Raw genomic sequence first — 57671 nt, forward strand, 5'->3', positions numbered from 1 at the left:
TTTTGTTCTAAAATTAAAATTAATCGTATCATTCACATTACCGATAAAATCTTTAACAGCTTCGGGGAGCATTTGTAATGTGTAACTATTGTCTTCAGCTTTATCAAAAATTAATTCAGCCTCATTTTTTGAAGTATTTAGCTTTACAGAAAAAGGAACATTAAGAGTATCTTTATCGGTTAAAGTTATTTTTTCTTGATTAATACTATCTAAAGGTGTATTTGCTGTAAACGTGTAATTTTGATTTAATTTTACAGTAGAACGTATAGATGACGATAGTTGTAAAGAGTCTTTATATTGATCTTTAAATCTGGTAATTAAGGTATCTCTATATCCCTTTGTGTTTGTAACCTCGAAAATCAAAGAATCAGTTTCAAAGAAAGGTTTGAACCAATAATGTAATGTGTCTTTTTTCTGATCCTTGTAAACTAGCTCCTTAAAATCTTCAGGAGTGTTACTTAATAGTTTTATTTTCATACTATCAAGTTGCCCTTCAAATGGAAATATAAATTCGTTTTTAGAAACTTGCTTTGGCAGTAAGGCTTTATAACCCAGTACTTCCTTAAATAAGTTTAGATTAAAAATTTTAGCAGTATCTTCTGGTATAGTAACAATATCTTCATAAAAACCTATCTTATCTTGTTTTGGTTCATACAGGTAGTTCGAAGATGCATCTTTAAGAGCTATAAGTTTAAACTTTCCTTTTTTAAGGTTGTAAAAATTAAAAACAGTACTATCTAATGTGTTAGTTACATATCGTGGCACTGTATTAAATACAAGGGAGTCCGAATATTCTTCGTCTATTTCGTAAAGCGCAATGGTAATATTAGGATCGGCTTCATTTTTTATGGCATCGGTAATAGTACCTTTTATACTCAAAGAATCAAGAAAATCTCCAGTAGAAAATACATATCTAAAAAAGGGATATGCATTGCCTTCATTATTGTCTTCGACACTTTCTCCAAAATTGATACTATATGTAGTGTTTACGAGCAGAGTATCTTCAAATTGAATTTTTATGTACTTGCTTGCTCCACCTAACGGGGTTATAGTCGGCTTTGGATCCATTGGCGGAGAAACAATAATCTGCTGTTGAGCATCCTTTAGTTTAATATATTCATCAAAATAAATACGAATTTCTTTTTTATCGAAATTTGTAGAGAAATTAGGAGGAAAAGCTTTTACGAAAACAGGAGGTGTCTCATCTTTTTCTCCACCAGAAATTGAACCTTTTTTTGCACAGCTAATTATAAAAACCAATGCCAAGACAGGTATCAATATGGTATTTATCCTTTTGTTCATATTACCCTAATATTTTAAAGACACAAAGAAACAATTATATTGAAAAACAAAAAAACTTAATAAAATACTATTCTGTAATTGCCATGGCTGCTACACTAATTTTAATTCCAGGAATAGCTTTTAAAGCTTGTATACAAGCTTCTATAGTAGCACCAGTTGTTATAATATCATCTACAAGTAAAATATGTTTGTTTTTCAGTAAAGACTCATTTTCTATGCTAAATGTTTCAGAAGTATTATCCCATCTGCGAAGACGTTCGCGTTTAGATTGCTTTTTATTGTAGGATTTTTTTTTGAGAACAGTATCTATATAGGTTATTTCAAGCTTTTTAGCTATTTCTATTCCAAATTTTGCCACTTGATTATAGCCGCGTTCGCGATATCTTTTTTTGTGTAGAGGTACAGGTATTACAAAATCAATATATTGATAATCAGATTTTTGAATTAGTTCGTCTCCTAGCCACTTTCCTAATTCTTTTCCAATTTCTTCTCTCCCTTTATACTTAAGATTATGAATTAAATTCTGAACTAAACTATCTTTGCGAAATATAAATAAGGAACACGTATTTTCTACTTTGACACGACCATAAAATACTTTTTCAATTTTTTTTGCGTTTACGTTATGGAAATTACTCAAAGGAAGCTCATGTCTGCAAGAAGTGCATAGCAACCTTTCGTTTTTATAAAGTGGACTGTCACAGGCTGCACAGTATACTGGATAAAATAAATAAGCCAAGTCTCTTAGCATTTTAGTAGAGAGATTAACATTAATTATTATATTTAACTATTGAAATAACCATCAAAAATTAGAAATACATTATTATGACAACTCAAAACAATAACTTGACCCTTAAAATTCTTATCGGTGTTCTAGGAGCGCTGTTACTTATTCTGGGTATTTTTACTTATAAGTTTTATAACGAAGAGAAGGAAAATAAAGCAATTTTGCAAAAAGAAAAGGATCTTATTGAAAGTGAACTAGGAGAATTGATTACAAAGTATGATAATGCTATTGCGCTTAATGAGGTAATGGATGATCATTTACTTAAAGCAAAAGAACGTATTGTAGTGCTTTTGGATAGTGTAGAAAAGAATGAAGCTAATTTAGCCTTGATTTCTAGATATAGAAGAGAAGTTGGAAAGCTTAAGAAAGAAAGAGAAAGATTGTTTAAACTTGCAGATAGTTTGACAGTTGCAAATACGCAACTTGCCACAGATCTTGATAGTACATCTGTAGCATTAAATCAAAGAATTATTTTTTCAGACTCTTTACAAACACAAAACAGTAGACTTGCAGAGATTGTAGAAAGAGGATCAGCTCTTACTGCTGCAAATATTAAAGCAGAAGGTGTGCGTGTGCGTAACAGTGGTAAAATCTCTACTACTCCTAGAGCAAGTAAAGCAGATAAAGTGAGAGTGTGTTTTACACTTTCGCCTAATAAATTAACCGAAAAAGGAGATAAAGAGCTTTTTGTACAGGTTATAAACCCTGAAAATAATCTTATCGGAGATAAAATCTCAGTAAACTTTGATGATGCTATACTAACATATAGTGGGCGAAACAAAGTATTTTATGAAAATGATGAGTTAGATGTTTGTGTCCTAGTTGATGCAGCCGAAGGAGAATTAGTAAAAGGAAACTATGTAGTTAACCTATTCTCTGGACCAAGAATGATCTCTAATACACAGTTCGAATTGAAATAATTATAAGCGTATATAATAAAAACCGTCGTATGAAAATATGACGGTTTTTTTATGCATTTTTCAGAAATTACTTGCTTTACTTATTAAATGATAAAATTCGTTTTTAAATCATTTAAATTGAATTATTTTTGCGAGGCAAGTTTTAAAAAACATTAACGATATACTACGTAATCGGTTAAAGTTTTAACAAAAGAACGTATATATCATATATCCGTTCTTAATTTTTAATCGAAATTTTTGAAAAGAAATTGTTTTCAGAAATTTTAAATAACTAAAATGGCAAAGCAAGAAGATACATTTAAAAAAGTTATCGCCCACGCAAAGGAGTATGGGTATATATTTGGTTCTAGTGAGATTTATGATGGTTTAAGTGCCGTATATGATTATGGTCAAAATGGAGTAGAACTTAAAAAGAACATACGAGAATACTGGTGGAAAAGTATGGTGAACATGCATCAAAATATTGTTGGTCTAGACGCAGCTATATTTATGCACCCAACCACTTGGAAAGCCTCGGGACACGTAGATGCTTTTAGTGATCCTCTTATCGATAACAAGGATTCTAAAAAAAGATATAGAGCAGATGTACTTATCGAGGATTATGCCGAGAAACTGTATCAAAAAGCTCAAAAAGAAATAACCAAAGCTAGAAAACGATTTGGAGATGATTTTGATGAGGAGCAGTTTGTATCTACTAATCCCAGAGTTGTAAAATATTTATCTGAAAAAGAAAAAGTAATAAAACGCATGTCTGCCTCTTTAGATAATGATGACTTAGCAGATGTAAAAGCGTTAATAGAAGAACTAGGAATTGCAGATCCAGAAACAGGATCCAAAAACTGGACAGATGTTAGACAATTTAATCTAATGTTTGGAACCAAATTAGGAGCATCTGCAGATTCGGCAATGGATCTTTATTTAAGACCAGAAACAGCACAAGGAATCTTTGTTAATTTTCTAAATGTTCAAAAAACTGGCCGTATGAAAATACCTTTTGGGATTGCTCAAACAGGTAAAGCCTTTAGAAACGAAATTGTAGCACGCCAATTCATTTTTAGAATGCGCGAATTTGAACAAATGGAAATGCAATTTTTTGTACGTCCAGGAGAAGAAATGAAATGGTACGAGTACTGGAAAGAAACTAGATTAAAATGGCATTATTCCTTAGGGCTAGGAGAAGAAAACTATCGTTTTCATGACCATGATAAACTTGCACATTATGCAAATGCTGCTGCAGATATCGAATTTAATTTTCCTTTCGGATTTAAAGAATTAGAAGGAATACATTCTAGAACAGATTTTGACCTTAAAGCACACGAAGAGTTTTCAGGTAAGAAATTGCAATTTTTTGATCCAGAATTAAAAGAAAGTTATGTCCCATATGTAGTAGAAACTTCTGTAGGATTAGACCGTATGTTTTTGGCAGTATTCTCTAAGGCATTACAAAATGAAGAGCTTGAGGATGGAAGCACCAGAGTAGTATTAAAATTACCTGCTGTAGTAGCCCCGATTAAGGCAGCAATTCTTCCGTTAGTTAAAAAAGATGGTTTGCCAGAGATTGCAAAAGAAATTGTAGATGATCTAAAATGGAAATTTAATGTAATGTATGACGAGAAAGATGCTATTGGTCGCCGTTACAGAAGACAGGACGCAAACGGAACACCATTTTGTATTACTGTAGATCACGAAACTGTAGAAAACCAAACAGTAACGATAAGAGATAGAGATACAATGGAGCAAAAACGTGTTGCTATTACAGCTCTTAAATCTATAATATCCGAGAAAACCGATGCAGAGTATTGGTTGAAATAATATAATTAATATTTCGTTTCATTATAAAGCTACTAAACATCTTGGTAGCTTTTGTGATCTTTTAGCTAAGTATTTTTTTTCAAAATTTAAGTTGTATTTTACTGATATACAGTTGCGTTTTGAAGTTTAATTGTATTTTAGCCTTAAAAATAGGAGTTTTCCCAAATATAAATTGTTATATATGCTATTGAAAAAGATTGTAGTTATTGTTTTCCTTTTTTCTGTTATTACAGGAATTTCTCAAGAAAAAGAGGTGATGAATGCTAGTATGACTAGCTCTTCTACATATATGAGAGAAGTTGGACCCTTAGTAGGTAAAACATTAGTACCAGAAAAACCAAGAAAAGGAAATATCAATCCTAGAAGAATAGATGCTAATAAAGTAGTACCAGGAAAAGGACTTCCCTTTGGAAAAGATCCACTTTTAACACAACAAAAGAACTCGGTTATTGTAAGAGCAAACAAAGCACCTTCTTTAACTTTTGAAGCTAATGCTAGTGCTTCTGCACCTACAGATCCAACAGGAGCAATTGGACCAAATCACTATGTTAGTGCTAAAAATTCAGCATTTGCAATACATGATAGAGCTGGTGTTGAGCTAGTAGCTTCTTCTTCATTAGAAAATATTTTTCCAGGCGAAAGCTTAGGCGATCCTATAGTCTTTTATGATAGTTTTGCAGATCGATTTGTAATAACACAATTTTCAGATACACCCAATGGTTTTTTAGTAGCAGTAGGTAAAGGGCCGGATCCTGTAAATGATGGATGGTATACATACCGTTTTGATACAGGAAGTTTTCCTGATTATACAAAATTCTCTATATGGTCAGATGGATATTATATAACAGCAAATAAAGATCAGGGATCACAAGCGACAAGTGAAGTTGTATATGTAATTGATCGTACTAGAATGCTGCAAGGTAAAGAAGACGTGAAAATGGTAGGGTTTCCTTTACCAGGAGCAAGAATAGGAGGGTTTTATAGTCCGGCAGGCTTTAATGCAATAGGAAATACATTACCCCCAGAAGGAGATGCTAGAATTGTTTATTTTCAAGATGATGGATGGGAAGGTGTAAGTGAAGATGCATTAAAACTTTGGACAATTAATGTAGATTGGTTTAATCTAGAAGCATCAACGATTACAGAATCAGAAGAATTTACTGTAGGCTCTGGTGCTATTAATTCGTTTGATAATACTTTTGATGGTGGATCTTTTGGTAATATCCCGCAACCAGGAACAGAGGGTCAGGATATAGATGTTCTACAAGGTGCAGTAATGTACGCTTCTAATTACAGAAGGTTTTGTGATTATAATGCGGTTGTTTTAAATTTTGCAGTTGATATAGATGATAGAACAGATACTGCGGGTGGAGACCTCGATAATATTGCAGGAATACGATGGTATGAATTAAGGCAAGCTGCAGATGGTCAGCCATGGACCGTATATCAAGAAGGAACGTATACTTCTCCCGATGGTAAAAGTGCATGGTGTGCGAGTATGGCAATGGATGTTTTTGGTAATATTGGGATGGGATATACCACAATGGGAACTACAGATAATGGCGCGACAGCAGATAGTTTTGGGTCAATACGTTATACGGGTAGATTGGCCACAGATCCATTAGGGACAATGACTTTTGCAGAGCAAACTATCGCTACAGGAAGTGCTATTAATATTACGCAAAGAAATCGCTACGGAGATTACGCTCAACTTACTGTGGATCCTGCAGATGATAGAACATTTTGGCATATAGCAGAATATTTTGAGGATACAGGAGATAATGCAAGAAATATAGTTGGTGTATTTAAGATTGGGGATGATCCAACTAATGATGTAGGTATTACAAAAGTTGACCAACCAATAGATGCTATTTTGACAAATGCAGAAATCATAACAGTAACATTAAAAAACTTTGGAGCTACTGCACAGTCTGATATCCCAGTTAGTTATTCTATTAATGGAGGTGCAGCGGTTATCGAAATGTTTGCTGGGCCTCTTAACGCAGGTGAAACCGCTTCTTTTTCTTTTGCAACCGCAGCAGATTTAACGGCAGATAGAGAATATACAATCACAGCAGAAACAAATTTAGCCGGAGATACTTTTCCAGAAAATGATTGTGCAATGCAAAGTGTGAAAAATCTATTTTCTAGTGATACTGGTGTGATAGATTTGGTTTCGCCACAAGTAGGAGATCAGCTTACCTCAGAAGAAGAAATTACGATTACCATTTTTAATTTTGGAGGAACAGAACAATCAAATATCCCGGTTTCTTATACTATTAATGGAGGCACACCGGTCAATGAAGTTTTTACAGGGACTTTAGCCCCTCGTGAATCTGTAAGCTATACATTTACAACCACGGCCGATTTGCAAACATTTGGAGAATATAGTTTTCAAATAGGAACAGCTTTAGCAGGGGATCAGGATGATTCTAATGATGCAGTAACAAGAACCATAATTTATGAATTTTGCAGACCCACGGCTAATTGTTCTCGTTTTAGAGATGGGATTATTTCTTTTGAATTAGCAAACGTTTCAAATACTCCAATAGGATGTAGCAGTAGTGGATATGTTGATTTTACTAGTGATTTTGAAATAAATTTAAGTAAATCAGTGTCAGAATACACAGTAACTGTTCAATCAGGATTTGCTAATGATAGTGGAGCAGAACGTTTTTCTTTGTGGATTGATTTTAATGATAATAGTATATTTGAGGAAACAGAATTGTTACTAGATAATCGAATAATTTCTGTAAGCGATACAGATCAGGACTTTACGCTTTCATTGCCTCCAGATGCTGCTTTAGGAAGTCATTTGTTAAGAATAAGAGGTGGAGACACAAATACTAATTCTGGAGCTCCATTAAATGACCCTTGCGGTTCTATGGAGTTTGGTACAACACATGACTATACCGTGGTTATCAGTGAAGAGGTAATTGCTCCTGTGCCTGATACCGAGCTACTAGTTATAAGTCAGCCTGAAAATCAGTTCGTGATCACTAAAATAGAAGCAAATGCACCTGCAGAATTAAGAATTTACATATTTAACATCTTAGGTGGTGTAGTAGCTTCTAACTTATTAAAAAAAGATGGTAGAAATACATTTACCTACGAATTAGATATGTCTTTTGCTAGATCAGGAGTTTATTTTGCCAGATTAGGCGATAATAAATCAGACGCGCAAGGTTTTTTCGTTAGATAAGAAAGTTCTATGCACTCATTCTGTGCGTTTATTAATTTCTATGATAGATACAGGTCTGGCGTCATTACATCTGCTGGGCCTTCTTAGACTACCGTATTTTACCCATACTTTGGTGGGCATTTGATCTTTAAAGAATTCTTCCAGATTAATAGGGTCAAGATTATCCTTGAACTCTTCAACATTAAGGATGTATGGGCAACCAGAAGATTTACTTGTTGCAATGGTTCCTTTGCTAAATCCTTTATCTTTCATTTGCTTATCAGTAGTTTGTTGTGCCTCGGTCTGTGCGTTCGATGTGTCTTTTGAATTCGCACCTTTTGCAGGAACGCAATTGTATGCACTCAATAATATTAGAAAACAGGTTATTTTAAGCATATTTTTCATGTGTTGAGGTTGTTTTGAATATAAAGATCAGAAAAATTTATTAGAAAACTTCAGAAATTAAAAGCTTTAGAAGCTACGAAAAGGACAGTAAATGCAACATAAATGTATTTATAGTGTATTTAAACTACAAAAAGTCAAGAAGAGACCTAGAATAAAATACTGGTAAGTTTTATTTTTACTAAAATTTTTAAATCCACAGTCAATGAAAATCATCTCATACAATGTTAACGGAATTAGAGCTGCAATCAATAAAGGCTTTTTAGAATGGTTACAACAAGCAGATCCTGATGTGATTTGTTTGCAGGAAATTAAAGCCAATAAAGAACAATTAGATCTTGAGGTTTTTGCAGAGGCTGGGTATTCTTATAATTATTGGTATAGCGCACAAAAAAAAGGATATAGTGGTGTTGCTATTCTTTCTAAGACAGAGCCTGATCATATCGAGTATGGTACTGGTATTGATTATATGGATTTTGAAGGACGTAATTTAAGAGCTGATTTTAATGGTGTTTCTATAATGAGCATGTATCTGCCAAGCGGTACTAATTTAGATCGTTTAGAATTTAAACTTAAATATATGGCAGACCTTCAAACATATATTAATGACCTTAAAAAGGAACGCCCTAATTTAGTAATATTAGGAGATTATAATATATGTCATGAAGCCATAGATATTCATGATCCGGTACGTAATAAAAATGTATCTGGATTTTTGCCAGTGGAACGTGAGTGGATTGGTAATTTTATAGAAAGTGGTTTTATAGATTCTTTTAGGCATTTTAATACAGAACCTCATAATTATTCTTGGTGGAGCTATAGAGCAAATGCAAGAGCTAATAATAAAGGATGGCGTTTGGATTACGGAATGGTAGCTGAACCTTTAAAAGATAAACTAAAAAGAGCCGTTATCTTATCAGATGCTAAACATAGTGACCACTGCCCTATTGTGGTTGAACTAGAATTATAAAAAGTCAAGATACGTTCATAAAATGTTAACCCCCTTATACATATAGTAATGATTAAAAAAATAGTATTGATAACACTATCAGGTTTGTTAATGACCTCTTGTGTTTCATCAAAAGTATACAAAGACTTAGAAGGTAAATATGCCAGTCTAAAACGAAAAAATAGAAAGACGCAAGATAAATTAGTTGCGTTACAAAAAGTTAGTGATGCAGATAAAAAGGCATTGGAGCAGCTAGAATCAGAATATCAAAAACTCAAAGCCGAAAGAGATGATTTTGAAGGAAAGTATAATGCTGCGCAAGCCAATTATAATAATATAAAAGACTCGTATGATGCCTTAGAAAAAAATAGCTCTGCTGCGATTGCTGCTAATAGCAAAAAGAATAGAGAATTACTAAGTCAGTTAGAAGAAAAAGAAAGAGCCCTGGCACAAGAACGCAGTCGTTTAGATAAACTACAAAGCGATTTAGAGGCACGGTCTAAGCGTGTTAATGAGTTAGAAGGACTAATTGCTGCCAAAGATGCTAAAATGCAAGCATTAAAATCTGCCATATCCAAGGCGCTTCGTAATTTTGAAGGAAAAGGACTTACGGTAGAAGAGCGTAATGGGAAAGTATACATCTCTATGGAAAATAAGCTTTTATTTGAGTCAGGTAGTTGGGCCGTAGGTACGCAAGGAAAAAAAGCTGTAAAACAATTGGGTAGTGTACTTGCCCAAAATACAGACATTGCTGTCTTAATAGAAGGGCATACAGACGATGATCCGTATACAGGTAATGCACAGTTATCTGGTAACTGGGATTTATCTACAAAAAGAGCAACGGCGATAGTAAATATCTTGTTAGAGAATAAGCAAATAGATGCACAGAATCTTACAGCAGCAGGTCGAGGTGAATTTGCACCTGTTGCCTCTAACGAAACTAACGAAGGAAAAAGTAAAAACCGACGTATAGAGGTGATTTTAACGCCAAAACTAGATGAAATTTCTAAGCTGTTAAATGATATCTAAACGCAAAGTATAAGCATAAAAAAAGCGACCAACCTGGTCGCTTTTTTTATTCTAGTATCTTTTTAATTAAAAAGATCACCTAGTATTTTATTTACATCTTGATCATGATTTACTCTCATACTTTCTTTAACTTGTAAAAGTTTAGAGTAGAAACGTTCAATTACAAGTTCACAATTTGCTAAATCAAGAGGAACTTTTCTTCCTGTAGAAGTTAATAAATTATACTTATAAAATTTCTTTTCTTTAGGTTTCGACGGATCTAATTTTTGTTCAACAGAAATAGTCCCATCTTTTTTAACTACAGACACTACACTTCCTTGTGCTACTACGTTTTCAGTAAGGTCATTTAGTTCAGATGCTAGCTCATACAATCTCGTAAAAGATGCAGCTTGTTGTCTCCAGGTGTCCTCTTGAGCTTGAACCGATAATCCTGCGCACAGCACAAATGCAAGTAGAAATAATTTTTTCATAATGTTTGGGTGTTTAATAATGTATTATAAGTTTATAGGTTAATTACACCGGTTATCTAAACGTCATAAAACTTTTTTTATTGTTAAAATAACCTTAAATATTGAGTCAAAATACTCAATTTATTTGATAAAAACCAAAAAGTGTGCCACGAATTTAATAAACAAAAATAATATCCTTAATTATGTATATAGTGAAAAGTATGTTATTTTTATACTAAAGCATAAAAATAAGGAATACAGATAACAAAAGGACGTTACCAGACGTTTATAATACCCCAAATTAATTTAAAACTATAAAATAAATGAAGAGGCTATCCATTTTTGTAATATTAATAATATCCATGTTCAAAGGAGTGAGTCAGGAAAGTGAAGAAGAGTACCAGTATGAAGAAGAAACACAAAGTGAAGAAGAAGTGCCAGAGAATGAACAAGGAGATAACAACTACTTTGACATTTATAACTATTTTAGTTTCACCAATGATGAGTATGCCAATGCTATGGATAAGGTAAATGAGATGTATCCAGAAGATCAAAATGCCCTAAATGCATTCGTAGTAGAAGTCCAAAAAGATAGAGTATTAAAAGATCGCTTGTTCAGGGAGTTGATTGTAAAACCAAACAAAAAGCGTCCTTACAAGGGTAAGGATAGCCCGGGGTTTATGTGTATCCTACGTGGTCTTCTAGAAAACAAAACAGTATATGATGGGATTGTTAATGGCGGAGGTACTGAGGATCAGGCCAGAAATGCCGCAGCCCTTGCCGAAAGAACAGTCCGTAGAAAGTGCGGTATCGCCAAAAAAGCGAATAAAAGTGAATAAGTTGTAGCATACGCTGTTTCCATATTCCAGTAAATTCGAGTCATAGGTGTTGTTTTATCAATATATCAGCGAAAAACACAACCTATTCTGAAATCGAAATAACCTTTGATTCTGACTCATTGTCACATTGAATAATTAGACACAGTTCAGTGCGAGCTTGTTAAAGTGCTGTCGAAAGGTATAACTTTAGGCTGTCTGATCAGGATATTGTTTCATTTTTAACTAATCTTGAAGCTTTGAAAAGATTTTAGTAAAAAAACCTGGTTTTCAATGAAATTAAAAGAGGTTGAATCAATAAAACAAACTTCAAAATGAATCTAAGGTATTGGTTTGAAGAAACAGTAACATTTTTAGAACCTTTGACTATATAAAATATGACAACAATCACATATTTAAGATAAAACCACAAAATACTTGAAGGTGTATTCTTAACATAAAGAAATAATAAATACGAATATTCTTAAAATAATCTTTACAATTTGAGAAAACGACAATCATGTGGTTAAATCATTAAGTTATCGTTATTTTTAATGGTTAGTTTTATCCTTGAAAATTAAATACTTAAGAAATGAAAACCATCACTAAAACGATTTCGTTGCTATTATTAATCACATTCATATTTGCTTGTGAGAACGAAACGTCTCAAAACACTGTTGAAGAAAATTTAGGAGATATTGCCGTTTCAGATGAAATTGCACAAAAGGCAGGGCCTTGGACAAGACAGTTCACCGACAATTTTGACAATACAGTAAGTACAAGTAAATGGGAAAGAACAAATAGAAGGGACTATAATTCGAACAACTGCGAATATGTTTCAGGAAACCCTAGAGTTACAAACTTTGATAATAGATCCTGTCTAGAATTATCGGCATATAGGTATAGTAATAGATATAGATCGGGGCATGTAAAATCTAGATTTTCCTTCAAGCCAAATCGTAATGAGCAGTATCGTGTTTCTGCATCAATTAAGTTAATTGCTAAACAAGGATCTAATTATAAAGGTTTTGCACAAACTTATGGGGCATGGCCTGCTTTTTGGACCGTAAAAGAACAAAATTGGCCTACTGGGGGTGAAATTGATATTATGGAAGGGTACTCTTTTGGAAACTCAAGCCACTTTGCAAGTAACCTGTTTTACGGCACCAGTACAGGGCAAAATTTGTTAGAAACAAATGCAGAAAGAAGATATCCAAATAGTGAAGGGTGGCATACCTATGATCTGTATTGGACGAATATAAATGGTAATGTCTATTTAGATATTCTTGTAGATGGAAATAAAGTGGCAAATTATTATAATGGTATTGATAGTGACCTTAGACTACAGAATTTTGGGCCACATAATGTTATTTTTAACCTTAATGTAGGTTCGGATACCGGTATTTTTGACAACTCTAGAATTAATTTATTCTCTAGGACTTATATGTATGTAGATTATGTACATGTAGATAAAAGAACCTTGTAGTTTTAACTTATTTTAGGTATTCATTTTAACAATACATCTACTATTAGGATAGTAACATTTTTAGTTTCTTTGCTATTAAGTATATAGCAATACACCAACTATGAAACTTTCAAAATTAATATACTTAGCGATTGTTTTTTCAATCGCTTTTTTAGGTACTACACGTGCACAAGTTCAAAAGGATACACTAGTAGCTTTTCGATATTTTCAAAAAGCAGATTCATTAAAAGACAAAGGTAGGTTTAAGAATTCTATTTATTATTTTAAAAAAGCAATTCCTTTATATAAAAGAGAAGAGGTTTGGAGCAGAGTCGCATCATGTTATAATATGATTTCAGAGAATCAATGGAGAGTCGAAGACCTTGAAAAATCTTTGCTTTATGCTAATAGGGCAATAGAAATTAGCGATTTGTATTTGGGAGATAGTAGCAAATCAAAGGCTATTTCCTTCGATAATATAGGGAAATATTATCAAATAAAGGCAGATTTTGATAGTGCTTTGTCATTCTATAAAAAGGCCTTAGATAATCGAAAAAAAACACGTCCAAAAGGGCATGAAAGTTTGGCGGTAAGCTATAGTAATATAGGTATTGTATATCAAACATTATCAAAGTATAGAAAAGCACTTTATTATCAAAATAAGGGATTGTCTATTAATATAATGACTTTTGGACCTGAACACTTAAGAACAGGAAGGGATTATAATGATGTGGGTAATACCTATCAAGCTCTGGGAGAATTATACACTGCTCTAGAGTATTTTAACAAGGATTTGAATATAACAATTAAAAATCAAGGAGAAGATCATCTTTATGCAGGGTATAATTATAACAATATAGGAAATGTGTATGAACAATTGAATCAATATGAAAAAGCTTTGGCTTATTACGAAAAGGCCAGATCAATTTTTATTAAGACCGAAAGTGAGTATCCCGCATTTGTTATTTATAGTAATATACAACATCTTTTATCCAATATTGGAGAATATGAGAAAGCATTACAGTTTTATAAAAAAAGTATTAATATAGGAAGTAAGGTTTTAGGAGAAAATCATCCACATATAGCGATTTCTTATTGGAATGCGGGGGTTATTTTTGAAAACAAAGGTAATTATGAAGAAGCGTTGATACACTATAATAAGGCTCTAAAAATATTTAATTTTGTATATAAAGAAAATCATGATGATGTAGCAAAATTGTATACAAGTATTGGTGATTTGTATATCGTCCAAAAAAAATATGAAGAAGGGTTGAAGTATTTAAGATTATCAGCAGAAATATATGATGAGATTTTTGATAAAGATAACCTCGAAGTCTCAAGTGTATATATGAAAATGGCTAAAATTTACCTTAAAAATAATGATAGTAAGGAAGCCAATAAGTATACTCTAAAAGGATTAAAAGTATTAAGTGCAAAACTTGAAGAATCTTCACCATCTGTTTTGGGGACATTAAATCAAATGGCAAATCTTTATAATGAACAAGGAGATTTTCAAAATGCTCTTTATTACTTTGATAAAGCGTTATCGATAAACTTAAAAACTAAAATATCTAATGTTAAAGACGAGATTTTTACTCCTAAGAATTATTATAACTCAAAATTTCTATTAGAAACACTTAGGGGTAAGGCCAGAATCTTACAGGTTGAATATGAAAGGAGTGCTAAAAAGACAAATCTTATTCAAAGTATTAATATATATAAAGAGATTGATGTTGTAATAAATGATATTCGAAATACTTATAAAAACTATCAAGACAAAATACTATTTTCTAAAGAAGTAAAAGAAATTTATGCAGATGCTATTCAGGCAAATTTGGTAATGTATGAAGACTATCAAAAAGAAGAAGCATTAGAAAGTGCGTTTTATTATGCAGAAAAAAGCAAAGCAAATACCCTAAAAGAATTACTTTCTGAGTCGACTTCTAAAGGTTTTGCAAATATACCAGAGGGACTTTTGAGCATTGAAAAAACTATAAAAACAGACCGAGCATTTTACCAATCACAAATTATTGATGAAAAATCAAAAGAGGAAGTCGATTCTATTAAAATTTCAACTTTTGAAAATAAACTTTTTGACCTTAATAGAAAACAAGATTCTTTGACTCAGGTTTTAGAAAAAGAGTACCCTAAATATCATCAGCTTAAATATCAGGATGATATTATAACCGTTGCAGGTATTCAAAAAAATCTATCTGCAAAAACTACATTGTTAGAGTTTTTTTCAGCCGATAGTATTACCTATGCCCTTATCATTACAAAGAATAAACTAGAAGTACAAGAATTATCAACTCCTAATATACTAGAAAAGACAAAAGAGTTTAGAGAAGCAATAACCTCAAAAGATGTAAGAAAATACAAACGTGTAGGCCATTCATTATATACTACATTAATTACTCCTATTCAAAACAAAATAGTAGGTAACGAGCTTGTCATAGTTCCAGATGGACCATTATGGCATCTTAATTTTGATCTACTACTTACGCAAAATACTACGTCTAATAATCCTAAAGCATTACCTTACTTCCTTAGAGATTATGCTATTACTTATGCAAATTCTGCAAATCTAGTATTTACATCATTTAAAACGAATGCAACAAATAATACTACCCCTCTAGAAGAGTGTTTAGCCTTTTCATTTTCGGATACGACAAGTACTAATGTCGTTGATGCAAAAGCAATGAGTATGGCAACCTTAAGAGGAGCTAAGAGTGATCTACCTGGTACACGTAGAGAGATCCAGGAAATTTCAAAAATAATTGATGGGCAATATTATTTTGGATCCGAAGCAATCGAAGCTAATTTTAAGAAAAAAGCTGGTCAGTATAATATTTTGCACTTAGCACTGCACGGAGAAGTAGATAATGATCGCCCAGAAAATTCTAAGCTCTTTTTTACCAAAAGTAAAGATACCTTAGAAGATAACTTGTTATATGCGCATGAATTGTTTGCCCTTGATATCCCTGCAGAACTTACTGTACTTAGTGCTTGTAATACAGGAAGTGGTAAAATCGCTAAAGGAGAAGGTATTATGAGTTTAGGTACCGCGTTTCAATACGCAGGAACAAAAAGCTTATTATTAACCAGTTGGGAAGTGCCTGATCAAACAACTCCAGAGGTGATGAAATATTTTTATAGCAACCTTAAAAAGGGATTGAACAAAGGTCAAGCACTACAACAAGCCAAATTAGAATACCTCAAAACGGCTAAAGCTGATCGTGCTGATCCATTTTATTGGGGCAGTTTTTATTTGGTAGGAGATTCTGGAGCTATGCATTTTAATAACATTACCTCATGGTATTGGGTTTTTGGAATCGGTATTTTGTGCATTCTCGGATATTTGATGTATAGATATAAGACAAGACAAACATAAGTTACTTTAGATAATAGACTGGTAATTAGGTGTTTTAAGATATTATAGTATCTTTAAAGAACCCTAAATTATTTTAAAAACCTATATTTTATGTTTATTATCTTCGGAACACGAGGACTAAAACACACGGTTAGTGATAGTCCTGTTTTATCAAATTCATGTCCAAATTGTAATAATGGTAGTCTTGTCAATAAGTTATATCGACGATGGTTTACCTTATTTTTTATTCCGGTAATCCCACTGGATACAGTAGATCGGTTTTATGAATGCGATAGTTGTAAAAGTGCCTATAATGAAAGTATCAAAACAATTTTACAGCGGTCTAAGGAAGAAATTAATGAAAATCAAAAAAGAGCAACATCAATATATGCCAAAGCACTTATTGCTGCAATGACGCATATGGCTATTATCGATGAGGATTTTGCCCCTGAAGAAGAAAGAGAGATTAAGGATGCTATAGAAGGTTTTCAAGAGATGAAAGAAGAGCTTCTGGCCATTCATGAAAATGTAAAAGTAAATGCAAATATGAATAATCAGGTATTTGATTTTTTAAATTCGGCTAGAAATGAATTATCATCAGAAGCTTTAATTAATATCCTTGCGCAAGCTGCAGTTGTTTTATTAGCAGATGGTACAATAGAGAAAGAAGAAGAAAATCTTATGAAAGAGTACCTTATCGCTTGTGGACTCCCTAAAGAAATGTATCAAACATTGATTGATAAACTGAAACAAAAGGATATGACGACCCTTAAAAAAGAACAAATGAATTAATAGTTATAATCTGTCACATTGAGCGGAGTCGAAAATGTATTGAAAATCAAGATATATATTTCTCGACTACGCTCGAAATGACCGAAAAAATAATCTTTTTAGACATCCTCTTTTATTTGTATTCTAAAAAAATAGGTATCTTCGCATTGGTATTACTAATAGTTCTTAAAATACCATACTCCATAGTTTTTGAATTTATGTTTAATTTTTAAAACTATGTATGATGAATTGGAAAATTCAAAAACTATTGAATGGTGAGACAATTGTCTCCAAAGAACCAGGTAATTCTATGTTACCCATTTTGAAATCAAAACAACCTGTACTGCTCGAACCAGTTGATTGGCAAGATTGTGAAGCAGGAGATATTGTTTTTTGTAAAGTAAGAGGGAATTGTTTTACGCATTTAGTCAAAGCAAAAAATGCAAAACGAGGATTACTAATTGGTAATAACCAAGGACGCCTTAATGGGTGGACAAAAAATGTATATGGTAAAGTAATAGAGATATTGCCAATATCATAGATGAAGTAGCGCTATAAGCGCTTTTTTTGTTTTACTACCTATCATAAAATTAGCATGACTACACGAAATAGAGGCAAAGAAGCAAGCGATGATCGTTTATTTGGAGATCTCATTATACAAGAAAAATTAAAAGAGTCTTTAAAAGATATATATTATTTGCTCTCTCGAGGTTTTGCAGAAAAATCAACAGTACAATTAGTTGGTAATCGATATAAACTTAATGCTCGACAACAAAAAGCAATACAAGGGATGAGTGCTGGTACCCAACAAATCATATGGCGTACTGATCATTCTCTATCTCCTGAACAGTTAAAAGACAAAACCCTTATCATCGATGGATTTAATATACTAATCTTATTAGAGAGTGCTTTGTCTGGAGCATATGTGTTTAAAGGTTTAGATGGGTACTATCGCGATTTATCTGGAGTGCATGGAACATACAAACGTGTAAAGAAAACAGAAGAAGCTGTTTTGTTGATAGGACAAACTTTAAATAGATTACAAGTTGCATCAGTGCATTGGTATTTTGATGCTCCGGTTTCAAATAGTGGAAAATTGAAAACAATACTTCGTGAATTAGCAGAGCAAAATAATTTTTCTTGGGATATATATTTGGATAATAACCCCGATAAGGTATTAGCCACATCAGATCATGTTGTGGTAAGTTCTGATGCTTGGATTCTTGACAGAGCTCAAAAGAACTTTAACCTCGGAAAATATTTGATAGAAGGTTGTTTAAACGATATAAATACGATTTTTGCAGAATAATACCTCATAGTAATACTTCCCTCATTCAAAAGATCTGTTCCCTCATTCTTGATTTCATAGCAGACGATTTCATTATACATTTATACTATTCCAACTTAAATATTTGACAAACGAACATGATGAATAGTATTTTTTTGGTTGGTTAGTTGTTAAAGCGGATGTGATAATGGGGTAGTCACATCCGCTTTTTTTGATGATTCAGAAGGTATAGTGAAGTAGTATAATTATTGTGAAAATTTTTACAATAGTTTAAAGCAATACTTTCTATTTTTACAAGCTTTAATGCTATGTAAAAGAAGATTATCAAATAATGAGATACACTACATTACCAAACACAGATATACAAGTTAGTAAGATATGTCTAGGAAGTATGACCTGGGGGCAACAAAATACTGAGGCCGAAGGACATGAGCAATTAGATTATGCAATCGATCAAGGCATAAACTTTATTGATACTGCAGAGATGTATTCTGTGCCAGGAAGAAAAGAAACGCAAGGTAGTACCGAACGTATTATAGGATCATGGTTTGCTAAAAACAAGAATAGAGATAAGGTAATTTTGGCTTCAAAAATCACAGGCCCAAGTCCAACCTTTAGTTATATTCGAGATAATATGGGCTTTTCTAAAGCAGCATTACATGATGCTATACATAAAAATTTAGCGCGTCTTCAAACAGATTATATTGACCTTTATCAGTTACATTGGCCAGAGCGTAATACTAATTTCTTTGGTAAAAGAGGATATACTCATAATGAACATGAACAATGGGAAGATAATTTTAACGAGATATTAATTTCGTTACAAGAGCTAATAAAAGAAGGAAAGATCAGACAAATAGGGATTTCTAATGAAGCTCCTTATGGAGTAATGCGTTTTGTAGAAGAAGCTAGAAAAGGGATGCCAAAAATAAGTACTGTTCAGAACCCTTATAATTTATTAAACAGAAAAGACGAAATAGGGTTAACAGAGGTGTTGCATCGTGAAAATGTAGGGCACTTGGCTTATTCACCTTTAGGTTTCGGGATGTTAACAGGTAAATACCTTGAAGAAATACCAAAAGATTCAAGATTAGATTTGTTTCCAAACTATAATCGTTATATGGGTGAGAATAGTTTTAATGCCACACGACAATATAGCGAGATTGCCAAAAAACACGGTATTAGTTTAACGCAAATGGCATTAGCGTTTGTTACAGATCAATCTTTTGTAACCAGTAATATTATTGGGGCAACTAGCATGGCTCAGCTTAAAGAAAATATTGGTAGTATTGATATCATCCTGTCCGATGAGATTTTAAAGGAGATTGAAGCTGTGCATGAAACGTTTCCTAATCCAGCACCTTGATGATTTATTTACTGAGTTATTTTTTAAGCCAAAGCCTTAGTAATTAATTTCATTATTTAGCAAATAAAATAAAAATATTTCAAGCCATTCTAGAGATAAGAAGGGCTTGTTTTTTTGTGATAAACAAAAACAAATTGTATTGAAATTGAAGTGCTAGAGATCTTAAGGAAGCAATTGCTCTATCCTTAAGAGGTACGAGTGGTGTTTAAACCGTTAGGGGTAGAGGAATATTAAGTTTATATGTAATATATTGTTTGTCATATTTAAAAAAATTAACTTTAAACAAGTTTACTATTTTCCTTAACTACTATTAATGAGTATAGAAAGAGATCAAAAACTGATTGATGCCATTAGCAACGGTTCCAAAAAAGCATTGGAAACTGTTTACGTAGAAAATGAGGATAATTTTCATGGATTTGCTTATAAATATATTAGGTCAAAAGAAGATATTAGTGATATTTATGGAGATTCTATTATTGTTTTTTGGGAGAATGTTTTAGATGGGAAGCTAGTTAAACTTTCAAGTAAAATATCTACATATTTATTTAGTATAGGTAAGTACAAAATATTGAATTATATCAATAAAGACAAGAGAAAAACTGATAGAGAAATAGATTTTGATATTAAAGACATCGATGACCAAATTGAGAATTTCGAATTAGAGCCTAAAGAACTAAATGATGAGGAAGTTTTACTAGAAAAATATTTTGATCAATTAGGAGAACAGTGTAAAAAAATTCTTGTCTTGTTTTATATAAAGGAATTAAGAATCAAAGAAATTCAAAAAAAAGAGAATTATAAATCTTCAGACGTTGTTAAAAGTATGAAATCTAGATGTTTAAAGAAGTTGAAGGAGATAATTGAAAGAGAGGGGTAGAGTATGAAAAGTGAGGAATTGTTAAATAAATATTTTTTAGAAGGCCTTAATAAGGAGGAGATGGAAATTTTCAATCATCTTTTAGAAAACGACCTGAAGTTTAAAAAACAATTTGAGTTGGAAAAAAGTTTGCAATTAATTGTAAAAGGTAAAAGGAGAAAAGTCTTAAAAAATGAAGTATTAAAATTACGATTATCGAATAAACAAAAGAATGATTACATAAATGAAATAGATAAGGAAAGATGGATAGATTCTCTATTGTTTCAAGAGGAAAAAAGTAATAAAAAAACGATTTTTAAAATTCGAAAAGGGATGTATTGGGTTAAATGGGCTGTCGCAGCAAGTATTTTATTTTTTATATCATTCTACTTTTATAATTATAGATTTAATAATGTTTCAGAAAAATTATATGCTTTGCATTTTGAAAAATATCCTAATACCATTTATCCTATTGAAAAAAGTGGGTCTCAAGAAAACTCCATTGAACTAAAGGCTTTTATCGCCTATGAATTAGATAACTTTGAAAAATCAATAGAATTATTTAAACAACTTAAGTCAGAGCAAGACCTTGACTATGTTGACTTCTATATGGGATTATCCTATTTACAAAATGACCAAATAGAGGAATCAAAGAATAGATTTAAAATGGTCATTAAGAGAGATGAAAAGTTTTCGGACGAAGCTCTTTGGTATTTATCTCTGGTGCATCTTAAAAATAATGAAAATAAAAAAGCACTAGTTTCCTTGACAAGGATTGTTAATAATAAATCATATAAACATAAAGAAGCCCAATCTATTAAAAATGCTTTGGAATAATTTTTCTATCTAAATTTTATTTTCCTGATATATAAGAACAGTATTAAAGATAGTAGTAATACAATCCAAAACCAATTCATTACTGAATCCTTTTTAGCGATACTTTCCGTACTTCCATTAAGGGTTATGCCAGACCACCAATAAGGATGAATATAGTCTGTATCACTATATTTTTTTATAAAGTCTGTTTTTGCTAATTGAAGAGCTGTGTGTTTCTTTTTGCCTTTGGAGAGGTATTTATAAAAGCTTATTACAATATCTGAAGAAGATTTATCACTTACTTTCCATTTGGTGCTTAAAATACTAGAAGCTCCTGCATAGAAAAAAGCACGTGATATACTTAACATACCTTCTCCCTTTTTGAATTGTCCTATTCCAGTCTCACAGGCATTTAAGCATACTAATGAAGCATTTAGATCAAGATTATAGATATCTTTTGTCAATAAAGAATCTATTTCTTTATTTTTTGTAAAAACAAGCTGTGATCTTTCAGGATAATTGTCATCTAATATAGAATGGGTTGTTAAATGAATTATGTCAAAAAAAGGACTTTCTTTGACAAAAGAACCAACCGTTGCGTTATCTCCTTCATACAATTTACCATTTAGGAAGGATAGTATCTCTTTAACTTCTTTACTTGAATGTGGTAAATTCACATATTTGCCGGAAAAAAAAGAAGGAGCAAAAACCAGTACTTGTTTATTGTTTTCTTTTTTGGGTTTTAATTTTTGTAATAAAGTGGCAGAATTTGCATAAGTAATTTTGCTTTTTTCGATTAAATATTTTTTACCAGTGTATAAACTTTCAAATGGAATATAATTGAGTATCCCATCAGGAATAATAATTAAATTTTCAACATTTTCAACATTTCTTATTGATTTTATAAGCGATTGATAAATAGAATAAGACTCTTTATTTAATGTTGTAAGATCATATTTTGGATTTTGTAGAGATGTTATAAGTTTTTGAAGTTGCTTTTCAAACCCCTTTTGAATAGGAATCTGCTTAAAATCTTTTTGATCCTTAGAAATTGGAATTATGTATATATATTCTTCATCGTAAAAGTACGATAAAGCCATATCATTCTTATTTAATGTTTTTTGGAACTCTTTAATAGATATAACCTGATCATCATATTTTAAATTGTAGTATCTAGGAAATTTTAACTCGATTTCTTTAATGAAATTTTTATAATTTTCCTCATTTTCCAAAAGTTCCTCATCAAGAGCAATTAGTTCAGAATTTTCATCGGCTAACTGTTTTTTCCTTTTTAGTGTTTTAATTTTATCATTCAGTTGATATTCTTTTTCGTAAACGTATTTTGGTAAGTTTGAAAAGCGATATGCTTTAGCGTTTAGCAATGCTTCTAGTAATACAACATTTTTACCTTTTTCAGATAGATAGAAAGCTTTATCAATAAAACTTTGTTCTCCTGTTTTTTTATAAAGGTTATATGTAATATTGATTCCAGATTCAAAGACAGGATAAAAATTCTCGATTAAAAATTGTTTATCCTCTTCGTTCCAAAAAGAAGATTTAATATTATCAATAACTTCAACTGCTGCTTCAACGGTAGAAAGTGCAGATGGTAATTTCTTTGATTTTTCAAGAGCAATTATTTTTTGGTTTAAAACTTTTAAATATTCATATTTATAATTTACTTCTTTTAATGCAGGATTTTGCAATACATCTCTAGGTTCAAAATTTTCTGACAATAACATAATCGCATTCTTGTAATGTGTCAAACTTTGCATAACATTATTTGATTCTTGTTTAATATCACCTTTAAGTCTATGGACTCTGGCTATTTCTAGGTTTTTGGATTTCGTAGAATCCTGTCTCAAAAAGTGTAAAGTAGTATCCAAAGAAATTAGAGCTTTTTCATATTCCTTATTTAAAAATTGAATCTTACCTAAAATGTAATGATAACGATAAAGCAAAGGATCTGGATTTTTTAGGTTATTATGACTAATGGAAAGATAATATTTGGCGCTATCCAAAAGAGACGAGGCTTTGTTTTTTTGATACCATTTTAGATAATTATTGGCAATTGTGTAACATTTTGTAACGACTCTATTTTTTGATTCTTCTCCAGTACTTATTTCTTTCTTCAAACTCCTTTGAATAAACGATAATGCACTTTTATATCGCCCTTGTTCAATATAAAGATCCCCTAATAAAGTATAGGTTTGTTGAGCAAAATCAGTTCCTATTTCTTGAAGTGTATAATTTAGACTAAGATTATATAATTTCTCAGCTTTTGTATACTCACCCCAGAATTTATAGGCTAATGCCTCATATTCTAGAGCTACACTAAAGTATTTTTTTTCTTCTATGGTACGAAGAGAATCTGGTATTTTAGAAATACTATTTCTTAAGTCAATAGCAAGTTCTTTAACACGATCATAGCTTCGTAACTTTTTCCAATAATTAATTTTATCAACTTGATGATGATGAATAACTTTTCTTCCCTCTGGTATTGAATCAAAATAAGAGTTTTGATACTCAAATATGGTGTCTCCTCTTTTAATATAGAAATCCAGTTTTTTTAAATCATAATGCCAACTAGAGGTACTATTTAACTGTTGGATCAAATAAATACAAAAAAGCCAATTTTCTTGTTTTTTGAATATTTCATAAGATTTATCAAAATAAAAAAGGGAAGAATCTTTTTCTTTATATTTTAGATTAACCCCTTTTTCATAGTATTGTTCAGCTTTAAATAGTAACGAATCTTTGTTATTCTGAGAATAAGTTTTACTATAGGCTCCGATCAAAAGGATTGTTAGTATTACTTTTGCTATATATTCGATCAAAAAATTATTGAGGTCTAACATAAAAAGATTTGTTTCTTAATGTTCCACTAATATTCCTAATTTTTATTTGAGCGACACCATAAATTTTATTTTGAAATGAAATAGGATAAGCGACATAACCAGAAACTCCTTCTATGTAATGTTTTTCATTTATAGAGCCTCCCACCTTGTTGCCTTTTTGATCTAATATTACGATCTCCTTGTAAAATTCATTAAACGGACGAATTACATATTTTAATCGATTGATACGATTCCATTTGTCATTACAGTGGCCTGTACTACAGCCTCTGGGTGGTTCTACAGATCCGATTTCAGATCTTACTATATCACAAATTTCTTCTTTAGTGCATAAATTTATAAAGCAACCTTCTCTACTAGGCTTAATAATACATATGTCTGATAATTGAGAAGGGTTTTCAATTTTATCTTTAATGTTATTTTTGGAAGCCCTTCGATTTTTAGAGCTTGCCTGAGAATTACTATTGCTAGACCCAGATATAAATAAGAACTCCTTGTCATTTATTGAAGAAAAAGATATTTTATTAACTCGTCTTAATTCCTCGGGATTCATAGGAAGCTTTGGTTTAATTAACTTGCTATCAGGGATTACTGGTTTTCTAATGTGGTCAATAGAGATTCCGTTTGATAGTTGTCCCTTCGATTTACCTTGATGTTTCTGTGCATAGCAACTTAACGTTAATACTAGTAGAATGAGAAAATGCGGTTTTATAAAAAAAGTTTTCATTGTGTATGTTTTTTATAGTTGGTTATTAATAATTGAATCAAAAAAAAGTAAACATAATTTAGTAATAATATTTCTTTTTTTATGAGAAATTTCAAAATTTATAAGATTGTAAACCTCTATTTCACAATGACTTAATTTCATTTTCTAACGAAATAAAATAGTTCTCACAATCTTTGATTTTTTATCCTTTGTTTACTTTTTAGTGCAAATTGTATTAACTGGTATATTTCGAAATTTTAATGATTGCGCAATCATCAGTATTAATTTAAAATCAAAAAGTATTATGAAAACTTTAAAATTGAAAAAGAGTTCTTGCCCATTTAATCGGGAACTTTTCTTAAGATTTAATTTAAAATTGGGGTTGATCTTTATGTGTTTGTTTATTTTTTCTTGTGATTCAGAAGAAATTAATGAATCCATAGAGCAGATTAAACAACCTACAAAGGAGCAATTAGATAAGCTTGACAAGATGGGAGTTAATAACAAGAATGTAGCTATTGAGGAAATTACATTACTTGACGGATCAAAAGAAGAATATTTCATAACAGAAGATATTCGAATTCCAATAAATGAAATAGAGTCATATCCTGATTTAGAACCTTTAGAGAATGGAGACAAGCAATATAGAACTTCAAACTTGGTTTCGTCAGCAAATAGAACTATTAATATTTTAGGGTATACAGGTGATGGATTTGAGTTAACCAGTAAAATGCAAACAGCTTTACGCTGGGCTGTATTTAACTATAACCGATTAGATACAAGTTTAATATTTAATTTAACATTTGGTGTTGACTACGGCCGTGCTGATATGGTTGTATATAAGTATGGTACGACTTTAGCTGGTGGTCAGGCTGAATTTCCTACAAATTCTGGAAAACCAGGGAAATTTATTCAAATTTTTGCAGGGACTGATTCTTTTAGTACCAATTTGGTTGAGCATGTTATAACACACGAAATTGGGCACGGAATAGGATTTAGACATCAAGATTGGTTTGATAGACAAAGTTGTGGTACTATTACAACTTCTGCTCCACCAGTCGAATCTCCTGCCATATGGATTCCAGAGACCCCCATAGCAACCAATGAAGATTCTATAATGCTAGCTTGTTTTAATGGTACTGAAGACGGGGAATTCAGTGATTCTGATGTTGTTGCATTAGAAATCTTGTATTAACAGAATTTATTCAAATTTTATAAAATTAGGTTCTTCAGGAACCATACATCAAACAATTTTTTTAACAAAATAAATAGTCATGAAACAAAATAATAAAATAAAAGAAATAGAAGAAGTATTAGCTCATTTCGGGAGAGATAAAATTGCAGAAGTAATGGGAAATATGCAGGAAAAGGAATTACCTGTTTTGAAAACCAAAGATTTACCAGATCCTGGATCTGAGATCAAAGAAGGTACTGATAGCTGTGTGGCCTACGAAGATTTAGATTATTTGGAACGTATAATTGACCGTAGAAATTTTCTGCCCGCAAGCTTTTTAGAGGAAGGAGCGATAACTCAAAAAGCTGTTGCGAGAATAGCTTTTAGAGAAAGTTATGGCGGTTTTAGAGCTGGTGATGGTTGGGCTACTGGGTTTATGGTTTCTCCTTCTTTGCTTTTAACCAATAATCATGTAATTTCTTCAAAATCATTTGCTAAAAAATTAGTAGCACAGTTTAATTATCAAAATGATTTATCTGGTAACCCATTAGCTATTGATGCATATACATTTGATCCGGATGATGTTTTTTACACAAATAGAAATTTGGACTGTACACTTATTCGGGTAAATAAAAAATGCTACTATAGCTTTTCAAAATTTAATCTGGATCTTTTACCAGAAACAGTTATAGATCGAGAACATGAATATACTCCAAACCCTTTAGATCCAGTAGATAGGGGAATAAATATAGGCCAACCCAATATTCCTTTAGGTGATTGGGTAAATAATTGGGGACGGGTATGTACTTTTCCTGGTAAAAAATGGGGATTTGTTAAACTGAAAAAAAGAGTGAAATATACCAAAAATCAATTTTTGAATATTGTTCAACACCCAAGGGCAAGAAGAAAAGAGGTAGCACTTCAAGAAAATACAATAACAAATATATTTTCAAATAAAATTCGCTACACTACAGATACTGAACCAGGTTCATCAGGTTCTCCAGTTTTTAATAATTTTTGGGATGTAGTTGCACTACATCACGCTGCAGGAGAATGGGACAATAGTAGTAATAAGTGGATAAGTAACCAAGGCATAAGAATTGATAAAATAATAAAAGCCTTACACACAAATTACGACGGTACCATAGCAGGAAGAAAAATCCTGTCTGAACTTGGAATTCTATAACGTATAAGTTTAATTTTTTTATTGCCTATGAGTATACTTTTATATCCATAGGCAATTTAATTTTTGTTTCTCTTTACATATAAATTATAATCAAAAAAAAGCCTCATCTCATTCTTAAACTTTGCCAATTCTCTTCCTTTTGTTTTATTCTCATAAATGATCTTTCGAAAGATTTTGATAGATAACAATTAAAACCAACCCAACACATATATGGCTATCTACAAAAATCGGATACCTATCACCCAAACAAATGCTCTACAACATCTTCAATTTTAGCAACTAACTGAATTTGAATCTGGGTGTTTTGTAAAGAAATTTTATTGTATTTAGAGACAAAAATGGTCGAAAATCCTAGTTTTTCAGCCTCTTGTATACGTTGTTCTACTTTGGTTACAGGGCGTATTTCTCCGGCAAGGCCTACTTCTGCAGCAAAACAATGGTCTTTCTGGATAGGGATATCTTCACTAGAGGATAATATGGCAGCAACTACCGCAAGATCTATAGCGGGATCATCTACAGAGATACCTCCCGTAATATTTAAAAAAACATCTTTGGCACCAAGTCTAAAGCCTGCTCGCTTTTCTAAAACAGCTAGGATCATATTAAGACGTTTTAGATTATACCCTGTTGCACTACGTTGAGGTGTGCCATATACAGCTGTGCTCACAAGGGCTTGGATTTCGATCATTAAAGGTCTCATGCCTTCTAGGGTAGATGCGATAGCCGTACCACTTAATTCTTCATCTTTTTTAGAAATTAAGATCTCGCTAGGATTGCTAACTTCTCGCAATCCACTGCCCTGCATTTCATAGATACCCAACTCAGATGTAGATCCAAAACGATTTTTTAAAGCTCTTAAAATTCGGTAAACATGATTGCGATCTCCTTCGAATTGAAGAACAGTATCCACCATATGTTCCAGAATCTTTGGTCCTGCTATGTTTCCATCTTTTGTAATATGCCCAATTAGAATAACAGGTGTTGCGGTTTCTTTAGCAAATTTGATGAGCTCTGTGGTGCATTCTCTGATTTGTGAAATGCTTCCTGCACTACTTTCTATATAGTCACTATGTAGGGTTTGTATAGAATCAATAATAACAATATCAGGAGTAGTAGCTTCAATTTGCTTAAAAATATTTTGTGTTTTAGTTTCGGTAAGGATAAAGCAGTTGTCTGTTTTAGAATCAATACGTTCTGCACGCATCTTGATTTGTTTTTGACTTTCCTCACCAGAAACATAAAGTGTCTTATACGGTAATTTTAAACTTATTTGCAGTAAAAGAGTGCTTTTTCCGATACCGGGTTCACCACCTAATAAAGTTAATGAACCAGGCACTAATCCTCCACCGAGAACACGATTCAACTCTGCATCATCAGTGTTATACCTTGCTTCTTGACTAGTGTCAATTTCAGAAATACGAAGAGGGGTAGCAGTTTTATTGATTTTTGAAGCAGAAGTTGCGTTTTTCCAATCGTTTTTTTCTGCTTTTTGAACTACTTCTTCGGCAATTGTATTCCACTCTTTGCAAGATGTACATTGCCCTTGCCATTTAGCATATTGAGCTCCACAGTTTTGACAGAAAAAAACAGTTTTGGTTTTGGCCATAAAAAACAAGATGAGATGTAAAAATACTATTATTTGACTTTAAACCTAAAGTAGTGTTGACAAAAAAAAGATCCTTACAAAGGACCTTTTTTTCTATTTATGATTTTTGGTGATTTACCAGCCAAAATCTTCTTTAATTTTATTAACCTTATCTAGCATATAGTCCTTTGTTAAGAAAGCTACCTCTGATAATTGGAAACCATTTTCATAAGCTCTCATTGCCTTTTTAGGTTCGCCAGTCTGCTCGTAAAATATGCCTAGATAATAATGCCCAAGCATAGTGTCTGGATGTTCTTTTATTGCCAATTTCCCTAGAGGTTCAAGTTCTTTCCATCTTTCGTCTTCGTCTCTAGCTTTTTTTTCTATAGCTGTAGATACTGCTATAAAATCATTTACTCGTATTTCTCTCTTAATACCGTATAGTTGCTCTGTTGTTCTATACATATCTACCAGATAGTCGTATACAGAAGTTTCTAGAGGAAGTAATACTTCTTTGTATGTCTTTTTGCTTATTGGACGATACATTTCGAACATTGCCTCTAGAGCTCTAGGAATTCCTCTACCAACTAGGGTGTAATGAGAAGATTCTTCAAAATTATCAAAGAAGTAATGAGTTTCCAGATTTTCTACAGTTTGCATTTTCTCGTCTAATGCTAAAACGCTTTTTTTAATCCCTTCAGCATCATTTGTAGCAGTGGCAAGATAGTACCAAATATCAGAACCAGAAGCTATTTTGCTAGAGATTCGCTCTGCCATTGGCGGAGCTAGCTCTGGACTTAAACAAACGTATCCTTGAAATATAGGGTTGTCTTTAAATAAAAAGTAATTCAAAAAATTTGCCGTATAATCATGACCAACAATGATCTTTAATTGAGCAGTACGATAGGTTTGATTTAGGTAGGGTACTAATTCTTGCCCTATAAACTCATAAAATTCTGAACCTTTAAGAGTAGGTAAGAATTCTGCCGTATCATACTCACAATCATTTTCTCTTGTTTTTTTCTGATTTACCCCAACCACAATAGATTCTGGCATATCTTCCCAGTAGGAAAAATAGTCTACATTACCTGCAACAGGTTCAAATAGGTAGTCAGCATCTAATACAATGATCAACGGATATGTTTTTTTTACATTTTTTTTATAATTACGAGGCAACTGGATTTTTAGTTCTCGACTTTGATCTAGTTTTATTGATCTAAAAGACTCGTAGATAGCCTGACTATAACCAGAAACGGTTATTATACAAGCAATAATAAGAGTTATACTTTTTTTCATAAGTAATAGAATTAAGGTTAAGCAAGGGACAATATATAAATAATTTTGTTATCTCTCTCGGTTAATAATGGGCAGAAACAAAAAGGATAACGCACCAATAATTATATTTATTGCGGTTTGTGATCCCCATAATATCCATCCGAAAGCCTCTCCAGATGGCTTGTCTATGTCGAATAATAGTAAAATAGCGGCAATTGCAACAGGAAATGCTCCTATACCTCCATTAGTAAAAGTCATAGCAAATGATCCTGCTACGAATGTAGCAAGTATAGGTCCTAGTGATAGTGAAGCTGTTTCAGGAATGGTGAATTTGATCACATAAAACATTGCGACATATAAAATCCAAATTAAAGCAGTATGAAAAATAAACGCTCCTTTTTGTTTTATATTGGTGATTGTTTTTACCCCTTCTAAAATACCATTGCCAAAATCACGAAGCTTAGCGAGAATTGGATTTTTTGAGGTTTTTATAATTCTTAAGAAAATAATACCTGCAAATAATAGACCGCCTAGTACTGCCAGATATATAAATGGGCTTGCAATTTTTTCTTGTAAATACGTTAATAAATATTCAGATTGAAAAAGAAGAGTTATGCCTATAATAAGTAATAGCATAAGTAAATCAATTACTCTTTCTGATATAATGGTGCCAAATGCTTTTTTAAAAGGAATGCCTTCATAAGTCGAGATTGTACCACCACGAAGAATTTCTCCAGATCTCGGTATTCCGAGATTAGCTAAATAGCCTATCATTAATGCCATAAAACTATTAGATACTTTAATAGAATATCCTAAAGGTTCTAGTAAAAATTTCCAACGATAAGCTCTGGAAAGATGAGAAAGAATCCCCATAGTAAGTGATAATATAATCCATTTAGGATCAGCTTGCAATATGTACTCTAATGTTTTTTGTCGCTCCTCGGGAGTAGCAGAATGTATAGAATACCAAATTAAAAAAACTCCCAGAATAAGTGGGAGCACTATTTTAATTAGTTTTACAAGTTTAGGATTCACGTTACTTACGTTAGTAAATTATTTTCCTCATTAGGGAAAAGAAGTTTAGGTTTAAAATCCTTGGCTTTTTCGATATCCATCATAGCATATGTGATTAATATCAATACGTCACCTTTTGCTACTTTTCTAGCTGCAGCTCCATTTAACGTGATTTCACCACTATTTCTAGGTCCTGGTATCGCATACGTTTCTAGTCGTTCTCCATTATTGTTGTTGACGATCTGCACTTTTTCTCCTTCGATGATATTGGCGGCATCCATTAGGTCTTCATCAATAGTGATACTACCTATATAATTTAGATCAGCACCAGTAACTTTAACGCGATGAATTTTTGATTTTACTACGTGTACAAACATGTTACAAAGTTAGTTATTTTTAATTTAGGGCAATATTATCTATGAGTCTTATTTTACCAGCAAATACTGCAATAAATGCTCTATATTTTGTTTCTTTTTGTTTTTGCTTAATAGATTTTAAGTCAGACACCTTAGCAATTTCAAAATATTCTAGTGTAAGCACCTCATTGTTCTCAAATTGTTTAGATACCCATTCATCTAGTTTAGTAACACTTTTTGTGCCAAAGTCTTTTTGTACTTGTTTGAGTGTCTTATAGATAATAGGTGCGGTTTTTAGCTGCAGCTCGTTTAACCTTTTGTTTCTTGAGCTTAAGGCTAATCCACTTTCCTCCCGATAAATAGGACAACCAATAATCTGTATTTTCATTTTTTCAATCTCAACCAATTTTTTCACAATTTGTAACTGCTGAAAATCTTTTTCACCAAAATATGCCTTTGTAGGAGAGACTATAGTAAACAAATGTTTGAGTACAGTTCCTACGCCGTCAAAATGTCCAGGGCGAAATTTCCCTTCCATTTCATGTTCTAATCCATGAAAATCATACGAAATCGAAGAGACTTGCTCGGCATACACTTCTTCAGGTTTAGGAGCAAAAACTACAATGTTATTAGACGATAAACTTGATAAAAGCTTAACATCTGATGTTAAAGTTCTTGGGTAATTCACTAAATCTTCAGAGTTATTAAATTGTGTAGGGTTCACAAATATGCTAACAATCACAATATTATTTTCTTGAATTGCTCGCTCTACTAATGCAAGATGACCTTTGTGTAAGGCTCCCATAGTAGGCACAAAACCTATAGTTTTCTGCTTTTTTTTAAGACTTGCAACATAGTTTATAATGTCTCGTCTTTTTTCGTGTACCTGCATTGGTCTATAACTTAAAGGGTGCAAAAATAAGATATTACTAGCAGACTGCATAAATTTTCGTAATTTTGCAAAATTAATTCCACAAGGAGGACGATAAAAGTATCGATTATATGAAAGATAAGAGGATATTGTATGTATCATCAGAAGTAATACCTTACCTACCAGAGACCGAAATCTCGTCAATGTCTTTTGAAGCACCAAGGATGGTGAACAGCAAAGGAGGGCAAATACGAATTTTTATGCCTAGATATGGCAATATTAACGAAAGAAGACACCAATTGCATGAGGTGATCCGTCTTTCGGGAATGAATCTGGTAATAAACGATTTGGATATGCCTTTAATTATTAAAGTAGCTTCCATACCAAAAGAGCGTATGCAAGTTTATTTTATTGATAATGAGGACTATTTTAAAAGAAAAGCTACGCTTACTGACGAGGATGGCAATTTGTTTCCAGATAATGACGAACGCGCAATCTTTTTTGCTAAGGGAGTTATTGAAACTGTGAAAAAATTGAATTGGTCTCCAGATGTAATTCATGTTCATGGGTGGTTAGCATCTCTTTTACCGTTATATCTTAAAAATTATTATGCAAATGAACCATTATTTGGACATAGCAAGATAGTTACCTCGGTATACGATCATGGTTATGAAGGTATTTTGGATAAGAATATGATGGGTAAAGTCAAGTTTGATGGAATCGATGAAGAGAAAATTAGCGTTCTAGAGCAGCCAACATATAATAATGTTATGAAAGTTGCTATAGATAACTCTGATGCTGTAATTGTAGGATCAGAGAAAATTCCTGATGAGCTTGTAAAATATTTAGAAAATGTAGACCAGCCTGTACTAGAATATAAACAACCAGATGAATTTGCGGATGCCTACGAAGCCTTCTATCAAACAGAAGTATTGGTATAATTAAAATAATATGAGCTACTATGCTTATAAATTTTAATATAAATTCTATCTGTAGAGTAAGAACAACAGATATAAATTAATGAAATTGATGAACGCTTTAATTAGAATAACAACAATTGTTGTTGTTATATGTACTTTTTTATCTTGTGATGATGATTTTAATTCGGTTGGTAGCGAAGTTATAGGAGGAATAAATTTTGAAGATCGACAATATATAGCAAGACCAGTAGCGTATAGCAAAAAGTTTGATAGAGTTCAAACAGGAAACTTGACATATACTCAGAATACTCAACCAATTAATCATGCTAGATTATTGGGAGTGTATAATGACCCGGTTTACGGTCAGACTACATATGGGATTTTATCTCAACTTATCCCAAGCCAGTTTAATCCACAGTTTGGGAATAATCCTGTTTTAGATAGTGTGGTTGTGAGTATACCGTACATAAGTACAAGAACAGAAACAAGACAAGTTGATGTTACACTTACTCAACCTGATGGTACTACTGTTGATGTCACAGAAAATGAGACTGTCTATACCTTAGATTCTATATATCAAAGCAATCCTTTTAAATTATCAATTTATCAATCAAATTATTTTTTAAGAGATTTTGATCCTGCTACAAACGATAGACAGATATACTATTCTAATGATATAGAGAGTTTTGGTGCCGCAGTTGAAGGGACTTTATTATATAGTAATGATAATTTTGTGCCATCTGCATCAGAGGTAATTACTACCGTTCCTGATGATGGTGGTAGCGATGATAATACAGCACCTGATAGAACTAGAATACCGCCTCAATTAAGAGTGGCATTTAAAGATGATCCTACTGTTGCTGGTAACCCGGGAAAAGTTGTTTTAGACAGTTTTAAAGCACAATTTTTAGATAAAGAAGATGGTATAGAGTTAAGTAATCAAGATAATTTCAATAACTTTTTTAGAGGTATTTACCTCAAAGCTGAAGCTGTAAGTGATTCTGGTAATTTACTATATTTGAATTCTCAGGGTATCACTTTTACACTACATTATACAAATGATGGGGCTAATGATAGCGATGGTAATCCGACAAGGGATGAGGAAGTACTTACTTTAACATTTGGCGGTACTATTGTTAATGATATTAGAACAGATTTTGAACCCACTATAGCCGAAGAGTTAAAATCAGAAAATCAGGATAAAGTTAATGGAGAAGAAAAGCTATATCTTAAAGGAGGAGATGGCTCATATGCAGTACTTGATCTGTTTAATAAATATGTAGAAACAGATGCTGATGGTGATTTTGTGTTAGATCAGGATGGAGGACCTGTTTTTATTGATAACCCTACAGACGCTCAAAAGGTAAAGACAGAACTGGATTTTTTAAGAAGTAGAGATTGGTTGATAAATGATGCAAGTTTTAAATTCTATATAGATCAAGATGCACTTAATATTAATGATCCTGAATTAGAACCAGAGAGAATTTATATTTTTAATCTAGAGACAGGAGCAATTATAGCAGATTATACTCTAGATGTCACTTTTAGATTAGTAGATTTTAATACACCATTAAATTCTATACCTAATCATTTAGGTAGAATTACTAGAGATTCTGATGATGCAGGAGATTTTTATAGAATAAGAATTACACAACACATCATTAATCTTTTAAATGATAATGATCTTGATAATATTAAATTTGGTGTTTGTATCTCACAAAATGTAAACGCAGTTACAAGTGTCGTAGGAGACACAGCAACAAATATAGATGAGATTATCCCTACCTCATCCATAGTTTCTCATGAAGGAACAATTCTTTTTGGTAATGGAGCAGGTGTTCCCGAAGCAAAAAGTTTAAAACTTGATATTTTTTATACAGAGTCTAAAAACTAACTAAATTAACCGGAAAAAAATAAATCATGTGTGGAATAGTAGGATATATAGGTCATAGAGAAGCCTATCCAATTGTTTTAAAAGGATTAAAAAGATTGGAGTATAGAGGGTATGATTCAGCAGGAATTGCTCTTTATGATGGTAATGAGATTAAATTGTCAAAAACCAAAGGTAAAGTTGTTGATCTAGAAGAAAGACTAGTTAAAGAAATACCAACAAAAGGTAATATTGGGATAGGTCATACTCGATGGGCAACACATGGTGTTCCCAATGATGTAAATTCACATCCTCACTATTCTAATTCAGGTAATCTAGTAATTATTCATAATGGTATTATCGAGAATTATGAATCACTTCGTAAAGAGTTATCTAATAGAGGGTATTCGTTTACTTCGGAAACAGATACAGAGGTATTGGTTAACTTAATAGAAGATGTTAAAACTAAAGAAAATGTCAAGCTGGGAAAAGCTGTTCAAATAGCTTTGAATCAGACTGTAGGAGCTTATGCAATTGCTGTTTTTGATAAAGAAAAGCCAGATGAAATTGTAGTAGCAAGACTAGGAAGTCCTTTGGCTATAGGCGTTGGAGAGGATGAGTTTTTTATTGCTTCTGATGCTTCGCCATTTTTAGAATACACAAATAATGCTATATACCTTGAAGATGGGGAAATGGCAATTGTTAGAAGAGATAAAAAAGTAAAGGTAAGGAAGATAAAAGATGATAGCATTATAGAACCATATCTTCAGGAGCTACAGATCAACCTTGAGCAAATAGAAAAAGGTGGATATGACCATTTTATGCTTAAAGAGATTTATGAACAACCTAATGCGATTAGTGATACCTACAGAGGTAGAATGAGAGTTGCAGAAGGTATTATTAAAATGGCTGGTATCGATGATAATTTAGCAAAACTTCTTAATGCTAAACGTATTATTATTATTGCCTGCGGAACTTCATGGCATGCAGGTCTAGTTGCAGAATATATTTTTGAAGAATTAGTAAGACTTCCTGTTGAAGTAGAATATGCTTCAGAATTTAGATATCGAAACCCTGTTATTCATCAAGATGATGTTGTTATAGCAATATCTCAAAGTGGTGAAACTGCGGATACCATGGCAGCGATAAAACTAGCCAAAGAAAATGGAGCTTTTGTTTTTGGGGTTTGTAATGTGGTTGGATCATCTATATCTAGAGAAACGCACGCAGGAGCCTATACTCATGCTGGACCTGAAATAGGAGTAGCTTCAACAAAAGCATTTACAACACAAATCACAATTCTTTCATTAATTGCTTTAAAATTAGCAGAGAGAAAAGGAACAATATCAAATAGCAATTTCCATTACTATTTGCAAGAACTTGAAAGAATACCTGAAAAAGTAAAACTAGCCTTAGAATCGAATGAGCATATTAAGGATATCGCTAGAACATATAAAGATGCAAAGAATTTCTTGTATTTAGGAAGAGGGTACAATTTTCCAGTTGCATTAGAAGGAGCATTAAAGCTAAAAGAGATTTCCTATATTCATGCAGAAGGTTACCCTGCTGCAGAAATGAAACATGGGCCGATTGCTCTTATAGATGAGCAAATGCCTGTAGTGGTTATTGCTACTAAAAAAGGTCATTACGAGAAAGTAGTTAGTAATATTCAAGAAATCAAATCTCGAAAAGGAAAGATTATAGGTATAGTTACAGAAGGAGATGTTACCGTAAAAGGATTGGCAGATCATGTGATCGAAATACCAGAAACTGAAGAATTTTTGACGCCACTACTTTCAACAATACCATTACAGTTATTATCTTATCATATAGCCGTAATGTTAGACAAGAATGTTGATCAACCTAGAAACTTGGCAAAATCTGTAACGGTTGAATAAAAGTATCTTGCTCCTTTAGAAAAACGTTGAAAACCGCCTTTTTGGCGGTTTTTCTTTATATATAAATAGATTTTGTTGCTTTTTATAGGTGTTTTTATTCGTTTAAATAGATAAGTTTAGATATGTTGGATTAATTGATGTTTTTTGAAATATTTTTCCTAAATTTAAATACATGCCTATTAGTCAGTTACTTACATGAAATTAAGGTTTAAAGAAAACTTAATTTTTTATAATTACCTTAACATTTATAATCGCTAAACAACATTTTTTAACGTTAAAAAGCAATTTAACTTTGTTTTTAATCAAAAAATTGTACTTTTGCATCCCAATTGTGAAATTTCTTGTGCATGCATAAGAAAACAATCGACTTAAATAAATAAATTAAGAATCTACTTATGAAAACAATTACACTAGTTCTAATGTTTTTGGTCAGTACCATAGGCATCTCACAGAATGTAATCACTGGTCGGGTTATTGATGGCTTCGATGCACCAATTCCAGGCGTTAGTATTACAATAAAAGGAACATCAATTTCTACAATCTCAGATTTTGATGGAAATTTTACGTTAACATCAGACAAAGACTACCCTTTTACTTTAGAGGCTAGCAGTATTGGTTTTGATCCCACTACGTATGAAGTTACTTCAGCAGGACAAGACATTACAATTGTCTTAGAAGACATTACTTTTTTAGATGAATTAGTAATTTCTGCATCTAGAGCGCCGGAAAGATTATTTGAATCACCAGTAAGTATCGAGAGATTTGGTGCAAAAGAAATTAAGAATACGGCTTCTGCAGATTTTTATGGCGGTCTTGAAAATTTAAAAGGTGTTGATATTAATACCAATAGTTTAACATTAAAGTCAATTAACACTAGAGGTTTTGCAACTTTTGCGAATACAAGATTTGTACAATTAGTTGATGGTATTGATAATACAGCACCAGCACTTAATTTTGTGTTAGGAAACCTTATTGGTATGAGTGAATTAGATGTGCAAAGTGTAGAATTACTACCTGGAGCATCTTCGGCCTTATATGGTGCGAATGCATTTAACGGGATACTATTTATGAATAGTAGAAACCCATTCGATCATCAAGGAATTAGTGCTTATGCAAAAAGTGGTATTACTTCTCAAGATGCTGGAGGAGATAATGAGTTTTATGATGTAGGTGTAAGAATAGCACATGCTTTTTCAGATAAGTTCGCTGCCAAAGTAAATTTATCTATATTAAAAGGTACTGACTGGGTTGCTGCAGATAAACAAGATTTAAGAAACCCAAATTCTACAAGAGAAAATGATCCTGGTTATGATGGAGTGAATGTATATGGAGATGTTGTTGCACAAACCTTAGACAGAGTTGGAGCGCAATTGGTACAAAATAACTTATTAACTCCAGCTCAGGCGAGCTTATTACCAAATACTTTGGTAAGTAGAACTGGTTATAATGAAGCAGACCTTAACGAAAATGATGCTGAGAGTTTAAAATTTGATGCAGCTTTACACTATAGACCGTTTGCAAATGATTTTGAAGTTATTTATAACGGAAGGTTTGGTAGAGGTACTACTGTTACTCAAGATGCCAATAGAACTTCATTAAGAAATTTCTTTTCACAACAACATAAATTAGAAGTTAAAAATGATAACTTCTTTGTAAGAGGATATGTGACCGCTTCTGATGCAGGAGATTCATATGATATTCGTTTTACAGGTATAAATGTTAACAGAGCATGGAAAAGTGACAATCAGTGGTTCGCAGAATATGCAGGAGCTTATCTTGCAGCTTTAGGCGCTACTGGATCAGAAGAGCAAGCTCACGTTGCTGCTAGACAAGTAGCAGAAACTGGACGTTTAATTCCGGGAACTCCTGAATTTAACGCAGCTTTTGATGCGGTAACAGCAAATCCTGATTTAACAGAAGGATCTAGAGTGAAAGATGAATCACAATTTACACATGCAGACGCCAATTATAATTTTAGTCATATTACTGGTGAGTTTGCAGATATTCAAGTGGGTGGTTCTGTTAGAGAATATAAACTAAATTCTTTTGGTACTGTTTTTACTGATGCCGATGGACCTATTAAGTATTCAGAATTTGGGGTGTATACTCAAGTTCAAAAGAAATTGTTAGATGATAGATTAAAAATTACTGGATCTGTTCGTTATGATAAGTCTCAGTTATTTGACGGTAATTTCTCTCCAAGGTTTTCTGTTGGATATACTTTAGGAGCTAACAGAAATCGTAACCTTCGTGCATCTATACAAACAGGTTTTAGAAACCCAACTACCCAAGATTTATATATTGGTTTAGATATCGGAGCAAATGCTTTACTTGGTTCTGCACCTGATAACCTTGATAGATATGTTATCCAAGACCCTTCTGGTAACCAAATTACAGGAAGAGATGCTTACGAGAATTCTTTCTCGGCTAGATCTGTGCTCGAAGGAAATCCTGTAGCAGCAGATATTGATATTGTAAAGCCTGAAAAAATTACGGCTTACGAAGTTGGGTATAGAGCACAATTTGGATCTGTTGTTTTAGATGGTAGTGTGTACTATAACCAATATGAAGACTTTATTGCTAATGAAAGTGTAATAGTTCCAGGTGTAGGTAGAGTAAATGGTACACCAGCAGAACAAGCTGCTGCTGCTACGGCTGCTGCAAATATTCAGACTAGAAAAATATTTACAGCTTCTACTAATTCTGATGTGGATATTAGCTCTTATGGTTTTATCGCAGGTGTAACAACTCAAGTTAAAGGTTTTGACTTAGGAGTGAATTATACTTTTGCTGAACAAGACTTTGATCAAAGTAAAGATCCTGATTTTGTGAGTAGCTTTAATACGCCTAAGCATAAGGTAAAAGCAACATTTGGTAAAGAAGAGTTGTTTAAGAATTTTGGTTTTAACGTGAGTGGAAGATGGAGTGACGAATACCTTTGGGAATCAGATTTCGGAACAGGAATGATACCTTCTTTTACTGTTGTTGATGCACAAATTAACTATGCTATTCCTAAGCTTAAAACTAAGCTAAAAATTGGAGCTAATAATATTACTGGAGAAGAATACTTTACGGCTATTGGTTCTGGATTTATTGGTTCTCAGTACTATATAGGTTTGATTATAAATAATCTATAAGAAAAATAGTATCATTAAAATATTTTAAGCCTGTTTGATTTTTATCAGACAGGCTTTTTTTATTCCTCTCTTTAAAAAATCTTAAACAAATTTACTGCTAATAGTTGTATTAACAATACTGCTAATTTATGCCTGTTAATGATGTAAAAACACAAAGATTTGGCTATTTTATTAAATAATTCCTAAAAAAACGTATATTGTTCTTATAATTATAAAATAAAGGGGTATGAGAACAATTACATTAGCAATAATGCTGATAGTAAGTAGTATTACTACTGCACAAACAACAGTTAAAGGGAAGGTTGTGGATGATAATAATCAACCAATCCCTGGAACTAATATTAAAGTACAAGGGTCTGCTGTGGGTACGGTTACGGACTTTGATGGGTTATTTTCCCTAACAGTTGATCAATCACCTCCCTTCACTCTTCTAGTTAGTAGTGTGGGATTCGAAGCAAATACCATAACAATATCGTCTGATACATCTGATATAACAATTACTCTTAAAGAAGGTACAGAGTTAGACGAAGTGGTAATTTCAGCATCAAGAACACCAGAACGTATTTTTGAGTCACCAGTGAGTGTTGAGCGTTTTGGGATCAAACAAATAAAAAATACCCCAGCTGCTGATTTCTACGATGGTTTAGAGAATCTAAAAGGAGTTGATATTAATACCAATAGTTTAACCTTTAAGTCAATAAATACAAGAGGGTTTACCACATTTGCAAATAACCGTTTTGTTCAATTAGTAGATGGTATGGATAACTCTTCTCCAGCACTGAATTTTGTTTTGGGGAATCTTTTAGGTATCACAGAGTTGGATGTAAATAGTATTGAACTGTTACCAGGTGCTTCTTCGGCCTTATATGGGGCTAATGCATTTAATGGGATTTTATTTATGACCAGTAAAAACCCATTTGATCATACAGGAATTAGTGCATATTTTAAAGGGGGTATAACCTCTCAAGATGTTGCAGGTGATAATGAGTTCTATGATTATGGAATCAGACTTGCTCATAAATTTTCTGATAAATTTGCTGCAAAAGTAAATTTCTCCTATTTAAGAGGTACAGATTGGGCCGCATCAAGTACAGTTAATGTTTTAAACCCAGCTACTGATCGTACAGATCCTGCTTATGATGGACTTAATGTTTATGGTGATGAGGTAAGTACAAATATAAGAGGTGTTGGGCAGGCGCTAGTAAACGCCGGTATATTACCAGCAGGAGCTCAAAACTTATTGCCTGATGAAGATGTAAGTAGGACTGGGTATAATGAACTAGATTTAAATGCCAATAGGGCAGAAAGTGTTAAGTTTGATGCAGCACTACATTATAGACCTTTCGCAAATGATTTTGAAATCATTTATCAAGCAAAAGTAGGTAGAGGTACTACTATTTATCAGGGTGCAAATAGATATTCTATTAAGAATTTTTTCTTACAACAACATAAGCTAGAATTTAAAAACAACAATTTTTTTGTTAGAGGATACTTTACCGATGAAGATGCGGGAGATTCCTATGATACTCGTTTTACAGGTATAAATATTAATAGAAGTTGGAAAGATGATAACACTTGGTTTGGAGAATATGCAGGAGCTTTTGCCACTGCTAGCTTACAAGGAGTGCTCCCAGAACAAGCACATGCTATTGCTAGACAAACTGCAGATACAGGAAGATTAATTCCTGGAACAGCAGAATTTGCTAGTGCTTTTAATCAAGTGATAAATGACCCTAACTTAGCCACAGGTTCTAAGTTTCAGGATGCTACACAATTAAAACATGCAGATGTTAACTATAATTTTAGTCACTTAACAGCTGATTTTGCAGACATTCAGGTCGGAGGATCTTTCAGAGAATATAAATTAAATTCTTCAGGTACAATTTTTACTGATTTTGATGGTCCTATTCGATATTCAGAATTTGGGATATATACGCAGTTGCAAAAAAAATTAGCTGATGAACGATTAAAAATAACAGCGTCTGTACGTTATGATAAAGCTGAATTATTTGATGGTAACTTATCACCAAGGGTTTCTGTAGGGTACACAGTAGGTGAAAATAGAAATCATAATTTACGTGCTTCTGTACAAACTGGATTTAGAAACCCAACAACTCAAGATTTATATATAGGATTAGATGTTGGAAGAGCAATATTAGTAGGTTCTGCACCGGATAATTTAGATAGAGACGTAAGGGTGTTTGATGATGTTAGTGGAGCGGGTCAAACTATTATAGGAGGTAATAGTGTTACCATAACCGGTAGAGCCGCTTACGAAAATGCTTTTTCAGTGACCTCTGTAGCAAATGGTGCACCCGAAGCTGCAAGTTCGCAAATTGTACAACCCGAAAAAGTAACAGCTTTCGAGGTAGGATATAGAGGAAAACTCAAAAAATTTATTGTTGATGTTAGCGGGTATTATAACCAATACAAAGACTTTATTTCTACAGAGAATGTGATCGTGCCATATTACGGTCAAGTTGGTGATAATGCACTATCGTTACTGGCTCTTCAAAATAGAGATTTCACGGTGTATCAAGCGTACACGAATTCTGATGTAGATATTACTTCTTTTGGTGTTACAGCAGGAGTGGATACTAAAATTGCAGGTTTTAATATAGGAGTAAATTATACCTATGCCGAACAAGATTTTGATAAAGCTAGAGATCCGGATTTTCAAACAAACTTTAACACTCCAAAACACAAAGTAAAAGCATCTTTCGGAAAAGCGGACCTTTTTAAGAATTTTGGATTTAATACAAGTTATAGATGGAGTGATGATTATTTCTGGGAAGCACCTTTTGAAAATGGAGATGTGCCATCTTTTTCTGTAATAGATGCACAAATAAGTTATAAGATTCCAAAATTGAAGACTTCTCTTAAAGCAGGTGCAACCAATATAGGTGGAGACGAATACTTTACTGCCTTTGGTACAGGACTCATAGGTTCTCAATACTATATTGGCTTAACTATAAACAATTTATAGTAATTAATTAGAAATGTACAATTAAAACAAAACAGATGAATACTCAATATAAATGGTTATTACCGCTATTAATTTTTGGATTTCTTGCATGTGACTCTGATGATGATACTCCAGAAACAGAAAATCAAGTTCCGATCACTTCTGGATCGGCTGATTTTTCGACATTTGTGGCTTTAGGAAATTCGTTGACAGCGGGATTTACAGATAATGCCCTATTTATTGCTGGACAAGAGAACTCTATGCCAAATATTTTAGCACAGCAATTTGCTTTGGCAGGTGGTGGTGAATTTAAACAGCCTTTAATGAATGATAATATAGGTGGATTGTTATTAGGTGGAAATCAAATACAGGGACCTAGACTTTATTTTTATAGTGATCCAGATCCGGCTCCTCCTAGCTTATCGGGTCCAACTCCATTGGGAGTTACTCCACCTACTGATCTTGAACCAGAAAAACCTACCACAGAAGTAACAAGTACATTGTCGGGATCATTTAATAATATGGGAATTCCAGGTGCAAAAAGTTTTCATTTATTGGCACCGGGATATGGTAGTATTCCAGGAGTGGCTATGGGAACAGCAAACCCTTATTTTGCGAGAATTGCTTCTGGTGGAACGGCCACAGTGTTAGGAGACGCAATGGCGCAAAACCCAACTTTTTTCTCTCTTTGGATTGGTAACAATGATGTTTTAGGATATGCCTTATCTGGAGGGGATGGAACAGATCCTATAACAGATATTGGGATGTTTACAGATGCATATAATGGACTTATTGCAACACTCACCTCAGGAAGTGCAAAAGGTGTTGCATTTAATATTCCTGATGTAACTTCTATTGCTCATTTTACGACTGTTCCACATAATCCAGTTCCTTTAGATGCTGCTACGGCTGCAGCCGTAAATGCCGCATATGCTAATTATAATGCAGGTATTGTAGGGGCATTTGCTTTTTTAGTAGGTAATGGAGCTATTACTCAAGAAAATGCTGATTTAGAAATAGCTAAAAGAACAATTACTTTTTCAGAAGGTGAAGGTAATGCTGTTGTAATTTTTGATGAAAATTTAACCAACTTAACGGGAATCAATATGCAATTAGTGAGTATAAGACAAGCTACTGCAGAGGACCTGTTGGTATTGCCGGCTAGTAGTTTTATAGGAACACTTGCCGATCCAAATAATCCTTTGTCAGTAAATGGAGTCGCATTGCCTTTAGAAGATAAATGGGTATTAACGCCAGAAGAACAACAAGAAATCGCTACTGCCACAGAGCAATTTAATGGAGTTATTAATGCTGCAGTTCAGGGAGCTGGTTTAGCTTTTGTAAATGCAAATGAACTTTTAGATCAGGTTTCTGCAGGTGGATTGCAGTTTGATGAGTTTTTAATACAGGGAAATTTAGTTTTTGGAGGATTATTTTCTCTTGATGGAGTGCATCCTACAGCAAGAGGGTATGCATTCTTGGCTAATAAAGCGGCAGAAGCTATTAATACAACTTATGGCTCTAATTTACCTATGGTTAAAGCAGCCGACTACCCCACTTTTTACTCGGCAATGCTTCAGTAAATAACTTAAAAAATAATACAAGATGCCTTCGTTTTCGAGGGCATTTTTTTATTGGTACAATAGATTGTTAGATAAGATCTTAATTGTTTTTTTCAAAAAATTGAAAGTAGATGGAAAATAATAATGATGCTACAATGTATATGCCTATAATATAAGTCCCTCTGCTAAATAGAGTGTCAATATAAAACCATCCACTATATAGTTTGATAAAATATGCTCCAAGTAGGGTTTTTACTATTTCGGCATATAGTGCGATATTGTGTTTGTCCATCAATGAGGTATAGGCAAATATTGAAATGGCTAGAAATGCAGCATAGTATAAGATTTGAGTAAATTCTAAATCACCAACACTAATCAATAGATGATACATTAGTGTTATCGTAATAACAAGTTGTGTCCAGGACCATAGTTTTAATAGTAAGGAGTTGTTGGTTTCATATTTTTTCCTGTTGTAGGGATTTGTGGTAACTAGAATCAGATATTTTTCTTTTATATCCTCGGGTCTCCAACCTGTAGGCATGAACCATATTTTGATTTTATCCAACCAGTTTTTGGTACGCCAGGCATCTTTTAGGATGCCCCAAAAATGCATAAAATTAATCAAGAAGGGATTCCAAGTGTTTACTGGTTTTTTAACACCGTATACAGGAGGTTTTTCAGGTAACTCTTCTTGAAATGTTCCGAAAATTTTATCCCAAATTATAAAAATTTCAGAATAGTTTTTATCAAGATATTCTGTATTAATAGCGTGATGAACTCTATGATGAGATGGAGTAACAATAATGTATTCAAGTATCCCCATTTTGTTAATTAATTTGGTATGGTACCAGAACTGTGCAAAAAAATGAATAGGAGCGATAAAAGCTACAATGTGAGCAGGAATACCAATTAGTGCAATCGGAATGTATAAAAAGAAATAAATAGAAACGATGGCCGAAACATTCTGACGCAATGCACAAGCCAAATTAAATTCTTCACTACTATGATGAATAATATGTCTATTCCAAAATACATTTATAGTATGATTAAAACGATGAGACCAATATCCTGCAAAATCTAGCCCAATAAACGTTAAAACGTATGTGAGAACTGTAGATTTGATTTGAATAAGGGCTAAGTGATTTACCATCCATTCGTAACTAACAATAATAATGGTAAGACCAATAAGGTTCTTAAGAGTATTAGTAATCCCTGAACTAATACTCGAAATAGTATCCATACCTTGATTGGTTACTACTCCAATATATCGACCAATGAAATATTCTATCAAAATTAAAATGATAAAGCCTGGTATAGCATAGCTTAAAGCTGTAGCATAAGTTTCCATAAAACATGGGTTTATTTAAAAGTACAAAAAATATAATATTAAGAATTTAGTATGTTTATACTATTATTTATGCATAATTAGTATATTTGTACTAATTCGATAATATGTCAAATACTAAATCAGAAATTATAAGGCAATCTGTGACCCTTTTTAACAAAAAAGGATTCTTTAATGTTAGTGTTAAAGATATTGCCGATATAATGAAAATAAGCCCAGGTAATTTAACGTATCATTTCAAAAAAAAGGAAAATTTATTATCCGCTATACAGGAGGAGATATTAAGTAATTCAATAGATGTGATGCCCAAAGATCGACTTATTACGCTTTCTCATTTTGAAGAAATGTTTCGAAAATTTCACGCAATACAAAAACAGTACAGCTTCTTTTTTCTTGATATCACTTATTTGATAGAAGAATATCCCATGATTATGAATGGGTATAAGGTAGCTACCTCCAAGAGATTTCAAGATGCAAGAAGATTGGTTGATCATTTCATAGCATCAGGCAGACTGATTCCAGAAAGTGATAGGATCGACTATGATATTATAATTCATAATTTATGGATGGTTAGTACATTCTGGAGTACAAGTACATCTATTATTGATAGAAAACATACGTCTGTATCTTATGATTCTCCTATGAATGCACTTTGGGGGACTTTATCACCTTATTTAACAGAAAAAGGATATGCCGAGTACCAAGAAATATTGCTTTTTAAAAAGGCAAAATTGAATATTAATAATTAAAATAAAGTAATATGGCAGTACCAAACCCACCGTTAGAAATGTTTCCCCAAAATACCCCGTTCCCTCCTAAATTTAATGATGCATTACAAGAAAGAGAATATCTAAAGAAGAAGTTGACAGGTGCTTTTAGAATTTTTGGAAAGTTTGGATTTTCTGAAGGTGTTGCTGGACATATAACAGTAAGAGATCCTAAACATAAAGACCATTTTTGGGTAAATCCTTTTGGATTATCATTTAATTTAATTACTCCTGCAGATTTGTTGTTGGTTAATCATAAAGGTGATGTTGTAGAAGGAAACCTGCCACTTAATAAAGCAGCTTTTGCCATTCATTCTCAAATACATGAAGCTAGACCTGATGTAGTAGCCGCAGCCCATGCGCATTCTGTTTATGGTAAGACGTTTTCAGCTCTAGGTCAAGAATTATTACCCATTACTCAAGATGCATGTGCTTTTTATAAAGACCATACGCTTTTTAATGATTATTCTGGTATTGTAAATGAATTAGAAGAAGGCAAGAGAATTGCAGCTGCACTTGGTGATACTAAAGCAGCGATATTACAAAATCATGGCTTGATAACCGTAGGGCACTCTGTAGATGAGGCGGCATGGTGGTTCATTACTATGGAAAGAACATGTCAAGCTCAACTATTAGCTATGCAAACAGGCGAAAAATTAATTGAAATAGACCATGAGGTTGCAATGAAAACAAGAGCCGAACTTGGTTTCCCATTAGCAGGATACTTTCAATTTCAACCCATGTGGCAAGATATAAGTGTGGCCTTAGATTTTATTAGAGTATAAATATGATTTTGAATTATAAATAGTAACAGTACATGAATGAGACCGGAACTATAATTATTGCAGTATCCTTAATGATCATAATGTTTGGGATGGGATTATCTCTTACTGTTAATGACTTTAAAAGAATTGTAAAGAGTCCTAAAGCTATTGCTATAGGGTTAGTAAATCAATTGCTGTTTTTGCCTATCATAGGGTATGTATTAGTTTCGGTATTGGATCTTGAACCAGAAATAGCTATTGGTATAATGATTTTGGCTGCTTGTCCCGGAGGTGCGACTTCAAATGTTATAGCTCATTTAGCAAAAGGAGATACCGCATTATCTGTTTCTCTTACAGCAATATCGAGTGTTATTACCATAATTACAATACCTTTTATTGTTCAATTTGCATTAGAAGAATTTTTGGGAGAAGCAGAAAAAGTTGTTCTTAATGTTCCCCAAATGATAACACAATTACTGTTTATTGTCATTGTGCCAGTTTTTATTGGAATGTTTATTCGTGCAAAAGCAGAAAATTTTGCGGTTAAAATGGGTAAACCTGTGCGAATAGCATCGGTGGTGCTTTTAGTATTTATTACTACAGCCTTATTTGTTAAGGAAAGTCATAATATCATCCCTTATTTTAAGCAAGCTGGATTACCTACAATCTTATTAAATGTGTTGAGTATGGTATTAGGGTATACTTCTGCATATGTTCTTAAGCTAAGAAAACCTCAAGCCATAAGTATTGCAGTAGAGTCTGGGGTCCAAAATTCTGCATTGGCAATTACAATTGCTGTAGTCACATTACAAAACACTTCTTTTGGTATTGCAGGAGCTATCTATACGTTAGTAATGTATTTGGCAGGCTTTGCTATTATACTGTTTGGGCGAAAATAATTTTGTAGTTGTAAGACGTAGACCGCTGTTATATTGTTTTACAGTATTTTGCCTATAAAAACGACTTACAAAAGCTTGTATTTTTCCTCTTAAAAAAAACAAAACAAAAGGCGCTATTTTTTTATTTTAAAAGACTATATTTGCAGCCTGAAAAAGGGAAGTATTTTTAGTTATAGAATTTTAATCTTTTTCATATAGTTAAATACTAAACATTAAATAGTTAGATAATGTCTAAAGTTACGGGTAAAGTATCTCAAATTGTAGGTCCGGTTATCGATGTAGAATTCGCAGCTGGTTCCGAATTACCAAAAATTTACGATTCATTAGAAATTAATAAAACAGACGGTAGTAAAATAGTATTAGAAGTACAATCTCATATTGGAGAAGATACTGTTCGTACTATAGCCATGGACTCCAGTGACGGATTAAGCAGAGGAATGGAAGTTGTTGCGACAGGAGCTGCAATCCAAATGCCAATAGGTGGAGATGTATACGGACGTCTATTTAATGTAATCGGAGATGCGATTGATGGTCTTGGTGAACTTCCAAAAGCAGGAAAAGATGGTCTTCCAATTCACCGTCAAGCTCCAAAGTTTGAAGATTTATCAACTTCTACAGAGGTTTTATTTACAGGTATTAAAGTAATTGATCTTGTTGAGCCATATGCAAAAGGTGGAAAGATTGGATTATTTGGTGGTGCCGGAGTAGGTAAAACAGTATTGATACAAGAGTTGATTAACAATATTGCAAAAGGTCACGGTGGTCTTTCTGTATTCGCAGGAGTAGGAGAAAGAACTCGTGAAGGAAATGATCTTTTACGTGAGATGTTAGAGTCAGGAATTATCAAATATGGTGATGACTTTATGCATTCTATGGAAGAAGGAGGATGGGATCTTTCTAAAGTAGATAAAGAAGTAATGAAAGAGTCTAAAGCTACTTTCGTATTTGGACAGATGAATGAGCCTCCTGGGGCACGTGCACGTGTTGCACTTTCAGGTCTTACTATTGCAGAATATTTCCGTGATGGAGCTGGAGATGGACAAGGAAAAGATGTACTTTTCTTCGTAGATAATATCTTCCGTTTTACGCAAGCAGGTTCCGAGGTGTCAGCACTTCTAGGGCGTATGCCATCTGCAGTAGGATACCAACCTACGTTAGCAACAGAGATGGGTGTGATGCAAGAACGTATTACTTCTACTAAGAAAGGATCTATTACATCTGTACAAGCGGTTTATGTACCTGCAGATGATTTAACTGATCCAGCACCGGCAACTACATTTGCTCACTTAGATGCAACAACAGTATTATCTCGTAAAATTGCAGAGCTTGGTATCTATCCAGCAGTAGATCCTCTAGATTCTACATCAAGAATTCTTACAGCTGATATTTTAGGTGATGAGCATTACAACTGTGCACAACGCGTTAAAGAGCTATTACAACGATATAAAGAACTACAGGATATTATTGCCATCTTAGGTATGGAAGAATTATCTGAAGATGATAAACTAGCGGTAGGACGTGCACGTCGTGTTCAACGTTTCTTATCACAACCTTTCCACGTTGCAGAACAATTTACAGGTATCCCAGGATGTTTAGTAGATATTAAAGAGACTATTAAAGGATTTAATATGATTATGGATGGTGAATTAGATCACCTACCAGAAGCAGCATTTAACCTTAAAGGATCTATCGAAGAAGCTATCGAAGCTGGTGAGAAAATGTTGGCTGAAGCATAAATAGTACTGAGAAATTAGTTTTTAATGAGATCAATTGATTGCTCATTATAATCAAACTAACGACTCAATACTCAATACTAAAAGATATGTATTTAGAAATAGTAACTCCAGAAGCAGTATTATTTAGTGGCGAAGTAACATCGGTTGCTGTGCCAGGTGTAGATGGAGAATTTCAAATGTTGGATAATCACGCACCTATTATATCATTACTGGCAAAAGGTAATGTAAAGGTGTATGGAGATATGAATTTAGAGGAAGAAGTAGCAGACAAATTCACCAAAGGTGAAAATGGCGAAACTTTACTTCCTATCAATTCTGGAGCTATCGAAATGAAAGATAATAAAGTAATAGTATTAGCTGATTAGCAAATTATATTATTTTGAAAAATAATAAAATCCCAAATTCAAAAATTAGAATTTGGGATTTTTTATGCTTTGATTAGTCCACTTTTTTTATATTATCAATTCTGTTTTTATCTAACCTTGTGCCATAGGGATCAATTGCTATATAAGATGGGATGTCATCTACAATTATTTTGATCTGGGATTTATGTTTGTTAAACTGATGTGCTTTTAAATATAGGATATCATCATCAAGACCAACTTTTTTAGGATGCTTTCTAAATACACCTATTTGTATAGGTTCTTTAATAGGGATTTCAAGATCTTCGCCTTGTTTTTTTGTTTCAAACCTTTTTGTAATTACATCTAGAATAATCTCGTATTGACCATTTTGAAGCTTTTTATATGAAGTGTTACCTATTTTTAGTTCATAAGTAATAATACGCTTAAACCAATCATCTATTAAGTCATGATACTTGTACGGAGTTACTTGATACAATTCTTCAAGAAAATCTAAAGTCACGATTTCAAATTCATCTTTATATCCATATTTAGAAACCATTTTTTGTAATACAGTATTTATTTTTTCACTACCTATTAATTCTTTTAGAGCTAGCATGATAGTGTGATCTTTACCATATTGCAAGTAACTTTGACCATTTGATAAATAAGCTGGTGGTTCTGGTTCGGATGTATGAGAACGGCCTGTAAAATATCGATTATTAGCATTTTCAGATAAATTCCACAGCACACCTTTTCCATAATATTTTTCCATTACTACAATCTCAGTGTATTTAGCCAATCCTTCGATAAAAAAACCTGCTCCTACAGTCATTTTAGGAACTAAAATATGTCCCCACCATTGATGAGCAACTTCATGTATGGTACGTTTTGCTACGAGATCAAAAACATCAGTATTTCTTTGGTCTAGTAAATAAAAATTATCTTCAACCATACTAATCGTTCCTGGCATAGCTTGTCCTCCAAACGTCCAATGTGATGGGATTTCTGCGATGCGAAGGTGATCGAACGAGTAATTACCAAAGTTTTTAATACAATACGCTAATGTCTCTTTCGTGGCTTTCATTGTTGAAGAAATATTCATATTGTGTTTTGGGTGAAAATACTGTTCTATACTTACTCCATTATATTTTTCTTTTTGTACTTCATAACGTCCAGAAAAGTACCCAAGTAAAGGAGATACTTTATTATTGGTTTTATAGTGATAGTAGTTTCTGTCATCTTTTTTCCATGTGCTAATAAGGTTTCCTGGTGCAATGGCAATTTGGTCTGATTGAGTAGATACCAAGGTTTGAAACGATACTCTTCCTATCAAATTATCAGGAGTACCATGCAGGTTAATATTTTCTGTATTTTCTTTTTCTAACTTAGGTAACCCGCGTTTTTTGCGTTCGTCGGCATTTTTAATCTCTTTACTATTTTTATAGCCTAATGAGGGTTCAAAAGAAGAGTGTAGTAGATAACTACCGTTGTTGACAATATCATTTTTGGTATCAAAGCCTTCGTTTTTAACGATTATCTGGTATTTGAAACGTATTTTTTCACCCGGTAAAAGTGGATTTTCTAATTTAAATAAATGAGTCTTGAAAATAGAGTCATATTCGATTAAGATCGCATTTTCTAGAAATACCGATTGTAGTGGCTTTCTTGGAGAGATAAAAACTGTAGTGATTTTAGTATCACTTTTATTGCTTAAGATATAATCAGCTTTTACAGTATATTTTTGTTCATTTGGATAAATATCGACAGTTGTTTTTATATCAACAGGATACAGTTCTTCTAAGGTGTCATATTGCTTGAATTTTAATTCATATGCTTGGGCTAAGTCTAATTGCTTATTTGTAGATGCATATTCGTTTACAATATTGACATTATAAAAAATAAAGCTTCCGGATCCGATCAAAAGTAAAATAGATGAAATAAAGATGCTTTTTTCAAATTTCGTCCAATTATAAAATAAGCGATGTAAGCGAGATCTAAGGTTAACGATACTACCTCGTCTCCATAATTTAAATGCTAATAAAACAAAAAAACCTCCTAAAGCTAACCAATATAGGGTGTACCAATGAAAAGGTTTTAAGTAATACCCATATTCTGATAGGTCGTTATATTGAACTAATGGTGTTCTGCCTAATTTTAATAAAGGATGTTCAATACCAATAAAACTGCTTAAAGTACTACCAAACACAAAGATTAAAATTGCGGAAACAAACATACCTATATATTTGTTTGGCAGTATGTTTTGAATACATAAAGCTAAAACCCCATAGAAGATCATTTCGACACCTTGGAAATAGAATAAGTTAATATATTGACGCCATCCGAAATGAAAATAATTTCCTATTATCTGGAAGCTTACTGATATTAGAATATTGATTAAAATCAATAGCATTGGTAAAACAAGTAAGGCTATATATTTTGAGAAAAAGAATGTGCTATTAGCTGTGGGAGTGGTATCCACAATTCCATTGAAATTTAGATTTTGTTCTTTCCAGACCAGTTCTCCGCTATAAAATATGATTAGAATTAACCCTAAAATAGGTAATACTTCTTTTGTTAATTCGATTAAAAGATAGGTTACTGGGTATAGACTATCATAATATGAGCCTCCTTCAAAAACTCTACTATATATTTCTGTTACCACTATTAAAATCCATATCAGTAATACCGCTATAAAAGGTAGGCTTTTAAAGATAGTACTTAGTTCTAATTTTGTTAAGGATAACAGGCTTATAAGTTGTGCTTTTTTTGTTTTAGGGGAAGTTAAGACTGGTGTGTATTTTTTTGTTAACGGGTAAATTATAGAAGGAGTCTTACTCTGTTTAATTTTTTGACTTCCTTTCCTGAATGAGAATAATCTAAATGTTAAGCCTAGCAAAAACAATGAAAATAGAGTCCAGATACTCCTATTCCAAAAAAAATAACCAGAAAAAGACAAAAGTTGAGAATTTTTTTGATGAGGTGTCCAATACATAGTTTGTTCAAAAAAAGCTGATAAACCAAATGGATCTGCTAAAGCTGCAATGATCATATTCTCTGGAGAAGGAGCTACAGCCTGGGCTAACATTGGGGAATTTAAGAATATAGAACATGCCCAATACAATGCATATATAAAAATTGCGCCAATATAAATAGTCAATGCTTTTCTTGAGAGGGAAGCAATTGAGAATAATAAGGAGACAAGAATAAATAAATTAGGAAGCAAAATAGTTAACCAGACCCATATATAAGGAATAATAGTAAAGGGGGCAAATTTTTCTGGTAGCGAAGGAAAAAAAGTACCGATACCAAAGCCTACAAGCGCTAATGTCATCACCAATAAGCTTATCAGAAATACTCCAGAAAAGCGACTCCAATAAAAGTAGTGTTTCTTTATCGGTGTGCTGTGAATAATACCCTCTGTATGGTATTGTCGATCTCGAACCATTGCATTAACGCAATAAAACATAATAGCAAAAACAGATACCAAACTAAACATTCCTATAAAAAAACTTATTTGATAAGGGGAATTGCTTTGTACTATTTCTGATCCTCCTAATCGGCCTCTTGAAGACATAAAAAAACCAAAAACAAAAAAGACTATAGAAAATATATAAAATGATAATTGTTTAGAATGGTATTGCCATTCGAACTTAAAAAGTTGAGTAAACATGAGCTGTAAATTTTGTAGTTGTTTTTTATCCTTGTAGTGTGCTAAAATATACATCCTCTAATCCTGGGTGTATAGGCTCAAATCCAGCTTCTGGTTTTTTATCGGCGAGTATATGAAGTTGTGTTTTACCAGAAATCAAGCGAGTAGAAATTACGTTAAAAGCAGATTGATAACTTTTTAGATCTTGCTTTTTGACAATCTTGTGCCAGATTTTGCCTTCTAACTTTTCAGTTAGCTTAGCCGGAATGCCTTCGGTAATAATTTTGCCTTGACTAAGTATAGCCATATTAGAACATAAATCCTTTACGTCTTCTACAATATGAGTAGATAAGATGATAATAATATGTTCTCCTATTTCACTTAAGAGATTTAAGAAACGATTGCGTTCTTCGGGGTCTAAACCAGCTGTAGGCTCATCGACAATGATTAGTTTGGGATTACCGAGCAATGCTTGAGCAATCCCGAATCGTTGTCGCATTCCTCCAGAAAAAGTATGTACCGCTTTTTTTCGGTGTTGATATAGATTGGTTTGTAGCAATAGAGCCTCAACCTGTTCTTTGCGTTCTTTTTTATTAATGATGCCTTTTAGAATAGCTAGATGATCTAAAAGTTTTTGTGCAGAGATTTTTGGGTAAACACCAAACTCTTGTGGCAAGTACCCTAATTGATTTCTTAATTCCTGTGGATGTTTTACAATATCAATTTCGTTAAAAAGGATATTTCCCGATGACTGTTCTTGTAAAGTTGCTATTGTTCTCATTAAGGAAGATTTACCAGCTCCATTAGGTCCCAGTAATCCAAACATTCCATTATGGATGGTTAATGAAATGGTATCCAGTGCTTTTACACCATTAGCGTAGGTTTTGGAGACATTAGTTATTTGTAATGTGTTCATAAGAATTAGTTTTGATTCTGGTACGAACATATAATGAGTAAAAAAACTAATCCAGTAATTTTTATAAACACTATTAATATTGAATAGATAGTTTAAAAAAGGAAACCAATGTTGCTCGTAATAAAAAAAGAAGTGTTCGTATAGATTTTGATAGTGTCTGTGCATATACTTATCAAAATGCATGTAGGTTTGTTACTTTTGGTCTATGATTTCATTTTTAAAGAAATACCAAGCTATCCCGTATGGATTTGCTGTCCTTTATATTATTGTTCAAGGGCTTGTATATGTTGATTTTATAAGGATTGATTCAAAAGAAATACTTTTTAATTTAATCGGTTTTATTTTTTGGGGATTAGTAGTTTCTATGATTATGCACGCACTGCTTTTTCACAGAAAAAAGAAGGTTTTTTATGTAATGATACTTGGTTGGGTAGGTGCGTTGTTAGGGTTTGTATTAGGACGACTATTGGATTATAAAGTTTTAGGAGTTAGCTGTATATTTTTGTTCTTTATAATTAGTAGTTATATTCTTTGGTCGTGGTATGTGCAACAGTATCAAAATAAAAAAGGACTTAATTTCTTAAAAGAACGCAAGCTTATTTTGATAAAGTTAGCGTCGCTCTCTGTAGTTTTTATAATTATGTTTTTTATAGATGACTATATGGGAGTTCCTGATAATCCGATAACATTTGTGTTACTGACTTTATTTTGGTTAGGGGTTTTTTATGTATTAGTTCCGAAATTCTTTCAGAAATACAGATTTTTAATTTTAGGTCTCTACGGGATACTTTTTGCTTTTTTTATTTTATTTATAACGTTGATACGTAGCAGAACACACGAGGAAAATTTAGATGTATTCATACTATTCTTATTTCCCTTACCATTATTTATCATATTATGGATTTATGACCAATGGAAATGGTTTAAAAACCTAAAAGCAGATAAAGCAAAAGCCGAATTGGCATTGTTAAAACAACAGGTAAATCCTCATTTTTTCTTTAATACATTAAATAACCTTTATGGATTAGCGAAACAAAAATCAGATCAAACTCCAGATTTAATTTTAAAACTTTCCGAAATTATGCGCTATGTTATTTATAAAGGAAAAGAAAATGAAGTAAAAATAGAAGAAGAAATAGAATACCTTGAGAATTACATTGAATTACAAAAAATACGACATCATGAAAAAGTAGCGATTACTTTTACTAAAAATATACAATGCGAAAATGTAACGATCACTCCGCTTTTGTTTATTATCTTGTTAGAGAACGCTTTTAAACATGGCGTAGATTCAATGATTTATAATGCCTTTGTAGATGTAAACTTAACGGTTTTAAATCATCAAATCCGATTCGAAGTTAGTAATAACTTCGATTTATCAGAAGATTCTAATGGTTCAAAAGGGATTGGTTTAGAAAATCTAAAAAAGCGATTAGAGATTATATATGCAAAAGATTACGTGTTTAATATTGTCACAGAAGGAAATATTTATAAGGCAAGTTTACTACTTAATATCTAGATTATGAATTATATCATTGTTGATGATGAACCTATAGCGCATACAATAATAGAAGATTATGCGGTATCACTAACCGATTTAATCTTAGTTGGTAATTGCTACAATGCCATTGAGGCTATTTCTCTTTTGCAAAAAGAACAAGTAGATTTAATATTTCTGGATATTGAAATGCCAAAATTAAAAGGATTGGATTTTTTGCGAACTTTAACCAACCCGCCAATGATTGTAATTACCTCTGCGTATTCAGAATTTGCTGTAGAGAGTTATGAATTAGAAGTGTGCGATTATTTATTAAAACCATTTTCTTTTGAACGTTTTTTGAAATCATATACCAAAATTATTAAAGTAAAAGAGCAAGTGCCAAAGAAAACAGCAAAAGCTACAGAAGCTACTAGTTCTAGTGTGTTTTTAAAAGGAGATAAAGAGACGCATCATGTTAAATTAACGGATATTAAATATTTGGAGAGTTACGGAAGCTATACTAAACTATATTTAAAAGAAGAAATGTTATTGATACACGAGTCTATTTCTCATTTTGAAACAATGTTGCCGGCAGATCAATTTATACGAATACATCGTTCTTTTATGGTAAATATTTTTTCTATTAAAAGCATTGTAGGTAATCAAATAAGATTAGAAGGAACTAACATTCCTATTGGACAATCGTACAAATCAATGTTAAAGAATAGATTACTTTAATAGGATTGGTTTTAAGCAAACATCTTCATGTAGTGATAAGTTATACAGCTATTCCTGTACCGTTATGGCAGATTAATCAATGAT

Annotated in this window: 43 protein-coding genes (1 of these 43 running past the window's edge); 29 read left to right on the forward strand and 14 right to left on the reverse strand. The window is 32.6% G+C overall.

Translation table 11 applies throughout. The features are described 5' to 3' along the window. Both D1816_RS17610 and D1816_RS17615 read right to left on the reverse strand, forming a co-directional pair. On the reverse strand, nt 1-1302 hold the 5' portion of the coding sequence (locus D1816_RS17610; protein ID WP_118504542.1) for an Ig-like domain-containing protein. 312 nt of this gene lie to the left of the window's left edge; only the first 1302 of its 1614 coding nucleotides appear in the window; the start codon lies at nt 1300-1302; its stop codon lies off the left edge, out of view. 67 nt (nt 1303-1369) lie between these two features. Further along, nucleotides 1370-2050, reverse strand: a complete 681-nt coding sequence (locus D1816_RS17615; RefSeq protein WP_118504544.1) for a ComF family protein — start codon at nt 2048-2050, stop codon at nt 1370-1372. Between the two features lie 74 nt (nt 2051-2124). Here D1816_RS17615 and D1816_RS17620 point away from each other — a divergent pair, with 74 nt between their 5' ends. From D1816_RS17620 to D1816_RS17630, 3 genes are all read left to right on the forward strand, one after another. Beyond that, a complete protein-coding gene (locus D1816_RS17620) occupies nt 2125-3006 on the forward strand; it encodes a hypothetical protein (RefSeq protein ID WP_066315664.1) in 882 nt (293 codons plus the stop codon). A gap of 276 nt (nt 3007-3282) precedes the next feature. Next, entirely contained in the window at nt 3283-4818 is a 1536-nt protein-coding gene (locus D1816_RS17625; protein WP_118504546.1) for a glycine--tRNA ligase, read from the forward strand. Between the two features lie 181 nt (nt 4819-4999). Next, a complete protein-coding gene (locus D1816_RS17630; RefSeq protein ID WP_118504548.1) occupies nt 5000-8020 on the forward strand; it encodes a GEVED domain-containing protein in 3021 nt (1006 codons plus the stop codon). Nucleotides 8021-8035: 15 nt separating this feature from the next. Here the strand turns inward: D1816_RS17630 and D1816_RS17635 are convergent, their stop codons facing one another. Then, a complete protein-coding gene (locus D1816_RS17635) occupies nt 8036-8404 on the reverse strand; it encodes a hypothetical protein (protein WP_118504550.1) in 369 nt (122 codons plus the stop codon). A gap of 202 nt (nt 8405-8606) precedes the next feature. On the opposite strand from D1816_RS17635, the gene D1816_RS17640 reads away from it, so the two are divergent. Beyond that, nucleotides 8607-9371: an exodeoxyribonuclease III gene (locus D1816_RS17640; RefSeq protein ID WP_118504552.1), complete on the forward strand. Its 765-nt coding sequence runs from the start codon at nt 8607-8609 to the stop codon at nt 9369-9371. Between the two features lie 48 nt (nt 9372-9419). Further along, the gene (locus tag D1816_RS17645) at nt 9420-10379 is read left to right on the forward strand and encodes an OmpA family protein (RefSeq protein WP_118504554.1); all 960 of its coding nucleotides are present in this window, start codon (nt 9420-9422) and stop codon (nt 10377-10379) included. A 62-nt stretch (nt 10380-10441) separates the two neighbouring features. Here D1816_RS17645 and D1816_RS17650 read toward each other — a convergent pair whose 3' ends face one another. Continuing rightward, entirely contained in the window at nt 10442-10849 is a 408-nt protein-coding gene (locus tag D1816_RS17650) for a hypothetical protein (protein WP_118504556.1), read from the reverse strand. Between the two features lie 302 nt (nt 10850-11151). Between D1816_RS17650 and D1816_RS17655 the strand changes: the two genes are divergently transcribed. The 9 genes from D1816_RS17655 (at nt 11152) to D1816_RS17695 (ending at nt 21596) form a co-directional block, all read left to right on the forward strand. Beyond that, on the forward strand, nt 11152-11667 hold the full coding sequence (locus tag D1816_RS17655; protein WP_147405057.1) for a hypothetical protein: 516 nt from the start codon (nt 11152-11154) through the stop codon (nt 11665-11667). 568 nt (nt 11668-12235) lie between these two features. Then, entirely contained in the window at nt 12236-13129 is an 894-nt protein-coding gene (locus D1816_RS17660) for a family 16 glycosylhydrolase (protein ID WP_118504560.1), read from the forward strand. A gap of 100 nt (nt 13130-13229) precedes the next feature. Continuing rightward, complete coding sequence (locus tag D1816_RS17665) at nt 13230-16499, forward strand: CHAT domain-containing tetratricopeptide repeat protein (RefSeq protein ID WP_118504562.1); 3270 nt, start codon at nt 13230-13232, stop codon at nt 16497-16499. A 90-nt stretch (nt 16500-16589) separates the two neighbouring features. Then, on the forward strand, nt 16590-17270 hold the full coding sequence (locus tag D1816_RS17670) for a TerB family tellurite resistance protein (protein WP_066315686.1): 681 nt from the start codon (nt 16590-16592) through the stop codon (nt 17268-17270). Between the two features lie 223 nt (nt 17271-17493). Continuing rightward, nucleotides 17494-17790: a phage repressor protein gene (locus D1816_RS17675; RefSeq protein WP_199729947.1), complete on the forward strand. Its 297-nt coding sequence runs from the start codon at nt 17494-17496 to the stop codon at nt 17788-17790. A 54-nt stretch (nt 17791-17844) separates the two neighbouring features. Continuing rightward, entirely contained in the window at nt 17845-18558 is a 714-nt protein-coding gene (locus tag D1816_RS17680; protein ID WP_118504566.1) for a DUF434 domain-containing protein, read from the forward strand. Nucleotides 18559-18868: 310 nt separating this feature from the next. Beyond that, entirely contained in the window at nt 18869-19903 is a 1035-nt protein-coding gene (locus D1816_RS17685; protein WP_118504568.1) for an aldo/keto reductase, read from the forward strand. A gap of 313 nt (nt 19904-20216) precedes the next feature. After that, complete coding sequence (locus tag D1816_RS17690; RefSeq protein ID WP_118504570.1) at nt 20217-20780, forward strand: RNA polymerase sigma factor; 564 nt, start codon at nt 20217-20219, stop codon at nt 20778-20780. Nucleotides 20781-20783: 3 nt separating this feature from the next. After that, nucleotides 20784-21596: a tol-pal system YbgF family protein gene (locus D1816_RS17695; protein ID WP_118504572.1), complete on the forward strand. Its 813-nt coding sequence runs from the start codon at nt 20784-20786 to the stop codon at nt 21594-21596. A gap of 5 nt (nt 21597-21601) precedes the next feature. On the opposite strand, the gene D1816_RS17700 is transcribed toward D1816_RS17695, so the two are convergent. Together D1816_RS17700 and D1816_RS17705 are read right to left on the reverse strand one after the other, a co-directional pair. Further along, nucleotides 21602-24433 carry a CHAT domain-containing protein gene (locus D1816_RS17700; RefSeq protein WP_118504574.1) on the reverse strand — a complete coding sequence of 944 codons (2832 nt, stop codon included), beginning with the start codon at nt 24431-24433 and terminating at the stop codon, nt 21602-21604. Continuing rightward, the gene (locus D1816_RS17705) at nt 24417-25157 is read right to left on the reverse strand and encodes a hypothetical protein (protein ID WP_118504576.1); all 741 of its coding nucleotides are present in this window, start codon (nt 25155-25157) and stop codon (nt 24417-24419) included. Before D1816_RS17705 ends, D1816_RS17700 begins: the two co-directional genes overlap by 17 nt. 283 nt (nt 25158-25440) lie before the next feature. Between D1816_RS17705 and D1816_RS17710 the strand changes: the two genes are divergently transcribed. Continuing rightward, nucleotides 25441-26331: a M57 family metalloprotease gene (locus D1816_RS17710; RefSeq protein WP_147405056.1), complete on the forward strand. Its 891-nt coding sequence runs from the start codon at nt 25441-25443 to the stop codon at nt 26329-26331. Between the two features lie 79 nt (nt 26332-26410). Then, nucleotides 26411-27496, forward strand: coding sequence for a serine protease (locus tag D1816_RS17715; protein WP_118504580.1), 1086 nt, complete (start codon nt 26411-26413; stop codon nt 27494-27496). A 238-nt stretch (nt 27497-27734) separates the two neighbouring features. Here the strand turns inward: D1816_RS17715 and radA are convergent, their stop codons facing one another. From radA to panC, 5 genes are all read right to left on the reverse strand, one after another. Then, complete coding sequence (gene radA, locus D1816_RS17720) at nt 27735-29102, reverse strand: DNA repair protein RadA (protein WP_066315693.1); 1368 nt, start codon at nt 29100-29102, stop codon at nt 27735-27737. 114 nt (nt 29103-29216) lie between these two features. Then, entirely contained in the window at nt 29217-30377 is a 1161-nt protein-coding gene (locus D1816_RS17725; RefSeq protein ID WP_066315694.1) for an alpha/beta hydrolase-fold protein, read from the reverse strand. A 48-nt stretch (nt 30378-30425) separates the two neighbouring features. Next, nucleotides 30426-31358 (reverse strand): lysylphosphatidylglycerol synthase transmembrane domain-containing protein, encoded by a 933-nt coding sequence (locus D1816_RS17730; protein ID WP_240338672.1) that lies wholly within the window; start codon nt 31356-31358, stop codon nt 30426-30428. 38 nt (nt 31359-31396) lie between these two features. Continuing rightward, nucleotides 31397-31747, reverse strand: coding sequence for an aspartate 1-decarboxylase (panD, locus tag D1816_RS17735; RefSeq protein WP_066315698.1), 351 nt, complete (start codon nt 31745-31747; stop codon nt 31397-31399). A 19-nt stretch (nt 31748-31766) separates the two neighbouring features. Then, the gene (gene panC / locus D1816_RS17740) at nt 31767-32618 is read right to left on the reverse strand and encodes a pantoate--beta-alanine ligase (protein ID WP_118506283.1); all 852 of its coding nucleotides are present in this window, start codon (nt 32616-32618) and stop codon (nt 31767-31769) included. 110 nt (nt 32619-32728) lie between these two features. Here panC and D1816_RS17745 point away from each other — a divergent pair, with 110 nt between their 5' ends. The 6 genes from D1816_RS17745 to D1816_RS17770 all read left to right on the forward strand — a co-directional run bounded on the left by D1816_RS17745 (nt 32729) and on the right by D1816_RS17770 (nt 44970). Beyond that, nucleotides 32729-33538 (forward strand): glycogen/starch synthase, encoded by an 810-nt coding sequence (locus D1816_RS17745; RefSeq protein ID WP_066315699.1) that lies wholly within the window; start codon nt 32729-32731, stop codon nt 33536-33538. Nucleotides 33539-33626: 88 nt separating this feature from the next. Further along, nucleotides 33627-35411 carry a DUF4270 domain-containing protein gene (locus tag D1816_RS17750; RefSeq protein ID WP_066315700.1) on the forward strand — a complete coding sequence of 595 codons (1785 nt, stop codon included), beginning with the start codon at nt 33627-33629 and terminating at the stop codon, nt 35409-35411. 26 nt (nt 35412-35437) lie between these two features. Further along, nucleotides 35438-37285 carry a glutamine--fructose-6-phosphate transaminase (isomerizing) gene (gene glmS, locus D1816_RS17755; RefSeq protein WP_066315701.1) on the forward strand — a complete coding sequence of 616 codons (1848 nt, stop codon included), beginning with the start codon at nt 35438-35440 and terminating at the stop codon, nt 37283-37285. 395 nt (nt 37286-37680) lie between these two features. Then, a complete protein-coding gene (locus D1816_RS17760) occupies nt 37681-40422 on the forward strand; it encodes a TonB-dependent receptor (protein ID WP_118504584.1) in 2742 nt (913 codons plus the stop codon). Between the two features lie 226 nt (nt 40423-40648). Beyond that, a complete protein-coding gene (locus tag D1816_RS17765; protein WP_118504586.1) occupies nt 40649-43408 on the forward strand; it encodes a TonB-dependent receptor domain-containing protein in 2760 nt (919 codons plus the stop codon). A 35-nt stretch (nt 43409-43443) separates the two neighbouring features. After that, on the forward strand, nt 43444-44970 hold the full coding sequence (locus D1816_RS17770; protein WP_066315709.1) for a G-D-S-L family lipolytic protein: 1527 nt from the start codon (nt 43444-43446) through the stop codon (nt 44968-44970). Nucleotides 44971-45049: 79 nt separating this feature from the next. Here D1816_RS17770 and D1816_RS17775 read toward each other — a convergent pair whose 3' ends face one another. Continuing rightward, complete coding sequence (locus D1816_RS17775; RefSeq protein WP_118504588.1) at nt 45050-46297, reverse strand: sterol desaturase family protein; 1248 nt, start codon at nt 46295-46297, stop codon at nt 45050-45052. Nucleotides 46298-46401: 104 nt separating this feature from the next. On the opposite strand from D1816_RS17775, the gene D1816_RS17780 reads away from it, so the two are divergent. The 5 genes from D1816_RS17780 (at nt 46402) to D1816_RS17800 (ending at nt 50825) form a co-directional block, all read left to right on the forward strand. Continuing rightward, nucleotides 46402-47043, forward strand: a complete 642-nt coding sequence (locus D1816_RS17780) for a TetR/AcrR family transcriptional regulator (protein ID WP_066315718.1) — start codon at nt 46402-46404, stop codon at nt 47041-47043. A gap of 11 nt (nt 47044-47054) precedes the next feature. Further along, the gene (locus D1816_RS17785; protein ID WP_082832487.1) at nt 47055-47846 is read left to right on the forward strand and encodes a class II aldolase/adducin family protein; all 792 of its coding nucleotides are present in this window, start codon (nt 47055-47057) and stop codon (nt 47844-47846) included. 32 nt (nt 47847-47878) lie between these two features. Beyond that, nucleotides 47879-48724 carry a bile acid:sodium symporter family protein gene (locus D1816_RS17790; RefSeq protein WP_118504590.1) on the forward strand — a complete coding sequence of 282 codons (846 nt, stop codon included), beginning with the start codon at nt 47879-47881 and terminating at the stop codon, nt 48722-48724. 227 nt (nt 48725-48951) lie between these two features. Further along, nucleotides 48952-50460, forward strand: a complete 1509-nt coding sequence (gene atpD / locus D1816_RS17795; RefSeq protein ID WP_118504592.1) for a F0F1 ATP synthase subunit beta — start codon at nt 48952-48954, stop codon at nt 50458-50460. An 86-nt stretch (nt 50461-50546) separates the two neighbouring features. Continuing rightward, nucleotides 50547-50825 carry a F0F1 ATP synthase subunit epsilon gene (locus D1816_RS17800; protein WP_066315724.1) on the forward strand — a complete coding sequence of 93 codons (279 nt, stop codon included), beginning with the start codon at nt 50547-50549 and terminating at the stop codon, nt 50823-50825. Nucleotides 50826-50898: 73 nt separating this feature from the next. Here the strand turns inward: D1816_RS17800 and D1816_RS17805 are convergent, their stop codons facing one another. Next, complete coding sequence (locus D1816_RS17805; protein ID WP_158597737.1) at nt 50899-54474, reverse strand: M1 family aminopeptidase; 3576 nt, start codon at nt 54472-54474, stop codon at nt 50899-50901. 25 nt (nt 54475-54499) lie between these two features. Beyond that, on the reverse strand, nt 54500-55369 hold the full coding sequence (locus D1816_RS17810) for an ABC transporter ATP-binding protein (protein WP_066315727.1): 870 nt from the start codon (nt 55367-55369) through the stop codon (nt 54500-54502). A 205-nt stretch (nt 55370-55574) separates the two neighbouring features. Here D1816_RS17810 and D1816_RS17815 point away from each other — a divergent pair, with 205 nt between their 5' ends. Together D1816_RS17815 and D1816_RS17820 are read left to right on the forward strand one after the other, a co-directional pair. After that, entirely contained in the window at nt 55575-56888 is a 1314-nt protein-coding gene (locus D1816_RS17815; protein ID WP_118504596.1) for a sensor histidine kinase, read from the forward strand. 3 nt (nt 56889-56891) lie between these two features. Continuing rightward, nucleotides 56892-57587 (forward strand): LytTR family DNA-binding domain-containing protein, encoded by a 696-nt coding sequence (locus tag D1816_RS17820; protein ID WP_118504598.1) that lies wholly within the window; start codon nt 56892-56894, stop codon nt 57585-57587. Nucleotides 57588-57671 lie beyond the last annotated feature (84 nt).

Origin of the sequence: Aquimarina sp. AD10, from assembly GCF_003443715.1 — a bacterium.
Lineage (GTDB): Bacteria > Bacteroidota > Bacteroidia > Flavobacteriales > Flavobacteriaceae > Aquimarina > Aquimarina aggregata.

What these genes read in the sequence shown, in the direction of transcription:
- D1816_RS17800 (WP_066315724.1), top strand. Translation starts at nt 50,547, where the DNA reads ATGTATTTAGAAATAGTAACTCCAGAAGCAGTATTATTTAGTGGCGAA.
- D1816_RS17630 (WP_118504548.1), top strand. Translation starts at nt 5,000, where the DNA reads ATGCTATTGAAAAAGATTGTAGTTATTGTTTTCCTTTTTTCTGTTATT.
- D1816_RS17700 (WP_118504574.1), bottom strand. Translation starts at nt 24,433, where the DNA reads ATGTTAGACCTCAATAATTTTTTGATCGAATATATAGCAAAAGTAATA.
- panD (WP_066315698.1), bottom strand. Translation starts at nt 31,747, where the DNA reads ATGTTTGTACACGTAGTAAAATCAAAAATTCATCGCGTTAAAGTTACT.
- D1816_RS17810 (WP_066315727.1), bottom strand. Translation starts at nt 55,369, where the DNA reads ATGAACACATTACAAATAACTAATGTCTCCAAAACCTACGCTAATGGT.
- D1816_RS17780 (WP_066315718.1), top strand. Translation starts at nt 46,402, where the DNA reads ATGTCAAATACTAAATCAGAAATTATAAGGCAATCTGTGACCCTTTTT.
- D1816_RS17765 (WP_118504586.1), top strand. Translation starts at nt 40,649, where the DNA reads ATGAGAACAATTACATTAGCAATAATGCTGATAGTAAGTAGTATTACT.
- D1816_RS17815 (WP_118504596.1), top strand. Translation starts at nt 55,575, where the DNA reads ATGATTTCATTTTTAAAGAAATACCAAGCTATCCCGTATGGATTTGCT.
- D1816_RS17725 (WP_066315694.1), bottom strand. Translation starts at nt 30,377, where the DNA reads ATGAAAAAAAGTATAACTCTTATTATTGCTTGTATAATAACCGTTTCT.
- D1816_RS17650 (WP_118504556.1), bottom strand. Translation starts at nt 10,849, where the DNA reads ATGAAAAAATTATTTCTACTTGCATTTGTGCTGTGCGCAGGATTATCG.
- D1816_RS17770 (WP_066315709.1), top strand. Translation starts at nt 43,444, where the DNA reads ATGAATACTCAATATAAATGGTTATTACCGCTATTAATTTTTGGATTT.
- D1816_RS17715 (WP_118504580.1), top strand. Translation starts at nt 26,411, where the DNA reads ATGAAACAAAATAATAAAATAAAAGAAATAGAAGAAGTATTAGCTCAT.
- D1816_RS17635 (WP_118504550.1), bottom strand. Translation starts at nt 8,404, where the DNA reads ATGAAAAATATGCTTAAAATAACCTGTTTTCTAATATTATTGAGTGCA.
- D1816_RS17640 (WP_118504552.1), top strand. Translation starts at nt 8,607, where the DNA reads ATGAAAATCATCTCATACAATGTTAACGGAATTAGAGCTGCAATCAAT.
- D1816_RS17710 (WP_147405056.1), top strand. Translation starts at nt 25,441, where the DNA reads ATGAAAACTTTAAAATTGAAAAAGAGTTCTTGCCCATTTAATCGGGAA.
- D1816_RS17805 (WP_158597737.1), bottom strand. Translation starts at nt 54,474, where the DNA reads ATGTTTACTCAACTTTTTAAGTTCGAATGGCAATACCATTCTAAACAA.
- D1816_RS17685 (WP_118504568.1), top strand. Translation starts at nt 18,869, where the DNA reads ATGAGATACACTACATTACCAAACACAGATATACAAGTTAGTAAGATA.
- D1816_RS17775 (WP_118504588.1), bottom strand. Translation starts at nt 46,297, where the DNA reads ATGGAAACTTATGCTACAGCTTTAAGCTATGCTATACCAGGCTTTATC.
- D1816_RS17620 (WP_066315664.1), top strand. Translation starts at nt 2,125, where the DNA reads ATGACAACTCAAAACAATAACTTGACCCTTAAAATTCTTATCGGTGTT.
- D1816_RS17675 (WP_199729947.1), top strand. Translation starts at nt 17,494, where the DNA reads ATGAATTGGAAAATTCAAAAACTATTGAATGGTGAGACAATTGTCTCC.
- D1816_RS17790 (WP_118504590.1), top strand. Translation starts at nt 47,879, where the DNA reads ATGAATGAGACCGGAACTATAATTATTGCAGTATCCTTAATGATCATA.
- D1816_RS17670 (WP_066315686.1), top strand. Translation starts at nt 16,590, where the DNA reads ATGTTTATTATCTTCGGAACACGAGGACTAAAACACACGGTTAGTGAT.
- D1816_RS17655 (WP_147405057.1), top strand. Translation starts at nt 11,152, where the DNA reads ATGAAGAGGCTATCCATTTTTGTAATATTAATAATATCCATGTTCAAA.
- atpD (WP_118504592.1), top strand. Translation starts at nt 48,952, where the DNA reads ATGTCTAAAGTTACGGGTAAAGTATCTCAAATTGTAGGTCCGGTTATC.
- D1816_RS17820 (WP_118504598.1), top strand. Translation starts at nt 56,892, where the DNA reads ATGAATTATATCATTGTTGATGATGAACCTATAGCGCATACAATAATA.
- D1816_RS17745 (WP_066315699.1), top strand. Translation starts at nt 32,729, where the DNA reads ATGAAAGATAAGAGGATATTGTATGTATCATCAGAAGTAATACCTTAC.
- D1816_RS17785 (WP_082832487.1), top strand. Translation starts at nt 47,055, where the DNA reads ATGGCAGTACCAAACCCACCGTTAGAAATGTTTCCCCAAAATACCCCG.
- D1816_RS17660 (WP_118504560.1), top strand. Translation starts at nt 12,236, where the DNA reads ATGAAAACCATCACTAAAACGATTTCGTTGCTATTATTAATCACATTC.
- glmS (WP_066315701.1), top strand. Translation starts at nt 35,438, where the DNA reads ATGTGTGGAATAGTAGGATATATAGGTCATAGAGAAGCCTATCCAATT.
- D1816_RS17690 (WP_118504570.1), top strand. Translation starts at nt 20,217, where the DNA reads ATGAGTATAGAAAGAGATCAAAAACTGATTGATGCCATTAGCAACGGT.
- D1816_RS17750 (WP_066315700.1), top strand. Translation starts at nt 33,627, where the DNA reads ATGAACGCTTTAATTAGAATAACAACAATTGTTGTTGTTATATGTACT.
- D1816_RS17680 (WP_118504566.1), top strand. Translation starts at nt 17,845, where the DNA reads ATGACTACACGAAATAGAGGCAAAGAAGCAAGCGATGATCGTTTATTT.
- panC (WP_118506283.1), bottom strand. Translation starts at nt 32,618, where the DNA reads ATGCAGGTACACGAAAAAAGACGAGACATTATAAACTATGTTGCAAGT.
- D1816_RS17645 (WP_118504554.1), top strand. Translation starts at nt 9,420, where the DNA reads ATGATTAAAAAAATAGTATTGATAACACTATCAGGTTTGTTAATGACC.
- radA (WP_066315693.1), bottom strand. Translation starts at nt 29,102, where the DNA reads ATGGCCAAAACCAAAACTGTTTTTTTCTGTCAAAACTGTGGAGCTCAA.
- D1816_RS17615 (WP_118504544.1), bottom strand. Translation starts at nt 2,050, where the DNA reads ATGCTAAGAGACTTGGCTTATTTATTTTATCCAGTATACTGTGCAGCC.
- D1816_RS17625 (WP_118504546.1), top strand. Translation starts at nt 3,283, where the DNA reads ATGGCAAAGCAAGAAGATACATTTAAAAAAGTTATCGCCCACGCAAAG.
- D1816_RS17665 (WP_118504562.1), top strand. Translation starts at nt 13,230, where the DNA reads ATGAAACTTTCAAAATTAATATACTTAGCGATTGTTTTTTCAATCGCT.
- D1816_RS17705 (WP_118504576.1), bottom strand. Translation starts at nt 25,157, where the DNA reads ATGAAAACTTTTTTTATAAAACCGCATTTTCTCATTCTACTAGTATTA.
- D1816_RS17760 (WP_118504584.1), top strand. Translation starts at nt 37,681, where the DNA reads ATGAAAACAATTACACTAGTTCTAATGTTTTTGGTCAGTACCATAGGC.
- D1816_RS17695 (WP_118504572.1), top strand. Translation starts at nt 20,784, where the DNA reads ATGAAAAGTGAGGAATTGTTAAATAAATATTTTTTAGAAGGCCTTAAT.